The 45,337-nt window shown below is 75.7% G+C and carries 55 protein-coding genes; 28 read left to right on the top strand and 27 right to left on the bottom strand.

Features of this window, described 5'->3' with window-relative positions:
- Positions 1–119: 119 nt before the first annotated feature.
- Both PH190_RS29160 and PH190_RS29155 read right to left on the bottom strand, forming a co-directional pair.
- Complete coding sequence (locus tag PH190_RS29160; protein ID WP_274235048.1) at positions 120–437, bottom strand: hypothetical protein; 318 nt, start codon at positions 435–437, stop codon at positions 120–122.
- A gap of 121 nt (positions 438–558) precedes the next feature.
- Positions 559–852 (bottom strand): hypothetical protein, encoded by a 294-nt coding sequence (locus tag PH190_RS29155; RefSeq protein WP_274235047.1) that lies wholly within the window; start codon positions 850–852, stop codon positions 559–561.
- A 434-nt stretch (positions 853–1,286) separates the two neighbouring features.
- Here PH190_RS29155 and PH190_RS29150 point away from each other — a divergent pair, with 434 nt between their 5' ends.
- Entirely contained in the window at positions 1,287–2,165 is an 879-nt protein-coding gene (locus PH190_RS29150; protein ID WP_274235046.1) for an acyl-CoA thioesterase, read from the top strand.
- Here the strand turns inward: PH190_RS29150 and PH190_RS29145 are convergent.
- Genes PH190_RS29145 through PH190_RS29130 form a run of 4 tightly spaced genes read right to left on the bottom strand, consistent with a single transcriptional unit; the run spans position 2,143 to position 6,202 of the window.
- The gene (locus PH190_RS29145) at positions 2,143–2,628 is read right to left on the bottom strand and encodes an NUDIX domain-containing protein (protein WP_274235045.1); all 486 of its coding nucleotides are present in this window, start codon (positions 2,626–2,628) and stop codon (positions 2,143–2,145) included. The genes PH190_RS29150 and PH190_RS29145 overlap by 23 nt on opposite strands.
- An 11-nt stretch (positions 2,629–2,639) precedes the next feature.
- On the bottom strand, positions 2,640–4,244 hold the full coding sequence (locus PH190_RS29140; RefSeq protein WP_274235044.1) for a flavin-containing monooxygenase: 1,605 nt from the start codon (positions 4,242–4,244) through the stop codon (positions 2,640–2,642).
- Complete coding sequence (locus PH190_RS29135; protein WP_274235043.1) at positions 4,237–5,250, bottom strand: alpha/beta hydrolase; 1,014 nt, start codon at positions 5,248–5,250, stop codon at positions 4,237–4,239. The genes PH190_RS29140 and PH190_RS29135 overlap by 8 nt, the downstream gene beginning before the upstream one ends.
- Positions 5,251–5,287: 37 nt before the next feature.
- The gene (locus PH190_RS29130; protein ID WP_274235042.1) at positions 5,288–6,202 is read right to left on the bottom strand and encodes an AurF N-oxygenase family protein; all 915 of its coding nucleotides are present in this window, start codon (positions 6,200–6,202) and stop codon (positions 5,288–5,290) included.
- 106 nt (positions 6,203–6,308) lie between these two features.
- On the opposite strand from PH190_RS29130, the gene PH190_RS29125 reads away from it, so the two are divergent.
- Genes PH190_RS29125 through PH190_RS29115 form a run of 3 tightly spaced genes read left to right on the top strand, consistent with a single transcriptional unit; the run spans position 6,309 to position 8,054 of the window.
- The gene (locus PH190_RS29125; protein WP_274235041.1) at positions 6,309–7,103 is read left to right on the top strand and encodes a TetR/AcrR family transcriptional regulator; all 795 of its coding nucleotides are present in this window, start codon (positions 6,309–6,311) and stop codon (positions 7,101–7,103) included.
- Between the two features lie 13 nt (positions 7,104–7,116).
- Positions 7,117–7,500 (top strand): DUF4873 domain-containing protein, encoded by a 384-nt coding sequence (locus PH190_RS29120; protein WP_274235040.1) that lies wholly within the window; start codon positions 7,117–7,119, stop codon positions 7,498–7,500.
- Positions 7,500–8,054 carry a hypothetical protein gene (locus PH190_RS29115; protein ID WP_274235039.1) on the top strand — a complete coding sequence of 185 codons (555 nt, stop codon included), beginning with the start codon at positions 7,500–7,502 and terminating at the stop codon, positions 8,052–8,054. The genes PH190_RS29120 and PH190_RS29115 overlap by 1 nt, the downstream gene beginning before the upstream one ends.
- Before the next feature lie 55 nt (positions 8,055–8,109).
- Here PH190_RS29115 and PH190_RS29110 read toward each other — a convergent pair whose 3' ends face one another.
- From PH190_RS29110 to PH190_RS29100, 3 genes are all read right to left on the bottom strand, one after another.
- Positions 8,110–9,639 carry an FAD-dependent oxidoreductase gene (locus tag PH190_RS29110; protein WP_274235038.1) on the bottom strand — a complete coding sequence of 510 codons (1,530 nt, stop codon included), beginning with the start codon at positions 9,637–9,639 and terminating at the stop codon, positions 8,110–8,112.
- A gap of 10 nt (positions 9,640–9,649) precedes the next feature.
- Positions 9,650–10,558, bottom strand: coding sequence for an AurF N-oxygenase family protein (locus PH190_RS29105; RefSeq protein WP_274235037.1), 909 nt, complete (start codon positions 10,556–10,558; stop codon positions 9,650–9,652).
- Positions 10,559–10,769: 211 nt separating this feature from the next.
- Positions 10,770–12,128: an FAD-dependent oxidoreductase gene (locus PH190_RS29100; protein ID WP_274235036.1), complete on the bottom strand. Its 1,359-nt coding sequence runs from the start codon at positions 12,126–12,128 to the stop codon at positions 10,770–10,772.
- Between the two features lie 207 nt (positions 12,129–12,335).
- Between PH190_RS29100 and PH190_RS29095 the strand changes: the two genes are divergently transcribed.
- Positions 12,336–12,614, top strand: a complete 279-nt coding sequence (locus PH190_RS29095; protein WP_274235035.1) for a hypothetical protein — start codon at positions 12,336–12,338, stop codon at positions 12,612–12,614.
- Position 12,615: 1 nt separating this feature from the next.
- Here PH190_RS29095 and PH190_RS29090 read toward each other — a convergent pair whose 3' ends face one another.
- Positions 12,616–13,362 (bottom strand): class I SAM-dependent methyltransferase, encoded by a 747-nt coding sequence (locus PH190_RS29090; RefSeq protein ID WP_274235034.1) that lies wholly within the window; start codon positions 13,360–13,362, stop codon positions 12,616–12,618.
- 195 nt (positions 13,363–13,557) lie between these two features.
- On the opposite strand from PH190_RS29090, the gene PH190_RS29085 reads away from it, so the two are divergent.
- Together PH190_RS29085 and PH190_RS29080 are read left to right on the top strand one after the other, a co-directional pair.
- Complete coding sequence (locus tag PH190_RS29085) at positions 13,558–13,800, top strand: hypothetical protein (RefSeq protein WP_274235033.1); 243 nt, start codon at positions 13,558–13,560, stop codon at positions 13,798–13,800.
- A 76-nt stretch (positions 13,801–13,876) separates the two neighbouring features.
- The gene (locus tag PH190_RS29080; RefSeq protein ID WP_274235032.1) at positions 13,877–14,140 is read left to right on the top strand and encodes a hypothetical protein; all 264 of its coding nucleotides are present in this window, start codon (positions 13,877–13,879) and stop codon (positions 14,138–14,140) included.
- Between the two features lie 125 nt (positions 14,141–14,265).
- Here the strand turns inward: PH190_RS29080 and PH190_RS29075 are convergent, their stop codons facing one another.
- Positions 14,266–14,478 (bottom strand): DUF2795 domain-containing protein, encoded by a 213-nt coding sequence (locus tag PH190_RS29075; protein ID WP_274235031.1) that lies wholly within the window; start codon positions 14,476–14,478, stop codon positions 14,266–14,268.
- 55 nt (positions 14,479–14,533) lie between these two features.
- Here PH190_RS29075 and PH190_RS29070 point away from each other — a divergent pair, with 55 nt between their 5' ends.
- From PH190_RS29070 to PH190_RS29055, 4 genes are read left to right on the top strand one after another with little or no spacing between them, the layout of a single operon-like run.
- Positions 14,534–15,322: an FkbM family methyltransferase gene (locus PH190_RS29070; protein WP_274235030.1), complete on the top strand. Its 789-nt coding sequence runs from the start codon at positions 14,534–14,536 to the stop codon at positions 15,320–15,322.
- Positions 15,319–16,032, top strand: a complete 714-nt coding sequence (locus PH190_RS29065) for a CDP-alcohol phosphatidyltransferase family protein (RefSeq protein WP_274235029.1) — start codon at positions 15,319–15,321, stop codon at positions 16,030–16,032. Before PH190_RS29070 ends, PH190_RS29065 begins: the two co-directional genes overlap by 4 nt.
- A gap of 17 nt (positions 16,033–16,049) precedes the next feature.
- Complete coding sequence (locus tag PH190_RS29060) at positions 16,050–16,517, top strand: HAD family hydrolase (protein ID WP_274235028.1); 468 nt, start codon at positions 16,050–16,052, stop codon at positions 16,515–16,517.
- 4 nt (positions 16,518–16,521) lie between these two features.
- Complete coding sequence (locus tag PH190_RS29055) at positions 16,522–17,850, top strand: DNA polymerase IV (protein ID WP_274235027.1); 1,329 nt, start codon at positions 16,522–16,524, stop codon at positions 17,848–17,850.
- A 32-nt stretch (positions 17,851–17,882) separates the two neighbouring features.
- Here PH190_RS29055 and PH190_RS29050 read toward each other — a convergent pair whose 3' ends face one another.
- Positions 17,883–18,449 carry a TetR/AcrR family transcriptional regulator gene (locus PH190_RS29050; RefSeq protein ID WP_274235026.1) on the bottom strand — a complete coding sequence of 189 codons (567 nt, stop codon included), beginning with the start codon at positions 18,447–18,449 and terminating at the stop codon, positions 17,883–17,885.
- Positions 18,450–18,515: 66 nt separating this feature from the next.
- Between PH190_RS29050 and PH190_RS29045 the strand changes: the two genes are divergently transcribed.
- Positions 18,516–19,577 carry a zinc-binding dehydrogenase gene (locus tag PH190_RS29045; RefSeq protein WP_274235025.1) on the top strand — a complete coding sequence of 354 codons (1,062 nt, stop codon included), beginning with the start codon at positions 18,516–18,518 and terminating at the stop codon, positions 19,575–19,577.
- Positions 19,578–19,647: 70 nt separating this feature from the next.
- Here PH190_RS29045 and PH190_RS29040 read toward each other — a convergent pair whose 3' ends face one another.
- A complete protein-coding gene (locus PH190_RS29040) occupies positions 19,648–20,814 on the bottom strand; it encodes an epoxide hydrolase family protein (protein ID WP_274235024.1) in 1,167 nt (388 codons plus the stop codon).
- A 178-nt stretch (positions 20,815–20,992) separates the two neighbouring features.
- Here PH190_RS29040 and PH190_RS29035 point away from each other — a divergent pair, with 178 nt between their 5' ends.
- The 4 genes from PH190_RS29035 (at position 20,993) to PH190_RS29020 (ending at position 24,916) form a co-directional block, all read left to right on the top strand.
- Positions 20,993–21,220 carry a hypothetical protein gene (locus PH190_RS29035; RefSeq protein WP_274235023.1) on the top strand — a complete coding sequence of 76 codons (228 nt, stop codon included), beginning with the start codon at positions 20,993–20,995 and terminating at the stop codon, positions 21,218–21,220.
- A gap of 101 nt (positions 21,221–21,321) precedes the next feature.
- Positions 21,322–22,938 (top strand): benzoylformate decarboxylase, encoded by a 1,617-nt coding sequence (gene mdlC / locus PH190_RS29030; RefSeq protein WP_274235022.1) that lies wholly within the window; start codon positions 21,322–21,324, stop codon positions 22,936–22,938.
- A 149-nt stretch (positions 22,939–23,087) separates the two neighbouring features.
- Positions 23,088–24,101 carry an ABC transporter ATP-binding protein gene (locus PH190_RS29025; protein WP_274235021.1) on the top strand — a complete coding sequence of 338 codons (1,014 nt, stop codon included), beginning with the start codon at positions 23,088–23,090 and terminating at the stop codon, positions 24,099–24,101.
- Entirely contained in the window at positions 24,098–24,916 is an 819-nt protein-coding gene (locus tag PH190_RS29020; protein ID WP_274235020.1) for an ABC transporter permease, read from the top strand. Before PH190_RS29025 ends, PH190_RS29020 begins: the two co-directional genes overlap by 4 nt.
- 9 nt (positions 24,917–24,925) lie before the next feature.
- Here PH190_RS29020 and PH190_RS29015 read toward each other — a convergent pair whose 3' ends face one another.
- A complete protein-coding gene (locus tag PH190_RS29015) occupies positions 24,926–25,138 on the bottom strand; it encodes a DUF6458 family protein (RefSeq protein WP_274235019.1) in 213 nt (70 codons plus the stop codon).
- A 27-nt stretch (positions 25,139–25,165) separates the two neighbouring features.
- On the opposite strand from PH190_RS29015, the gene PH190_RS29010 reads away from it, so the two are divergent.
- Both PH190_RS29010 and PH190_RS29005 read left to right on the top strand, forming a co-directional pair.
- The gene (locus PH190_RS29010) at positions 25,166–25,729 is read left to right on the top strand and encodes a dimethylsulfonioproprionate lyase family protein (RefSeq protein WP_274235018.1); all 564 of its coding nucleotides are present in this window, start codon (positions 25,166–25,168) and stop codon (positions 25,727–25,729) included.
- Between the two features lie 45 nt (positions 25,730–25,774).
- Complete coding sequence (locus PH190_RS29005; protein WP_274235017.1) at positions 25,775–26,488, top strand: DUF2267 domain-containing protein; 714 nt, start codon at positions 25,775–25,777, stop codon at positions 26,486–26,488.
- Between the two features lie 39 nt (positions 26,489–26,527).
- Here the strand turns inward: PH190_RS29005 and PH190_RS29000 are convergent, their stop codons facing one another.
- Both PH190_RS29000 and wrbA read right to left on the bottom strand, forming a co-directional pair.
- On the bottom strand, positions 26,528–27,151 hold the full coding sequence (locus PH190_RS29000) for a maleylpyruvate isomerase N-terminal domain-containing protein (protein WP_274235016.1): 624 nt from the start codon (positions 27,149–27,151) through the stop codon (positions 26,528–26,530).
- A 34-nt stretch (positions 27,152–27,185) separates the two neighbouring features.
- Positions 27,186–27,803, bottom strand: a complete 618-nt coding sequence (gene wrbA / locus PH190_RS28995; RefSeq protein ID WP_274235015.1) for an NAD(P)H:quinone oxidoreductase — start codon at positions 27,801–27,803, stop codon at positions 27,186–27,188.
- Positions 27,804–27,927: 124 nt separating this feature from the next.
- Here wrbA and PH190_RS28990 point away from each other — a divergent pair, with 124 nt between their 5' ends.
- Both PH190_RS28990 and PH190_RS28985 read left to right on the top strand, forming a co-directional pair.
- Positions 27,928–29,328 carry a PucR family transcriptional regulator gene (locus PH190_RS28990; protein ID WP_274235014.1) on the top strand — a complete coding sequence of 467 codons (1,401 nt, stop codon included), beginning with the start codon at positions 27,928–27,930 and terminating at the stop codon, positions 29,326–29,328.
- The gene (locus PH190_RS28985; RefSeq protein ID WP_274235013.1) at positions 29,325–31,253 is read left to right on the top strand and encodes a homocysteine S-methyltransferase family protein; all 1,929 of its coding nucleotides are present in this window, start codon (positions 29,325–29,327) and stop codon (positions 31,251–31,253) included. The genes PH190_RS28990 and PH190_RS28985 overlap by 4 nt, the downstream gene beginning before the upstream one ends.
- On the opposite strand, the gene PH190_RS28980 is transcribed toward PH190_RS28985, so the two are convergent.
- A complete protein-coding gene (locus PH190_RS28980; RefSeq protein WP_274235012.1) occupies positions 31,243–31,479 on the bottom strand; it encodes a hypothetical protein in 237 nt (78 codons plus the stop codon). The genes PH190_RS28985 and PH190_RS28980 overlap by 11 nt on opposite strands.
- A 162-nt stretch (positions 31,480–31,641) precedes the next feature.
- Positions 31,642–32,388: a tyrosine-protein phosphatase gene (locus PH190_RS28975; protein WP_274235011.1), complete on the bottom strand. Its 747-nt coding sequence runs from the start codon at positions 32,386–32,388 to the stop codon at positions 31,642–31,644.
- Positions 32,389–32,506: 118 nt separating this feature from the next.
- Between PH190_RS28975 and PH190_RS28970 the strand changes: the two genes are divergently transcribed.
- Together PH190_RS28970 and PH190_RS28965 are read left to right on the top strand one after the other, a co-directional pair.
- On the top strand, positions 32,507–33,052 hold the full coding sequence (locus PH190_RS28970; protein ID WP_274235010.1) for a GNAT family N-acetyltransferase: 546 nt from the start codon (positions 32,507–32,509) through the stop codon (positions 33,050–33,052).
- Between the two features lie 7 nt (positions 33,053–33,059).
- Positions 33,060–33,902 (top strand): GNAT family N-acetyltransferase, encoded by an 843-nt coding sequence (locus PH190_RS28965; RefSeq protein WP_274235009.1) that lies wholly within the window; start codon positions 33,060–33,062, stop codon positions 33,900–33,902.
- On the opposite strand, the gene PH190_RS28960 is transcribed toward PH190_RS28965, so the two are convergent.
- Positions 33,815–35,044 carry a MerR family transcriptional regulator gene (locus tag PH190_RS28960; RefSeq protein ID WP_274235008.1) on the bottom strand — a complete coding sequence of 410 codons (1,230 nt, stop codon included), beginning with the start codon at positions 35,042–35,044 and terminating at the stop codon, positions 33,815–33,817. The two genes, PH190_RS28965 and PH190_RS28960, sit on opposite strands and share 88 nt — an antisense overlap.
- Positions 35,045–35,133: 89 nt before the next feature.
- Between PH190_RS28960 and PH190_RS28955 the strand changes: the two genes are divergently transcribed.
- Complete coding sequence (locus tag PH190_RS28955) at positions 35,134–35,871, top strand: Clp protease N-terminal domain-containing protein (protein ID WP_274235007.1); 738 nt, start codon at positions 35,134–35,136, stop codon at positions 35,869–35,871.
- Between the two features lie 31 nt (positions 35,872–35,902).
- Complete coding sequence (locus tag PH190_RS28950; RefSeq protein WP_274235006.1) at positions 35,903–36,415, top strand: hypothetical protein; 513 nt, start codon at positions 35,903–35,905, stop codon at positions 36,413–36,415.
- 51 nt (positions 36,416–36,466) lie between these two features.
- Here PH190_RS28950 and PH190_RS28945 read toward each other — a convergent pair whose 3' ends face one another.
- The 7 genes from PH190_RS28945 to PH190_RS28915 all read right to left on the bottom strand — a co-directional run bounded on the left by PH190_RS28945 (position 36,467) and on the right by PH190_RS28915 (position 41,410).
- A complete protein-coding gene (locus tag PH190_RS28945; protein WP_274235005.1) occupies positions 36,467–36,898 on the bottom strand; it encodes a pyridoxamine 5'-phosphate oxidase family protein in 432 nt (143 codons plus the stop codon).
- Positions 36,899–36,919: 21 nt separating this feature from the next.
- Positions 36,920–37,651, bottom strand: a complete 732-nt coding sequence (locus PH190_RS28940; RefSeq protein WP_274235004.1) for an energy-coupling factor ABC transporter ATP-binding protein — start codon at positions 37,649–37,651, stop codon at positions 36,920–36,922.
- Positions 37,648–38,412 carry a cobalt ECF transporter T component CbiQ gene (gene cbiQ, locus PH190_RS28935; protein ID WP_274235003.1) on the bottom strand — a complete coding sequence of 255 codons (765 nt, stop codon included), beginning with the start codon at positions 38,410–38,412 and terminating at the stop codon, positions 37,648–37,650. Before cbiQ ends, PH190_RS28940 begins: the two co-directional genes overlap by 4 nt.
- Positions 38,413–38,414: 2 nt before the next feature.
- Positions 38,415–38,765: a PDGLE domain-containing protein gene (locus PH190_RS28930; protein ID WP_274235002.1), complete on the bottom strand. Its 351-nt coding sequence runs from the start codon at positions 38,763–38,765 to the stop codon at positions 38,415–38,417.
- Positions 38,762–39,439, bottom strand: coding sequence for an energy-coupling factor ABC transporter permease (locus tag PH190_RS28925; RefSeq protein ID WP_274235050.1), 678 nt, complete (start codon positions 39,437–39,439; stop codon positions 38,762–38,764). The genes PH190_RS28930 and PH190_RS28925 overlap by 4 nt, the downstream gene beginning before the upstream one ends.
- A 175-nt stretch (positions 39,440–39,614) precedes the next feature.
- The gene (locus tag PH190_RS28920) at positions 39,615–40,010 is read right to left on the bottom strand and encodes a VOC family protein (RefSeq protein WP_274235001.1); all 396 of its coding nucleotides are present in this window, start codon (positions 40,008–40,010) and stop codon (positions 39,615–39,617) included.
- A gap of 20 nt (positions 40,011–40,030) precedes the next feature.
- Complete coding sequence (locus PH190_RS28915) at positions 40,031–41,410, bottom strand: cytochrome P450 (RefSeq protein ID WP_274235000.1); 1,380 nt, start codon at positions 41,408–41,410, stop codon at positions 40,031–40,033.
- Between the two features lie 184 nt (positions 41,411–41,594).
- Between PH190_RS28915 and PH190_RS28910 the strand changes: the two genes are divergently transcribed.
- Together PH190_RS28910 and PH190_RS28905 are read left to right on the top strand one after the other, a co-directional pair.
- The gene (locus PH190_RS28910; RefSeq protein WP_274234999.1) at positions 41,595–42,770 is read left to right on the top strand and encodes an isochorismate synthase; all 1,176 of its coding nucleotides are present in this window, start codon (positions 41,595–41,597) and stop codon (positions 42,768–42,770) included.
- Positions 42,767–43,474 (top strand): RluA family pseudouridine synthase, encoded by a 708-nt coding sequence (locus PH190_RS28905; protein WP_274234998.1) that lies wholly within the window; start codon positions 42,767–42,769, stop codon positions 43,472–43,474. Before PH190_RS28910 ends, PH190_RS28905 begins: the two co-directional genes overlap by 4 nt.
- 51 nt (positions 43,475–43,525) lie before the next feature.
- On the opposite strand, the gene PH190_RS28900 is transcribed toward PH190_RS28905, so the two are convergent.
- Positions 43,526–43,975: an SRPBCC family protein gene (locus PH190_RS28900; protein WP_274234997.1), complete on the bottom strand. Its 450-nt coding sequence runs from the start codon at positions 43,973–43,975 to the stop codon at positions 43,526–43,528.
- Positions 43,976–44,034: 59 nt separating this feature from the next.
- Between PH190_RS28900 and PH190_RS28895 the strand changes: the two genes are divergently transcribed.
- A complete protein-coding gene (locus PH190_RS28895) occupies positions 44,035–44,559 on the top strand; it encodes an O-acetyl-ADP-ribose deacetylase (protein WP_274235049.1) in 525 nt (174 codons plus the stop codon).
- Between the two features lie 186 nt (positions 44,560–44,745).
- Positions 44,746–45,249, top strand: coding sequence for a L,D-transpeptidase (locus PH190_RS28890; RefSeq protein WP_274234996.1), 504 nt, complete (start codon positions 44,746–44,748; stop codon positions 45,247–45,249).
- Positions 45,250–45,337 lie beyond the last annotated feature (88 nt).

Genomic DNA, 45,337 nt, shown 5'->3' with positions numbered 1-45,337 from the left:
TGCCGGTGACGTCCTCGTTCGGGGCTGACGCCCGATCGGGGGAGCGCTCGGGACGCACGAAGGCCCGGCCACCGATCGGATGGCCGGGCCTTCGGGACGGGACGAACGTCGTCAGGGCCTCAGAGGAGGTCGAGGTCCACGTCGTTGCCGCTGAGGTTGTCGTTCAGGATGTCGTTGCAGACGATGTTGCCGATGTTGGCCCCACCGATCGGCGCCTGCGCGAGGACGTTGCCCAGGACCGCGTCGCCGCTGATGCCGCCGTTGGCCTCGGCCGAGCCGCCGGTGACGTTGCAGTCCGAGCTGTCGTCGTGGTGGCTCTTCTTCTTGTGGTCGTGGTCGTGGTCGTGGCTGTGCGCCTCGCCCGCCGAGGCGAACGGCGCGGCCGCGAGCAGACCCGCGGTGACGGCGATGGTGACGGTGCCGGCCTTCTTGAACATGGTTCCCCCAGAGAGGTCTTCGGTACTGCTCGAGTGGTCGTGCAGGTGGCGGATCGGGTCACGACCGCCGGGGAGGGCCGCCCGTCGACGGCGCGGCCCACCCCTCGCGCGGTGCGGTCCTCTACAGGACGTCGACGTCGACGTCGTTGCCGCTGGCGTTGCCGTTGAGGATGTCGTTGCAGACGATGTTCAGGGCGTTGGCGCCGCCGATCGGGGCCTGCACGATGGCGTTGCCGAGGAACGCGTCGCCGTCGATGCCGCCGTTGGCCTCCGCCGAGCCGCCGGTGACGTTGCAGGAGCCGGAGCTCTTGTGCTCGCCGTCGTGGTGACCGCCCTCGGTGGCGGAGGCGAACGGGGCGGCGGCCATGAGTCCGGCGGCCACGCCGACCGTCACGACACCCAGCTTCTTGATCACATGAACTCCTGGAGAGCTGCGTCGGGAGAGCGGGACCACCGTGTGGTCCGCCCGCCTGCTGCGGGCACGGACTGCGGACGGTGTGTCCCCGAGGAGCCACCGCCGAGGCGCGAGGGCCCCCGGGGTGACGTCACGGGTCTCAACGAGGGGGTCACGGGGTGGTTACGCAGGGAATCCGGAAGTCGGTTTTCGGTGACGGTGAGTGCTTGCGCTCTGCTGCTCGGCCGTGCGATCGGTGACCCGTACGGGCAAGCGCGCCGACCCTCTCGGCCCAACGCTCGCCGGCCCACGGCGACCGAGCCGACGATCACGACCCTCGTTCGGCGGTCACGATGTAGCGAGCGCCACGGGCGCGGTGGGTGACGGGTCGGGGGCGCGCTGGGCCGGCCGTGCGCGACGATGACCGCCGGTCGGCGGGACGAGAGGCGGTCGGTGTGGGGCAGGCGCTGCGGGAGCTCGTCGACGACGTGCTCGACCTCGAGCGCATCGAGCGCGACATCTTCCGGGGCCGGAGCCCCCGCGAGTCGCTGCTGCGCGTCTTCGGGGGACAGGTCGCCGGGCAGGCCATGGTGGCCGCCGGGCGCACCGTCGACGACGACCGGGACGTGCACTCGCTGCACGGGTACTTCCTGCGCCCCGGTGACCCGTTCGCCCCGATCGTCTACGAGGTCGACCGCACCCGCGACGGGCGCTCCTTCACCACGCGCCGCGTCACCGCCGTCCAGCACGGCGAGACGATCTTCACGATGTCCGCGTCGTTCCAGCGCCCCGAGGAGGGCGTCGAGCACCAGGCGCCGATGCCCGAGACGCCGGCCCCCGACGGGTTCCCCCGCCGCGACATGCCGCCGGTCCCGCGCGACGAGCCCGCCCGCACGACGACGGGCCGGGCGCTGACCTGGCCGCTCGACGTCCGCTACGTCGACCACTCGCCGTGGGACGACACCGAGGACCGGGACCCGCGCAACCGCGTGTGGGTGCGCGCCGACGGGGAGCTGCCCGACCCGGGGTCGTCCGGCGGGCGCCTGCTGCACGTCTGCGTCCTGACCTACGCCAGCGACCTCACGCTGCTCGAGGCGGCGGTGTTCCCGCACGTCGTCGGCGGCGCGACGTCCGGCGAGGTGAGCCTCGCGAGCCTCGACCACGCCGTGTGGTTCCACCGCCCGTTCCGCGCCGACGAGTGGCTGCTCTACGTCCAGGAGTCGCCGAGCGCCGGTGGCGGGCGGGGTCTCGCGGCGGGCCGCTTCTACACGCGCGACGGGGTGCTCGTCGCCTCCGTCGTGCAGGAGGGCCTCATCCGGAAGCGTCGCCCCTGACCGGGAGGCCGTGCTCGAGGTAGGGCCCGGCAGCGCCGGCGACGGTGCTGGCCAGGCGCCGGGCGAGCGGCGGGGGCAGGTGCTCGGCGAGGTCGTCGACCGCGACCCACGCCCACGCGTCGAGCTCGTCGGCCGGCAGCACGATGCGGTGCTCGTCGTCGCCGAGCACGCCGCCGTCGAAGAGGAAGAGGAGCTTGTCGTGGCCGCCGACGTCGGTCCAGTCGACGGTGAGCAGGGGCCCGGGGTCGCGGTCGAGGCCCAGCTCCTCGAGGACCTCCCGGCGGCACGCCACCGCCGGCGCCTCGCCGATCTCGACGACCCCGCCGGGCACGTCCCAGCCCGGCTTGTACGTGGGGTGGACGAGCAGCACGCGCCCCGCCCCGTCGCGGTAGACCGCGCCGGCGGCGACGAGCGGGCGAGCGGCGCCGGGCGGCACCCAGGGCGGCGCGGGCGGCAGGCTCACACCCGCCGACCCTACGAGCCGGCGCCCACCGGGGCGGCCGCGGCCGGTGCGCCGCCCGGCCCGGCGGCGTCCCCGGCGTCCGCCGTGTCCGCGGTATCGGAGGCGTCCGCGGTGACGGCGGCGTCGGCCGCGCGACCGAAGAACTCGACGTCGGTGGGGTCGAAGCGCCGGGTCTCCCACCAGTACCGCACGGTGAACCCGGGCCAGATCGTGCGGTTGACCCCGGCGGCGTCCAGGTACCAGCTCGTGCACCCGCCGCGGGTCCAGATGCCCTTCTGCAGGCGGTGCTGCACCGCGGCGTTGGAGCGCTGCTGGACCTCGGCGCGCACGTCGAGCCCGCCCATGCCGCGCGCGTGCACCGCCGTGATCGCCTGCGCGACCCAGCGCGCCTGGCACTCGATCATGAACACGACCGAGTTGTGGCCGAGACCCGTGTTGGGGCCGAGCAGGAGGAACAGGTTGGGGAAGTCGCTGACCGTCATCCCCAGGTGCGTGGCCATGCCCTCGGCGGCCCAGGTCTCGCGCAGCGTCCGCCCGCCCCGGCCGGTGATCTCGAGGCCGTCGTAGGCGTCGGTGACGTGGAAGCCGGTGGCGTAGATGATCACGTCGACGTCGTGCTCGACCCCGTCGCCGTCGACGATCGACGACGCGCGCACCTCGCGGACGCCGCTGGTGACGACGTCGACGTCGGGGCGGGCGAGCGCGGGGTAGTAGTCGTTGGAGACCAGGATCCGCTTGCACCCGATCGAGTAGTCCGGGGTCAGCTTCGCGACCAGCTCCGGGTCGTCGATCGAGCGCTCGATGTTCTTGGTGGCCAGCCACTCGACCGGCTTGAGCAGCGCCGGGTTCGCGTGGAAGCCGATCGCCCGCGACTCCAGTGCCGCGTACACCGCGGCGCGGTAGGCGCGGTGCACGCCCGGGTGGCGGGCGAGGAAGCCCCGGCGCGCGCCCGACAGCGGCCGGTCGCCCTTGGGCAGCACCCAGGCCGGCGTGCGCTGGTAGAGCTGCACCCGGGCGGCGACCCCGGCGATCTGCGGGACGAACTGGATCGCGCTCGCCCCGGTGCCGATGACCGCGACCTGCTTGCCGCGCAGGTCGACGTCGTGGTCCCAGCGGGCGGAGTGGAAGGAGGCCCCGGTGAAGGTGTCGGCGCCGGGCAGCTGCGGCGTCTTCGGGAGGTGCAGCGCGCCGACCGCGGACACGAGGAAGCGGGCGGTCCAGGTGCGCCCGCCGCGGGTGTGCACCGTCCAGGTGCGGCGGTGCTCGTCCCACGTCGCGCCGGTCATCTCCTGGCCGAAGCGCACGTGCCCGCGCAGGTCCTCGTCGTCGGCGACCCGCTCCAGGTAGTCGCGGATCTCCGGTTGCGGGGAGTACGAGCGGGACCAGTCGGGGTTCGGGACGGTCGACAGCGAGTACATGTGCGACGGGATGTCGCACGCGCACCCGGGATAGGTGTTGTCGCGCCACGTGCCGCCCAGCGCGTCGGCCTTCTCGAGCAGCACCACGTCGGTGATCCCGGCGCGGCGCAGCGCGAGGAGCTGGGCGAGCCCGGCGAACCCGGAGCCGACGACGACCACCTCGTGCACGCGGTCCTGGTCGGTGACCGCCTCAGGCATCGACGGGCTCGCCACGGGCGGTGTCCTGTCCGGTGATGACGTCGGTGGGGACGGGCGTGGAGCTCGCCGGCGCCGCGAGGAGCCCGGCGAGGTGCGCGGCGACCTCGTCGGCGCGCTCGAGGTTGATCATGTGCCCCGCGCCGGGCAGCAGCACGATGCGCGCGTCGGGCAGCGCCTCCGCGATCGCCCGCGCGTGGCGCTGGGGGCAGAGCCGGTCGTGGTCGCCGACGAGCACGACGGTCGGCGTGCCGCGCAGCGCGGTGAGGAACGAGCGCCGGCGGTGCTCGGCGATCGACATCCGGAACGCCGCGACGCTCGGCGGGTGGGCCGCGAGCGCCTGCTCGGCCACGGACAGGACGTCGGCCCGGCGGGGGTGCCGCCCGAAGACCAGGGCGCGGACCGCGCCCGCCATGGCGACGGCGCGGGCGCGCGGGCGGGCGCCGCCGGCGCGGCCGACGTCGCCGATCTCCCCGGCGGGCGCGCGGTGGCCGAGGCGGGCGGTCAGCGGGATGAGCACGTGCTCGCCGCGCGCCACCAGCCGGCCGCGACGACCGGAGAGCCCGAGGTCGAGCCGGTCCATGTCGTCGCTGGCGGTGGCGACGAAGGCGACCCCGACGACCCGCTCGGCCACCAGCCCGGGATGGCGCTCGGCCAGGGCCATGAGCGTCATGCCCCCCATGGAGTGGCCGGCCAGCACGAGCGGGCCGTCGGGGATGCGGTCACGGATCAGCGCGGCGAGGTCGTCGGCCGCGGTGGCGAGGGTCGCCGTGCCCTCGGGCGCGGCGTCGGAGCCGCCGTGCCCGCGGTGGTCGTAGCGCACGATGCGGGACCGGATGCCGGTGCGGCGCAGGTCGTCGACGACCCGGTCCCACGTCCGCAGGTCCTGCGACCACCCGTGCACGAGCACGAGCGTCGGGCGGCCCTCGCGACCGTCCTCCCCGGAGTCGCCGACGCGCAGCCGCGTGCCGTCCGGGGTCGCGAACCGGTCGACCTTCTCCCGCACCACGCGGCTCCCCTCGACGTGATCCTCGCCGTGATCCTGCTCAGCTCTCCCCCAGGAGGAACGACCGGCGCCACCAGGTCATGCCCGGGCGACCGACGAGACCTGCCTGGTCGAGGAACGGCATGATCTTCTCGCCGGCCCACCGGATCATCTCGTGGTGGTGGGGGTTGCCCAGCGCGGCGCGGCGGCCCTCGGCGGGGTCGATGCCGACGGCGGCGTAGACCCTCGGGTTGATGAGGCTGCGCACCACGAACATCGAGATGTAGGCGATGACGAAGCGCTGGTAGGCCAGCTCGGCGCGGGAGAGCTGCGCCATCCCGCGGGTGACCTCGTCGCGGGCGAAGGAGACGTGGCGCGCCTCCTCCATGATGTGGATGCGGTTGACCTGGCGCATGAGCGGCTGGATGCGCTCGTCCTCGGCCTGCTCGCGCTGCAGCCGGTCGAGCACCTCCTCGGCGACGAGGATCGCGCCGTAGGCGGCGGGGCCCCAGCTGACCACCGAGAAGAGCTTGCCGAGCCGGCGGATCGACTCGCGGGGCCCGTACGGCTCGACCCCGGCGGTGTGGACCATGCGCGCGAACATCTGCGAGTGGCGGCACTCGTCGGCGACCTCGGTGAGGGCGAATTGGGCGCGCGGCGTCGTCGGGTCCTCGGCGTAGAAGTCCTTGAGCAGGCGCTGCATGAGCAGGACCTCGAACCACAGGCCGACCGAGGCGACGCTGCACGCCTCGTGCTTGCCCAGCTCGACGCGCTGCTCGGGCGTCATCCGCTCCCAGAGCTCCGTGCCGTAGAGCGAGACCCGGTGCTCCGGCACCCAGATCTTGTCGGCGGGCAGCGGGGCGTCCCAGTCGATGTCGACCGCCGGGTCGTACGACTTCTTCGCCGACGACTTCAGCAGCCGCGCGGCCGTGACATGACGATCGGCTGCGTGCCGGTCCGCCGTGGGGGCGCTCATGGCTGGGGTCCTCCTGCTGGCCGGTGGCTGTCCCGTACACGGGGTAACCCGCACTTCCTGTACGTCTTACCCGTGGTAACTGTAACTGGTGGTAGCCTGCGGAACCGTGCCGGACGATGTCAAGCCGAACCGCCCCGGGAACGCCCCCTCGCGTGACGGGCGTCGCACGCGCTGGGAGAAGCACCGCGCCGAGCGCCGGGCGGAGTTCGTCGAGGCCGCGATGCGGGTCCTCGCCGACGTCGGGCCGGACTTCGGCATCGAGCAGGTCGCGCTGGAGGCCGGGGTCACCAAGCCGGTGCTCTACCGGCACTTCTCCGACAAGGCCGACCTCGTCGAGGCCATGGGCGAGCGGGCCACGGAGATCCTCCTGGACCGGCTGATCCCCGCGCTCAACAGCGAGGAGGCGCCGCTCCCGCGCATCCGCAAGTCGATCGACGCCTTCTTCGGGACGCTGGACGACTACCCGAACCTCTACTGGGTGCTCGCCCGGCACACGCCGATCGACGGCCGCGGCAGCGACGTGGTGCGCGAGGACAAGGAGATCATCGCGACCGCGCTGTCGGCGATGCTGGGCGACTACCTGCGCGCCTTCGGGCTCGACTCCGGACCCGCCGAGCCGTGGGCCCACGGCGTCGTCGGGTTCGTGCAGAACACGGCGGAGTGGTGGCTCGACCGCCAGTCCATGAGCCGTGAGAGCGTCACCGAGTACCTGACGACGCTCGTGTGGGCGGCCATCGACGGCTTCGCCCGCCAGCACGGCGTCACGATCGACCCCAACGTCCCGCTCGAGATCAACAAGGTGGTCCAGCTCCGAGCGGGCAGCGACCGGGGTCCGGCGGCGCCGGGCACCGGTCGGGCCGGTGGCCGACGGCCACCGGGGGCAGTACCGATCGAGCAGTGAGGAGCCCGGAGCGATGGCGCCAGCGGCAACACCCGAGCACGACCGGCACGACCACCACGACGAGCACGACGAGGACGGCCACCGCGGGCCGGCGACCCTCGTCGTCGACGGCGTCCCCTACGCCGTCGACGTGACGCTCGTGGGGCACTTCGAACCCCTCGACGGCCGCTACCACTGGTACGGGCGCGTGGCGGCACACGACGCGCTGCACGCGGCACTGGGCGGGAAGAAGCACGCCGCCCGGATCACGACCCCGACCGGCACGGCGGACGGCGAGCTCTCCGACGTCGACCCGTGGGGCCGCTACCGGCTCGCGGGCACGTCGACGCCGCCGTTCGCGGTCGGCTCTGCCGGGGTCATCTCGGCAGGGGTCGTCTCGACGGTCGGGGCGCTCTGATGGCGGGCCCCGGCGACCGCGCCGAGGGCCGGGCGATCGCCGAGCGGGAGGCCGCTACCCACGGCCTGTCGCTCGACGAGGTCCTGGCCGTGGCCACCCCGCAGCGCGCGGTCGCGGTCGTCACCGGCCTGATCGGCCCGACGGTCGACTTCGGCCCCGTCCCGGCCGGCCCGCACGGCATGGCCACCGCCTCGGCCACCGGCACGGTCGGGCGGCTCACGGCCTGGCGCGACGGCGTGACCCGCGTGATCGTCTGCGTCCCGGTCGCCCTCGACGTCACCGTCGTCGTCGGCTCGCGCTCGATCCCGGCGGAGGTCGACCTCGTGGTCCGCGTGGGCCTCGTCGGCCGCGCCGCGCCGGGCGCGGTGGAGATCGACGTCGACCCCGTGCGCAGCGAGGACATCGACGCCGACATCCGCACCCGCGGCGTCGGCGGCGTGTTCCTGCGCCGCCTCGGCGACCTGGACGCCGAGATCCGCCACCACGTCGGCGTGCACGTCGCCACCGTGCTCGCGACGCCCGAGGCCGTGGCGGAGTGCCGGATCGCGGTCTGAGGCTCCAACGTGAGCGGATTTCCCGGCCATGGCCGGGAAATCCGCTCACGTGGGGTCAGGCGCGGCGCAGGAAGCCGCGGCGGCGGGGGCGGGCGCCGATGCGGTGCTCCCGGCCGTCCTCGACGAGGGCGGCCACGGTCTCGGCGGCGTCGCGGCGGTTGGTGCCGATGCCGCCGCCGGGTCCACGCTTGATCCAGCCCACGACGTAGGTGCCCGCCCGCCCGTCGACGCGCCCGGCACGGTTCGGCACCGTGCCGGTCTCCTCGTCGAACGGCAGACCCGCCAGCGGGCGCCCGCGGTGCCCGATCGCCCGCACGACCAGCCCGGTCGCGAGCTCCGCGGACCCCTCCGGCCCGCCGACGCGGATCGCGGTGACCCGGTCGTCGCCGACGAGGGCCTCGGGCGGGGCGTGGAAGCGCAGGACGATCCGGCGGCGGTCGCCGGACGGGGGGACGTCGTCGACGCGCACCCGCGGCACGCCCTGCAGCAGGGCGGCGTGGTCGCGGGGCCCCGCGGCGTCGACCGTCGCGCCGACCCGTGGGTCGTGGTCGTCCACGACGACGTCGAGGTCGTCGCGGCGCAGCAGGGCGAGCAGCTCGCCGCGGGTGTAGGCGGCATGCTCCGGGCCCCGCCGCGCGAGCAGCACCACCTCGCGCACCCGGCTCGCCCGCAGGCGCTCGCGCACCTCCGGGGCGAAGGAGCCGGCGAGGCGCGCCGGGTCGGCGGCGAGGATGCGGGCGATGTCGAGCGCGACGTTGCCGGTGCCCACCACCACGGCCCGCGCCGGGTCCACCGTGTCCACCGGCACCGCGCCGGCGTCGATCTCCGGGTGGCCGTTGTACCAGCCGACGACGGTGGTCGACGCCAGGTGCCCGGGCAGGTCCTCGCCGGGCACGCCCAGCGTCCGGGCCGTCGGGGCGCCCACGGCGTAGATCACCGCGTCGTGGCGCCGCGCCAGCTCGTCGACGGTGATCGATGACCCCGTCGCTCCGCTCGCCCCGCTGACCGCCGATCCGACCTCGACCCCGAGACGCATCCGCAGCCGGTGGTGGTCGTGGTAGCGGGCGAACGACTCGCCGATCCCCTTGGTGCCGGCGTGGTCGGGCGCGACGCCGAAGCGCACGAGCCCGCCCGCGACCGGCAGCCGGTCGTAGAGCGTGACCCTCGCCGTGGTGTGCAGCAGCAGGTCCTGCACGGTGTACATCCCGGCGGGCCCGCTGCCGACCACCGCGACGTCGAGCGTCGGGAAGTCCGCCGGCAGCACCCGGTCGAACCGCACCGGGCCCCACGCGTGGAACAGCGGCGAGCCCTCCGGCGGCGCGGCCGGCTCGGTGCCGGCGAAGTGCTCGGCGTTGATCGCGGGGTAGTCCGCGAGCGCGCCGGTGAGCACCTCGGCCGGGAACACCGCGTCGACCGGGCACACCTCCGCGCACGCCCCGCAGTCGATGCACGTGCGGGGGTCGACGTAGAGCATGTCGGTGGTGCCGAAGTCGGGCTCGTCGGGCGTCGGGTGGATGCAGTTGACCGGGCACGCCGTGACGCACGAGGCGTCCGTGCAGCACAACTGCGTGATCGCGTACGGCACGGCGCGCTGTCTACAGGACGTGCGCGGCGCGGTAGAGCACCTTGGCCGGCGCGGTGAGCAGCCCCGCCGAGTCGAGGAACTCCATGAGCCCCGCGCAGCTCGAGCGCAGCAGCGCCCGGTGGTTCTGGTTGCGCTTCGCCTCGCGGCGCGCGCGCCTGGGGTCCAGGCCCGCGTTCTCGTAGACCTTGCCGTTCCACATGCTCGTGACGATGAAGAAGCCGGCGAAGGCGACGACGAGCGCGTCGAACTGGCGACGCAGGGCGCTCGCCCCCTGCAGGCGCTCGCGGGTCTCCTCGCGGGCGAAGCGCATGTGGCGCGCCTCCTCGACCACGTGGATGTTGTTGATCGTGCGCGCGAACGGGGCGACGCGCTCGTCGCGCATCCAGTCGCGCTGCATGACGTCGAGGACCTCCTCGGCCACGAGGATCGCGGCGTAGGCGGCCTCGCCCTTCGCGAGGGTCTTGAACACGCGCCCGCCCTCGATGACGTGGCGCGGCGGGCGGTACGCGGGGGCGCCGAGCTTCTGCGCGCCGCGCGCGAACATGATCGAGTGCCGGCACTCGTCGGCGATCTCGGTGAGCGCCCACTGGAACGCCGGGTCCGTCGGGTCCTTCGCGTAGAAGTCCCGGATGACCATCTGCTGCAGGATCATCTCGAACCAGATGCCAGTGCTCGCGACGGACGCCGCCTCCTGGCGGGTCAGCGCCGCGCGCTGCTCCTCGGTCATCTCGTCCCAGTAGGCGGTGCCGTAGAGCGTGCTCCACTCCGGGCTCGCGCCGTGGTGCAGGGGGTCGACCGGGCTGTCCCAGTCGACCTCGCGCAGCGGGTCGTACGACAGCTGGTCGGACGAGTCGAGCAGCCGTTCCGCGACGTCCGCCCGGTGCTCGCCGTGCATGGCGTCCTGCTCCGCGGTCGTCATGTCTCCTCCTGGCCGGACTTGCGGTCACCGTTACCTGCAGTAGGTGATACCCAAGGTAACAGTGACACCATGTCCGGCCGGGGCGAGGTGTGGTCGCGGTCACCGAGACCGCGGTCATGCCCGCCCCGGTGCGCGCGACGACACCCGGGTCGGCGGCGTCGCGAACGCGGACTCCGCGCGCGTAGAAGCAGCGAGCAGCGCGTTCGCTGCGTCAGGGGCGGCTGAGCTTCGTGAACTCCGCGCGGTCGACGACCTTCACGCGCGGCCGGCCGGCCGGCTCGCCGCGCCCGCGCTCGTGGGCGTCGATGGCCTCCCACCCGGTCTGGTCGACGAGGTCGGTGCAGCGCTCGCGCAGCCAGCTCTCGACGGCCGCGTGGTGGTCCTCGTCGCGCTCGGCCGGCGCGCGGCCGCCCAGGTCGGCGACGAGGTGGCGGACGGTCTCGTTGGCGTCCTTCTTGTTCGTGCCGATGATCCCGGTGGGCCCGCGCTTGATCCAGCCGACGACGTACTCGCGGTCGCGGCCGGTGATGCGGCCCTCCTCGTGGGGCACCGTGCCGGTCTCGTCGTCGAACGGGACGCCCGGCAGCGCCATCCCGCGGTAGCCGACGGCCCGCAGCACGAGCCCGGTCGCGACGGTCTCGCGCTCGCCGGTGTCGACGGCGCGGGTGCGGCCGTCCTCGCCGGTCTCGAGCCGGTTGACGCCGAGCACGATCTCCTCGACGCGCCCGTCGCCCCGCAGCTCGATCGGCGACCGGTAGAAGCGGAACTCCATGCGGTGCCCCGCGTCGGGGTCGGGGGCGTGCTCGGCGAACCCGCGCAGGATCTCGAGGTTGCGGCGGGTGGCCTTGGGCAGCGTGTCGTCATCGGCGATGCCGGCGGGCACCTGCTCGGGGTCGGCGACGACGGCGAGGTCGTCGATGTCGGCGAGCTCGCGCAGCTCGGTGGTGGTGAACGCGGCCTCGCGCGGCCCGCGGCGCCCGCAGATCAGGGCCTCGCGCACGCTGGAGGCGACGAGCGCGTCGAGGGCGTGGTCGGCGGTGTCGGTGGCGCGCAGGTCGGCCTCGGGCAGCAGCACCATCCGCGCCACGTCGAGGGCGACGTTGCCGGCCCCGATGACCACCGCGCGCTCGGTGTCCAGCGGCGGCGCGAGGTCGACGTGGTCGGGGTGGCCGTTGTACCAACCGACGAAGTCGACCGAGGCGATGCTGCCGGGCAGGTCCTCGCCGGGGATGCCCAGGCGGCGCTCGGTCTGCGAGCCGACGGCGTAGACGACGGCGTCGTAGCGCTCGAGCAGCTCGTCGCGGGTGATGTCCTCCCCGAGGTGCACGTGCCCGAAGAACCGGAAGCCCTCGCGGCGCGCGGTCTTGTCGTACTGCGCGGACACCGACTTGATCTTCGGGTGGTCGGGTGCCACCCCCGCACGGACCAGGCCCCAGGGCGTGGCCAGCCGGTCGAACATGTCCACCCGCACGTCCAGGTCCGCGTCCAGTAGCGCGGCCGCGGCGTAGAAGCCCGACGGCCCGGAACCGACGACGGCGACGTGGTGGGGTCGCGTCGTGTGATTCTCCACGCGATCATCGTGGCCCACCCGGACGCAGGGCGCACCCGTCTGCTCCGTTCCGTGATCCTCGGGTGTGGCCGCCACGCCGGGCCCGACACGCCGACGGACGAGTGATCCCGAGCCGGGGCGTGGCCCGATCCCGCCTCGGTCGAGTGGTCACTCCATGGGATCACCGAGCGCGAGAAGGGCCCGTCACCAGGGCTAACGTCGTCCGCGATGATCAGCGACGAGAACGGCGCGCTCGAGGACGCGGTCGCGGCGGCCACCCAGTGGCGCCGCGGGCTCGACGTCCTCGACGACTACGCCGGCGGTGGCGTGCTGTCCGAGGAGCTCGCCGACGACCTCGTCAACGACCTCGTCGGCCTGGTCGGCGCCGCGCGCCCCCGCCGGCACCGGCGCAGCCCGCACCATGGGACCCGGCCGGGCCCGCAGCCGAGCCGTCCCGCGGTGACGCCGCCGCCGATCCGGCCGCGGCTGACGCTCGTGCGCGACTGAGCTAGCGCTTCACCGCGACCAGCACCAGGTAGTGCAGGTCGTTGCCGGCCATGCTCAGCCGGTGCCGGAACCGCCGCCGCACCAGGACCTGCGACGGGTGCGCCGACCCGGCGGTCGCCTCGATCATCGCCTCGACGTCGGTGACGTCGTGGTCGGCCTCCCCGCCGGCCAGGGTCAGCGCCAGGAACGACCCGGGCGGGAACGCGTCCCACAGCTGCGCGAGGGCGTCCACCGGGACGTGGCCCTCGCCGACGGCGCCGGCCGCGACGAGCGCGGTGAGGGCCTCGTCGCGCACCAGCCGGGTCACCTGCTCGACGTCGAGCCGCTCGCCGACGAGGTAGTGCCGGTAGAGCCCGGGACGGTCGCGGTGCGCGGCGTCGCGGGCCTCGGGGATGCCGTCGGCGCCGGCGACGACGGCGACGCCCCGGTCACGCAGCTCCTCGCCGACGACGCCGTTGCCGGCGCCGAGGTCGAAGGCGCGCAGCTCCCCGACCGGGCGGCCCTCGGCCTCCGCGGCCTCGACGAGCGCGCCCGCGACGGTGGCGGGCGACGCGCACTCCAGGCGGCGCTGGACGACCTCCTCGTACAGCCCGGGCACGTCGTAGACCCGCGCGTAGTCGTGCAGCGTGATCCGTTCGTCGGTGCCGTCGGGGTGGTGGAGCAGGAACTCCTCCTGCGCCTGACGTCGCCCGGGGGTGTCGTCGAGCTCCACGGTCCAGCCGGCCGCCGGCTCCCTCGCTGTGGCCATGGCGGCCATCATGCAGGTCCGGCGGGTCCGTCGGCTGTGGCGAACGTCCCCGTCGCGGCGCTGTGGCCTCGGTCCCCTGTCGTTTCCTGCGTGATCCGGGGCGGTCACCCTCGAGGTGTCAGGCCGCGCGTCGCCGTCGCCGCCCGCACACGACCCGGGTCGCCGCTCCGCCGGCCGCCGCAGGGGAGGTCCGTCATGAGTGCCGTTCCCGCCCACTCGCCCGTCGCGCAGCTGATGCGCCCGGGCGCGCGCCCGAAACCCCCGGACGTCACCGCGGACGACCGCGAGCACGCCGTCACCGTCGTCTGCCACCTCCTGCACGCGGAGTGCGAGCAGTGGAGCTGGACGACCCACCAGGCCGACGTCCACCGCCGCGAGGCCGTCCGCATCGTCGGTGCCCTCACCCGCGAGGGGTGGGCGCCGCACTCGGCCGCCTGACGGGGCCACGTCGTCGGGCCGGACGGCCGGTAGATTGCTGCTCCGAACGGCTCATCCCGGGCCGGAAGGGGTGGGCATGGCCATCGAGGTGGACGGCGTCGAGATCCACGAGACCTCGCGCGGGTCCGGGGCGGCCTGGCGCTGGAGCTCCGCGGGCCCCTCGACGATCGACTACGAGATCCAGTGGGTGGAGAACAAGGACACGTTCCTCTACTCCACCCGCGTGCGCCCCGGCGGCTGGAACGTCTCGCAGCTCGACCCGAACACGTGGGTGGGCGACGGGACGCTCGAGGGCGCCCGGGACATGGTCTCCCGGGGCCTGCCGACGCTGCCGCACTGACTCCAGGTCCGCCCGGAGCAGCGTCTCCGGCCGTCTGCGCGCGCCCGGAATGGACGAACGGCGCTCTCGGTGCTGTCGAAGCACCGAGAGCGCCGTGCGTTCGTCGGGCGGGGTCGGCGAACGGCCTAGTTGCTGCTGCCGCCCAGCACCCCGGCCTCGCTGAGCTTCGCCATGACGGCGTTGGGGCCGTCGAACTGCTGCTTGTCCATGTTCTTCAGCGTGTCGACGAGCTGCTGGTCCGCACCGTTCGAGCTCGCGTGCGAGGCCAGGTCCTCGGGCCCGCCCGGGTACTGGAAACCGGCGAGCGTCTTCTGCACCTGCGTGACGTCGTAACCCATGGGCCGCGGGTAACCAGCGCGCCCGGCGGACAACCGCTCACCTACCCTCGTCCGGGTGCTGGCCCGAGCCGCCGGGATCGCCCGGTCCCTCGCGATGTACCACGGCATCCCGGGTCGACAGCGCCGGATGCGCGCCTTCTACGGGCAGTTCCTCGGCCCGGGCGACCTCGCCGTCGACGTCGGCGCGCACGCCGGCAACCGGGTGCGGGCGTGGCGGGCGCTGGGCGCGCGGGTGGTCGCCGTCGAGCCGCAGCCCGACTTCGTGCGCCTCCTGCGCCTGTTCTTCGGCCGCGACCCGCAGGTGACCGTGCTGCCGACGGCGCTCGGGGCCGCGCCGGGCACCGCCGAGCTGGGCATCTCCCGCGCGACGCCGACGGTGTCGACGGTGTCGTCCGCGTGGCGCGAGACGGTGTCGGGCGACGCCGGGTTCACGTCCGTGCGCTGGCAGGACACGGTGACGGTGCCCGTCACGACGCTCGACGAGCTCGTCGCCGCGCACGGGGTCCCGGCCTTCTGCAAGATCGACGTGGAGGGGTTCGAGGCGGAGGTGCTGGCGGGTCTGTCGCGGCCGCTGCCGGCGCTGTCGTTCGAGTACCTGCCCGCGGCCCACGACGCCGCGCTCGCCGCGCTCGCCCGCGTCGAGGCGCTCGGGCCGCACCGCTACCGCTACTCGCCGATCGAGACGATGCGCTGGGACACCACCGCGGGCGACCGCTGGCTCGACGCGGACGAGCTGGTGGCGCTGCTCGACCGGCGCCGCCCGGCAGGGCGCTCGGGCGACGTCTACGCCCGCCCGCACGGCGGTGTCGTGTCCCCGGAGATCCGGCATCCTGGACGGCCATGATCCGCCGGTCCCTCGCCACGCCCGTGGCCGTCCAGCTCGCGGCGGCGGCGGCCCTGCTGGCCGGGGTCCTCGCGCTGCTCGCGGCGGTCGTCGGGGTGAATGCGGTGGGCGTGGGGGTCGCGGTGCTGGTGGCCGTGGTGGCCGGCGTGCTCGTGGTCCGTGCGGCCGCCGGCGCGGGGGTCGCGACGCTCGGTCCGGCCGGGAGCATCACGCTCGCCCGCGGCGCGCTCGTCGTCGCCGCCGTCGCCCTGGTCGGGCGGGACGCCGCGTCGGCGGCGCTGGTGACGCTGACGGTCGTCGCGCTCGCCCTCGACGGGGTCGACGGCCCCGTCGCCCGGCGCACCGGCACCGCCTCGGCGCTCGGCGCCCGCCTCGACGTCGAGTTCGACGCGCTCCTGCTGCTCGTGCTGGCCGTGCACGTCGCCCTGGTCACCGGGGCGCCGTGGGTGCTGGCGGTGGCCCTGCTGCGCTACGCGTTCGTCGCCGCCGCGCGGGTCCTGCCGTGGCTGCGCGGCGAGCTGCCCGTGCGGCGGTCGGCGAAGCTGGTGGCGGCGCTGCAGGGCGTGGCGCTCATCGTCGCGGCGGCCGGGGTGCTGCCGGTGGGCGTCGAGCTGGCGCTGGTCGCGGTGGCCCTGGTGGCGCTGGTGTGGTCGTTCGGGGTGTCGGTGGTGTGGCTGTGGCGGGCCGCCGACGCCCGCACGGTCGGGTGAGCCCACACTCGGGGACCGTGACGCCCCCGTTCCCCGCCGTCGTGCTCGACCTCGACGGCACGCTCACCGTCCCCGGCACCACCCGGCCCGCGCAGGGTGTGGTCGGGCTGGTCGAGGGCCTGCACGCGCGCGGGGTGCCGCTGGCCGTGGCCACGTCGGCGTCGACGCGGGTGGCGCGCCGGGTGCTCGACGAGCTGGGGCTGCTCCGGTGTGTCGACAGCGTCGCCGGCCGCGGGCCCGACGGCGTCGACGCGGGCAAGACCGCCGTGGTGGGCGAGGCGCTGCTCGGGCTGGGGATCACCGCGGCGGCGCCCGGCACCCCGATGCTCGGCGACGGCCCCGCCGACATCGCGGCCGCGCTCGCCCACGACCTCCTGGCGATCGGCGTGGCCTGGGGCGGCACGCGGCCCGCGGCGCTGCGCGAGGCCGGGGCGCGCGTCGTGCTCGAGCACCCGGACGAGCTGTGGGCGCTCGGGGCATCCTGAGCACGTGCCCCGCTGGGTCCTGCACCTCGACCTCGACTCGTTCTTCGCGTCGGCCGAGCAGCTGACCCGCCCGACGCTGCGCGGGCGCCCGGTGCTCGTCGGCGGGCTCGGGCCGCGCGGGATCGTGGCCGGTGCCAGCGGCGAGGCCAAGGCGTACGGGGCCCGGTCGGCGATGCCGATGGGCCAGGCGCGCCGGCTGTGCCCGCACGCCACGGCGCTGCCCCCGCGCACCGCGCTCTACCGGGTGCTCTCCGAGCGGTTCTTCGGCGTCGTGCGGGCGTGGGCGCCGGTGCTCGAGCAGATCGCCTACGACGAGACGTTCGCCGAGCCCGAGGCGCTCGCCGACGCCGACGCCGACGACGTGCGCGCCTTCGCCGACCGGCTGCGGACGGAGGTCCGCTCCGAGACGGGGCTCGCGGTGTCGGTCGGCGCGGGCTCGGGCAAGCAGGTCGCCAAGATCGCGTCGGGGCTCGCGAAGCCCGACGGTGTCCACGTCGTCGCCCAGGGTGGCGAGCGCGCGCTGCTCGACCCGCTGCCGGTGCGTGCGCTGTGGGGCATCGGGCCGGTCGCCGAGGCCACGCTGCACCGCAGCGGCGTCGAGACCGTGGCCGCGCTCGCCGCGATGGACCTCGCCGACGTCACGGCCCTGCTCGGCGCGGCCGTCGGCACCGGTCTGCACCGGCTCGCGCGCGGGCTCGACGACCGCCCGCTGGTGGAGCGGGGCGAGGCGAAGCAGGTCAGCGCGGAGACGACGTTCGACGAGGACCTCTCGGACCTCGGCGCCGTGCGGGCGGCCGTCGCCGAGCTGGCCGAGGGCGCGCACCGGCGCCTGGTCGCCTCGCACCGGGCGGCGCGCACGGTCAGCGTGAAGATCCGCAGCGCGTCGTTCGGGACGACGAGCCGGGCCGAGACCCACGCCGACGCCACCACCGACCTCGCGACCCTCACCGACACCGCCCAGCGCCTCGCCGTCGCCGCGCTGCCCGACGCCGGCGTCCGGCTCGTCGGCGTCTCGTTCTCCGGGCTGACGACCGCGGTGCAGGAGGCGCTCTTCCCCGGCGCGCCCGCATCGTCGCCCACCCCGGCGTCGGCGCCGGCGCCGGCATCGGTCCCGGTGGAGGCGCCCGAGGAGCCCGAGCCGGGACGCGAGTGGCGCACCGGCGACGACGTCGCCCATCCCGAGCACGGCCACGGCTGGGTGCAGGGCGCCGGGCACGGCCGCGTCACCGTGCGGTTCGAGACCGCCACGACCGGCCCCGGCCGCGCCCGCACCTTCCGCGCCGACGACCCGGCCCTCAGCCGCGCCGACCCGCTCGGTGCCTTCGGCAGGTGAGCAGAACAGCGTGCTCCAGCACTCCTTTCTGCTCACCTGCGCGGAGCGCACCCCACGAGCGCCCGGGCGGCCGCCGTGGCCACGCGCGGGGCGTCCGGGGTCGCCGCGGCGGCGGAGGCGACCATCGCGCCCTCGTGCAGGACGAGCAGCTGGAGCGCGAGGTCGGGGTCGGTCAGCCCCGCCCGCGCCAGCTCGGTCGCGAACAGCTCGCGCAGCCAGCGCTTCTCGTCGTCGATGACCGCGCGGCCGGGGTGGTCGGCGCGGTCGAGCTCGGCGAAGGCGTTGACGAACGCGCAGCCGCGGTCGGCGTCGACCATCCACGCCTCGAGCACCACGAACGGCGCGAGCGCCCGGCGCACCGGGTCGGTCTCGGCCTCGACGGCGGCGGTGACCCGCGCCCGCCAGCGCTCGTCACGCGCGCGCAGGTAGGCGGCGACGAGCTCGTCCTTCGACCCGAAGCGGTCGTAGAGCGTGCGCTTGGTGACCCCCGACTCGGCCGCGATCGTGTCCACGCCGACCGCGTGGATGCCGTGGGCGTAGAAGAGCTCGGAGGCGACCTCGAGGATGCGCCGGGCCCCCGGCGTGAGGGTCGTCGTCATGGCGGGATCTCACAGATCTGTGTACCTTGGCGGATGTTCACAGGTCAGTGTAGTCGAGGAGGGGTCATGGCGGCGGTGCCGGAGACGATGCAGGCCGCGGTGCTCACCGGCTTCGGGGGCCCGGAGCTGCTGGAGGTCCGCGAGGTCGACGTGCCGCGGCCCGGCGCGGGCGAGGTGCTCGTGCGCGTGGGCGCGGCGGCGCTGAACAACACCGACATCTGGACCCGGCAGGGCGCCTACGGCCTGCCCGGCGACCCCGACGCGCTCGCCGGGTGGCGCGGGCCCGTCGACTTCCCGCGCATCCAGGGCGGGGACATCGCCGGCGAGGTCGTGGCCGTCGGCGAGGGCGTCGACCCCGCCCGGGTCGGCCGGCGGGTGCTCGTCGACCCGGCGTTCTACGACGGCCCCGGTCCCGACGCGAGCCCGGTCGGCCTGCTGGGCAGCGAGGCCGACGGCGGGTTCGCGCAGTACGTCGTGGTCGCCGACGGGCGCGCGCACGACGTCACCGGCTCCCCGCTGTCCGACGAGGAGCTCGCGGCCCTGCCCGTCGCGTCCGGGACCGCGGCGGGGATGCTCGCGCGCGGCGGGATCGGCGCGGGCGAGACCGTGTTCGTCACCGGCGCCTCGGGCGGCGTCGGCCTGGCGGCGGTGCAGCTGGCGACGGCGCGGGGCGCGCGTGTCGTGGCGCTCACCGCGCCGGCCAAGGAGCAGGCCGTGCGCGCGGCCGGTGCGGTGGCCGTCGTGCACCGGGGCCCCGACGCGGCCGTGGTCGCCGCCGCCGTGCGCGCGGCCGCGGGCGGTCCGCTCGACGCCGTCGTGGACGTCGTCGGCGGGGCGCTCCTGCCGGCGCTGCTCGAGCACGTGCGCGACGGCGGCCGGTGGGTCGTGGCGGGCGCGATCGCCGGCGCGCGGGTCGACCTCGACCTGCGCCGGCTCTACCTGCACAACGTCAGCCTCGTCGGCTCCTCGATGCACACGCCGGCGCACTTCGACGAGCTCGTCGCCGACGCCCGCGCGGGGCGGGTCCGCCCGCTGGTCACCGCGTCCCACCCGCTGGCGGCGATCCACACCGCCCAGGAGGAGTTCGCGGTCGCCGAGCGCGTGGGGAAGATCGTCGTGCGCCCGTGATCGACGGGGACTTCGCGCGCGTAGAAGCAGCGAGATACCCGTTCGCTGCGAACTCAGGCGCGCTGCGAACTCAGGCCCGCGCGAACGCCGTGCGCAGCTCGTCGACGAAGTCGCCCGGGACCTCGAGCGAGGCGAAGTGCCCGCCGGTGGGCAGGACGTTCCAGTGCCGCAGGTCGCGGAAGCGCGCCTCGACCCAGGCCCGCGGCGGCTTGGCCATCTCGGCGGGGAAGATCGAGACCGCGCTCGGGACGGTCACCGGGGAGTCGACGTCGGTGCCCCCGAAGCTCTCCCAGTACAGCCGCGCCGACGAGGCCCCGGACGCGGTGAGCCAGTAGATCGCCGCGTTGTCGAGGACCCGGTCGCGGGGCACGCCGCCGAAGCCGTCGCCGTCGGTCCAGGCGACGAACTTCTCGGCGATCCAGGCGAGCTGGCCCGCGGGGGAGTCGACGAGGCCGTAGCCCAGCGTCTGGGGCCGGGTGCGCTGCTGGGCCGAGTAGCCCGAGCCGACCCGGCGGAACTCCTGCACCCCGGCGAGCCACTGCCGCTCGGTGTCCGACAGGGCGGAGTCGTCGAACCCCTCGGGGCGCCGCGCCATCGGCATCGTCGTGTGCATCATCGCGACGCGGTCGGGGTGCCGGACGGCGAGCGCGGTCGTGACCATCGCGCCCCAGTCGCCGCCCTGGGCGAGGAAGCGGTCGTAGCCCAGCCGTCCCATGAGCCCCGCCCAGGCGTCGGCGATGCGCTCGACGCCCCACCCGGGACCGGTCGGCTTGTCGCTGAACCCGTAGCCCGGCAGCGAGGGCGCGACGACGTGGAAGGCGGGCAGCGCCTGACCGTCGGGACCGTCGCCGGGGTCGACGAGGGCGTCCAGGACGTCGAGGACCTCGACCACCGAGCCGGGCCACCCGTGGGTGACGAGCAGTGGCCGAGCGTCACGTCGCGGTGACCGTACGTGCAGGAAGTGGATCCCGAGCCCATCGATCGCGGTGCGGAACTGACCACGTCGGTTGAGCTCGTCCTCGACGCGGCGCCAGTCGTGCTCCTCGAGCCAGGCGCGGCAGAGCTCGCCGACCGCGTCGAGGCCGATGCCCTGCGACGGATCGGTCGCGGGCTCGGGCAGACGGACGCGCCGCAGGCGTTCTCGCAGGTCAGCGAGCTGCTCCTCGGGCACGTCGAGGACGAACGGCACGACCTCGACGGCCGGATCGCCGGCGGGCACGGGAGCGTCAGCGGCCACGGGAGATCACCGTATCCACGCCGCCGGACGGCCGCCGGGCGATGCGTCCGATCCGGCGATGGTCGCGCAGTGGTGCGACACGCCGACGGCTGGAGTTCATGACCCGAACGAGCCAATTCCCTGCCGAGGTGTCACGCGGGGCCTCATCGTGGCGATGCACGAGGTGGAGGTGATCAGCATGATGAACGATCGATCCGCGGCCCTGCTCGCCGCGGCGGCGGACCTGGACGAGTGCGACGGCTACGTCGTCCTGATCTTCGATCCGGAGACCGGCGAGCTCGACGCGCACGGTCCGTACGAGGGCGTGGAGGCGACCCTGCGCGCCGAGGAGATGCGCCGCGAGTTCGACGGCGACGGCCTGCCCGACGTGCTCATCCGGATCTCGCGCCTGCACAGCCCGCGCTGAGGGCCGTCCCGACGGCGGATCCCCCCACCGCCACCGGGATGGCCCTCAGCGACCGGGGTACTCCCGCGATCGGACACGGCGACGATCGACGGGAGCCACGGATGGCGAGCGGACCCACGGTCCGGGAGGCCTCGCTCGAGGTGTTCCGAGCCCACGGCATGACGACCGTGTTCGGCAACCCGGGCTCCACCGAGCTCCCCATGCTCGCCGACCTCCCCGACGACTTCCGCTACGTGCTCGGCCTCCAGGAGGCCGCGGTCGTGGGCATGGCCGACGGCTGGGCCCAGGCCGGCGGACGCCCGGCGCTGGTCAACCTGCACACCGCGCCGGGCGTCGGCAACGCCGTCGGTGCCCTGGTCAACGCGGCCGCCAACGGCGCGCCGCTCGTCGTCACCGCCGGCCAGCAGGTCCGGCCCATGCTCAACCTCGAGGCGCTGCTCACCAACCCGGACGCGACGACCCTGCCGCGCCCCGCGGTGAAGCTCTCGCTCGAGCCGGCGCGCCCGCAGGACGTCCCCGCCGTCCTCGCCCGCGCGATCCACATCGCCACGAGCCCGCCGTGGGGCCCGGTCTTCGTGTCGATCCCGATGGACGACTGGGACGCCGAGCTCGACCCGTCCACCGAGCCCGCCGGCCTCGTCGCCGGGCGTCGGGTCCACCAGCGCGCCGCGCCCGACCCGACCGGTCTGGACGCGCTCGTCGAGGCCCTCGACGCCGCCCGGGCCCCGGCGCTCGTCGTGGGCGGCGACGTCGACGCGACCGGCGGCTTCCACGACGCGGTCGCGCTCGCCGAGCGCCTCGACGCCGCCGTGTTCGCCCCACCCGTCGAGGGCCGGGTCGGCTTCCCCACCGACCACCGCCTGTTCCAGGGCGCCCTGCCGATGGCCATCGCCCCGGTCGCCGAGGCCCTCGGGCCGTTCGACGTCGTGCTCGTCGTCGGCGCCGCGGTGTTCCGCTACTACCCCTACGTGCCGGGCCCGTTCCTGCCCGAGGGGACGCGGCTGCTGCACGTCACCGCCGACCACGACCAGGCCGCCCGCGCGCCGATGGGCGACGCCGTCGTCGCCGACCCGACGCTGACGGTGCGCGCGCTGCTCGAGCGCGTCGGGACGGGGCCGGCCGACCGCGCGGCCCCGCCGCAGCCGGCGGCCCTCGACGCGCCCCGCTCGGCGGGCGAGGGACTGCTGACCGCCGAGGAGGTGTTCACCGCGCTCGCGGCGGAGTGGCCGGAGGACGCGGTGCTGGTCAGCGAGGCCCCGTCGCACCGCGCGACCCAGCAGGCGCGGTTGCCGATCACGCGGCCCGGCAGCTCGTACTTCACCGCGTCGGGCGGGCTCGGCTTCGGGCTCGCGGCCGCGGTCGGGGTGGGGCTCGCCGAGCCGGCGCGCCCGGTGCTCGCCGCGATCGGCGACGGGTCGCTGCAGTACACGGTGCAGGCGCTGGCGACGGCGGCGTCCCTGCAGGTCCCGGTCACGGTGCTGGTCCTCGACAACCAGGAGTACGCGATCCTCAAGTGGTTTGCGGCACGCGAGCAGACACCCAAGGTGCCCGGCCTCGACCTCCCCGAGCTCGACCACCTCGCGCTCGCGGCGGCCTACGGGGTGCCGGCCGAGAGCGTCGGCACCGTCGAGGAGCTGCGAGCGGCCGTGCGGCGCGGCTTCGCGGGTCCGGGACCCCGCCTGGTGCACGTGCGGGTGCCGCCGTCGGGCAGCGCGTGATCCCCCGCGCTTGACCTCCACCGTCGTCGAGGTCCGAGCCTGCACCGCGTGACCACGACCACCGAGGACGAGAATCGACGAGAGGGCTGTCGGGGGCCCGGCGTAGCGTCGATCGGGCGCCCGCACGCGGCGCCCGGGGGAGGACAGCGGTGAGCTCGCAGACCACCACGCTGCCCGCACGGCCGGCCACCGCGGACGACGCGGAGCCGGCCGTCGAGGTGGCGGATCTCGTCAAGCGCTACGGGCGCAGCAGCAGGCCCGCGGTCGACGGGCTGAGCTTCGCGGTGCGGCGCGGCGAGGTGTTCGGGCTGCTCGGGCCGAACGGCGCGGGCAAGACCACCACGGTCGGCGTCCTCACCACGCGGGTCACCAAGACCTCGGGGCGCGCGACGGTGGCGGGCATCGACGTCAGCGCCGACCCGGTCGCCGCCCGCGCGGTGCTCGGCGTCGTGCCGCAGCGACCGAACCTCGACCGGTCGCTCGACGCCCGCGGCAACCTCGTGTGGCACGCCGCGTACCACGGGGTGCCCCGGGCGCGGCGGCGCGCGCTCGCCGACGAGCTGCTCGAGCGGATGGGCCTCGCGGACAAGGCGACCACCAACCCCGACGAGCTCTCCGGCGGGCAGGCGCAGCGGCTGATCATCGCGCGCGGCCTCATGCACGACCCGCGGGTGCTGTTCCTCGACGAACCGTCGACGGGGCTCGACCCGCAGGCGCGCCTGTTCGTGCACGACCGGGTCGCGGAGCTCGCGGCGTCGGGCGTGACGGTCGTGCTCACCACCCACGACATGGACGAGGCGGCCAAGCTCGCCGACCGGGTGGGCATCGTCGACCACGGCCGGCTGCTCGCCCTCGACACCCCGTCGGCGCTGGTCGCGGCCCTGCCGGGCGAGGCCACCATCGACCTGACGCTCACCGGCGCCGACGTCGCGACCCTGCGCGGGCGCATCGACGCGGTCCGCGGCATCGCCGGGGTGGAGGACCTCACCGGCGAGCGGCCCGACACCCACCTGCGGGTGCGCTGCGACGGCGAGGCGGGCGCGGTGCTCGCCCCGGTGCTCGGGGCGGTGGCCGACGCGGGCGCGACGGTGTCCGAGGTCGATCTCGGCGAGCCGACGCTCGAGGACGTCTTCATCGACCTGACCGGGAGGGGACTGCGATGAGTGCCCCCACCGCCGCACCCCGCACCGCACCGCGGCAGGCCGGGCCCGGCCAGGGCCGCGCGTTCCTCGGGGTGCTGGGCCGCGACCTCGCGGTCACCGGCAAGGAGTTCGGCAGCTTCATCAGCCAGGTGCTGGTGCAGCCGTTCTTCCTGCTGTTCGTGTTCGGCGTGGTACTGGGCCAGCTCGGCTACGTGACGCCGGGCTACGCCCAGCTGCTGCTGCCCGGGCTGCTGGCCCTCAACGCGTTCTTCGTCGCCGTGCAGGCGACGGCGCTGCCGCTGGTCATCGACTTCTCGTACACCAAGGAGATCGAGGACCGGCTGCTCGCGCCGCTCTCGACGCGGCTGGTGGCCGTCGAGAAGATCGTGTTCGGGGCGCTGCGGGGCCTGTTCGGCTCGCTGGTGATGATCCCCGTCGGCTACCTGGTGCTCGACGAGGTGGCCTGGGACCTCGCCGGGCTGCCGCTCGCCGCCCTGCTGCTCGTGCTCGGGTCGCTGGCCGGCGGGGCGGCGGGCCTCGTCATCGGTACGCTCGTCTCGCCCCGGCGGATCAACGTGGTGTTCGCGGTGGTGATCACGCCGCTGCTGTTCACGGGCTCGACACAGTTCCCGTTCCTGCAGCTCGGGAACCTGCGCTGGTTCCAGGTCATCTGCGCGCTCAACCCGATCACCTACGTCTCCGAGGGGCTGCGCGGCGCGCTGACGCCGTCGGTGCCGCACCTCGCGGGATGGATCTGCCTGCTCGCGCTCCTCGTGTCGTGCGCCCTGTTCGGGGCCATCGGCATCCGGGGCTTCGTGCGGCGCGCGATCGACTGACGGCCGTGTTCAGAGCCCCCGGGTGGGCGGGAGACCGTCCTCGCGGCGGACGACGGTGCGCGCCCGCCGGGCGACGGCGACGCTGACGACGAGCCCGATGATCCCGACGACGACGAGGATCCACCCGACCAGCTGGATGTCGATGCCGCTCAGGGAGAAGTTGACGGCGAGGGCGAGGATGAGACCGATGGCGATGAGGGCGATGCTCGAACCGATGCGCATGCCGGTCTCTACCCGCCGCCGGGCCTCGTGACGCCGGGGGCGGAGCCGCTCGCGGTGCTGGTCGAGCGCCTGCGGGCGGTGCTGGCGGACCAGGGGTACCTCCGGCAGGCCGCGGCCCTGGACCGGGCGATGGCCGTGGCGCCGGACGGTCCTGTCGGGGACCTCGCCGTGCTCGCCCACCTCGACGACGCCGTGGCCCGGGCCCGCGAGGAGGTGGACGGCGAGCTCGCCGCCGTCCTCGGCCCGCTCGCGGCGGGCGCGGACTGGACGCAGACCGCGTCCTACGTGCGCGAGCCGCCCGGGCCCGGCTTCCTCGACGGCTACGCCCACGCGACGCTGGCGTCCGGGGCCGACGTGGCGGTGGGGCTCCTGATGCTCGGGCCGGGGGTGCACTACCCGCCGCACCACCACCCCGCCGAGGAGTTCTACCTGCCGGCGGCGACGATCCGCTGGCTCCACGGGGTCGGGCCGGCCGGTGTCCTCGTCCACCACGCGTCGTGGCAGCCCCACGCGATGACGACCGGCGAGCGCCCCGCGCTGCTCGCCTACGTCTGGACCGGCGAGGTCGCCACCCCGTCCGCCTTCTGCTGATCACCACGGGCGTGCCGCGCCGGACCGGCGGGTAGGCCCGATCCCATGCGACACCAGGAGTTCCTCGCGGGCGTGGCCACCCGAGGTGGCTTCGCCGACACCGACGACGCCCGCCGCGCGGCCGACGCCGTGCTCGCCACGCTGGCCGACCACCTGTCCGACGACGACCGCGACGCCCTCGCGCAGGCCCTGCCGAACCTCCTCGAGCAGGAGTCCGGGGTGGACCACCCGAGCCACGGCGGCGCGCCGGGCGAGGCCGACCTCGTCGAGCAGGTGGGACGCCGCACCGGCTGGCCGGCCGAGCGCGCCCGCTACGCGCTGACCGCGGTCACCGGCCAGCTCGCGGCCGAGGACGCCGACCTCGGCGAGAGGATCGCGCGCGTGCTGCCCGCCGACCTGCGGGGCGGCGGCCCGACCGTCCCGCCCGACGCCGCGTCCGAGGGCGCGCAGGGCCGCCCGCAGCCCGTCGACGCCGACGAGCTCGAGCGGGTGCTGGCCCAGGAGCTGACCTCGTGGTCGGGGGACCTCACGGGCATCCAGCGCACCGTCGAGCTGCCCTCGGAGCACCTCGACCTGCTGCTCGAGCGCCTGCGCGGCGTCGAGCGCGACGCCGGCCAGCGACTGCGCATCGTCGAGCGCACGCCGACCTCCCTGACCGTGCGGGCGCGCTCCGAGCGCCAGGAGGTCGTGACGGCGATCGACCTCGACCTCGCCGCCCGCTTCGACGACCTCGTCACCACGGTGGGCTCGGCGGCCTGACCTCCGTGCGTGATCTCCTGAGCTCAGGAGATCACGCACCTAGACCACCGAGAAGCCCGGCGGGAGGTCCGCGCGGCCGGTGAGGGCGCGCAGGAGCAGCGCACCGTGGCCCAGGCGGACGGCGGTGCGGGCGAGCACCGTCGCCACCTGGGTCGTCGTGTGCGTCGAGAAGGTGACGTCGAGGCCCGTGGCGGCGGCGATGTCGTCCCCGTGCACGACCAGCTCGATCGTGCGGGTCGGCAGGTACGACGCGAAGCGCAGGCCGCCCACGATCGTCGTGATGAGCATGTCGGGATCGGCGGCCCGCGCCGCGGCCACCGCCCGCTCCGCGAGCGCGGCGAAGGCCGCGGCCGGGTCGTCGCCGAGCGCGAGGCCCGCGTCCCGCCCGCGCCGCGCGACCGAGGCCGCATCGATGCCTCCGCCGGTGAGCGCCGGCAGCACGGCGTAGTAGCCCTCCGGCGAGTCGACGTCCTCGGTGTCGGCGGGCCGGTCCAGGTAGGTCAGCACGGTCACGAACGACCGGCTCGCGTGCCCGACCAGCGCCCGCAGGTCCCACTCCCCGAGCCCGGGGCCGTCCCACGCTTCGTCCGGTATCCGCCCGACCAGCTCGGTGACCGCCGCCGCGGCCTCGGCGTACCCCTCCATCATGTGAGCGATCTTCACGGCTATAGCCGGGAAAATCACTCACATACGACGGTCAGCTGATCAGCTTGGCGGCCACCTGGGCGAGGCGGGTGCCCTGGACGCGGGCGGCGAGCAGGGCGTCGTCGTCGGGGGCGGCCGACTTCCGCGACACCCACGACGCGCCGTACGGGTTGCCCGACGACATCAGCGACGGGTCGGCGGCGTAGCCGAGCGGCATGACCAGCGCGCCCCAGTGGTAGAGCACGTTGTTCATCGACAGGATCGTCGCCTCGAGCCCGCCGTGGCCCGTCGAGGCGCTGGTGAACGACGTCCCCACCAGGCCCGCGAGCTTGCCCTGCGCCCACAGGCCGCCGGTGGTGTCGAGGAACGCCTTGAGCTGCTCGGCGCTGTTGCCGAACCGCGTCGGGCTGCCCAGCGCGAGGCCGTCGGCCCACTCCAGGTCGTCGAGCGAGGCGAGCGTGTCGTACGGGTTGTCGTCGACCCACGCCTTCCACCGCCGGTTGGCCTCGATCGCCTCGCGCGGCGCGCGCTCGGCGACCGGCCGCACGCGGGTCTCGGCGCCCGCCTCCCGCGCACCCTCGGCGAGGGCCTCGGCGAGCGCGGCCACGTTCCCGGTCGCGGAGTAGAAGACGACGGCGATGCGCGGCGCCCTGCCGGACGGCTCGGTCACGGGTCCTCCCGGGTCGGTGTGGGCCCCGATCATGACCCGTCCGGGGGTGTGCGGCCGCGCCGGGTCCCGCCGCTCCCGGCGACGACGGGCCGCACGCGGCGCCGTCGCATAGCAGGATGAAGGTGTGACGACGGGCGAGGCGCGGGCGATCGCCCCCGCGCGCCCGGACGCCGCCCCGGACACGCCCTCGAGCACGCCCCCGAACACGGCCCCGGACACGGCCCCGGACACGGCCCCGAACACCGCCCCGACGACCGCCCCGGACACCGCCCCGCGCGGCCTGGTCGGGCTCTACCGCCGGCTCTCGGGCCTCGTCGCCGGGCCCGCCGCGGACGCCCAGGCGGTGACGACCGTGATGGCCGGGGAGCTCGGGGTGCTCGCCGCCGTCGTCGGCCCCGCCGGCGAGGTGCTCGCCGCGGCCGCGCCGGGCACGGGCCCCGCCGAGGCGTCCGCCCTGGTCCGCGCCGAGGCCCGCACCGCCGTGTGGCCGCGCACCCTCGACGTCGCCGCGGGCGTCGGCCGCGCGCTGCGGGTGCCCGGCCCCGGCCACCTCGTCCAGGTCGTCGCCCCGGTGCTGCTCGGCCGCGAGGTGCCCGCGTTCGTGCTCGCCGAGGAGGACACCACCGCCCGCGACCGCCCCGACGCCCTCGCCGGCGACGACGCCCTGCTGCTGGTCGCCGAGCACGCCGCGACCGTGGTCGGTGTCCTCGCCGGGCGCGACCGCGTGCTCGCCACCGCCGCCGGCCAGGTGCGCGGCGACCTCGTCTCGGGGCTCCTGCTCGACCGCGCCCGCGACGCCGACCAGGCCGCCCAGTGGGCCGAGCACCTCGGCTACGACCACGGCGTCGCGCACCGCGTGGTCGTCGTGTCGCCCGACGACGACGCCGCCCACGGGGCCGGGCCCGCGAGCCTGCTCGGCGACGCCGAGGAGCACCTGCTCGCCGCCGCCCCCACCGCGCTGACCGTCGTCCGCGACACCGAGACCGTCGCCGTCGTCCCCGAGGCCGCCGACCCGGGGGCCGTCGGGGCCGCCTGCGCCCGCCGCCTCGCGCGCGGCCGCGTGCCCGACCCGGACGCGCACTGGCCGGTCACCGTCGCCGTCGGCGGCACCGTCCGCGAGCCCGGCGAGATCGCCACCTCCTACGACCAGGCCCGCCGCACCCTCGTCGCCGCCCGCCGCCTCGGGCGCAGCGGCCGGGTGCTGCGCTTCGACGACCTCGGCGTGCACCGCCTGCTGCTCCAGATCCCCGACCCCGAGGCGGCCCGCGCCTTCGCCCACGAGGTGCTCGGCCGGCTCGCGACCGACCGCTCCGAGCGCACCGTCGAGCTGCTGCGCACCCTCGCCCGCTACTTCCTCGAGGACGGCAGCCCCCAGCGGGTCGCCAAGGCCCTCAACGTCCACCCCAACACCGTCGGCTACCGGCTGCGGCGCGCCGAGGAGCAGAGCGGGCTCGACCTCGACGCCTACCGCGACCGCCTCGCCGCGCAGGTGGCGCTGGAGATCCTCGGGGAGATGGAGGCGTGAGCGAGTCCTTCACCGACGCGCTGGCGCGCCGCGTGCTGCTCGCCGACGGCGCGATGGGCACGCTGGCCCGGGCCAGCGGCGGGCGGGTCGAGGGCCACGGGGCCGAGCTCTGCGTCGTCGCGCCGGAGCTGGTCACGGCGCTGCACGAGCGCTACCTCGCCGCCGGGGCCGACGTCCTCCAGACCCACACCTTCGCCGCCTCGCGGCCCCGCCTCGAGCGCCACGGGCTCGCCCGCCGCGTCCGGGAGATCAACCTCGCGGGCGCCCGGCTCGCCGCCGCGGTGCGCGACGGGGCGGGCCGTCCGGCCTGGGTCGCCGGGTCCGTGTCGCCGGTGACCCCGCCCGGCCAGGCCGCGCCCGCCGACCCCGCACGGGCCGCGGCCGCGGTCCGCGAGCAGGTCGAGGCGCTCGCCGAGGGCGGCGTCGACCTCGTGGTGCTCGAGACCTTCAGCCGCGCCGACGAGCTGCTCGCCGCCGTCGAGGCGGTCCGCGAGGTGACCGACCTGCCCGTCGTCGCCCAGGCCACGTTCGTCGACGAGGACGCCGGGCACGTCACCACGGCCGGCGAGTCGCCCGCGGACGTCGTCGCGCGCCTGGCCGGGGCGGGCGCGGTCGCGATCGGCACCAACTGCACCCTCGGCCCCCAGGGCCTGCTCGACGTCGTGCGCCGGATGGGCCCGACCGACGGCCCGGTGCTCTCCGCCCAGCCCAACGCCGGGCTGCCGCACGTCGTCGCCGACCGCAGCGTGCGCTTCGCCGGCGACGCCGAGCACTTCGCGCGCTACGTGCTGCGCTACGTCGAGGCCGGCGCGCGCCTCGTCGGGGGCTGCTGCGGCACGACGCCCGAGCACATCGCGGCGGCCGCGCGGGCGCTGACCACCCACGACGCCTGGTCCCCGCCGGCGAGCCCGCCGGACCCGGGCGCCCCGCCCGCACCCCGCCGGCGCGCCGCACCCGCCCCCGTCCCGGACGAGACCGCCGACCACACCGCCGACGGCGCCGGCCCCGGGCGCGGGGCGGTGGAGCGCTGGCTGCGCCCGCGCCGGTCGGGCCGGGACTTCCTCGTCGCCGCGGAGGTCGCGGGCGCCGGCGGCCCCGACGAGCACCTCGCCCGCGCCCGCCGCGCCGTCGCCGGGGGCGCGTCGGTGCTGTGGGTCAGCCGGCCGCGGACGCGGCGCGCCAGCACGAGCACCGCCGCGCTCGGGGTGCACCTGCACGACCGCGTCGACGTCGACACCGTCCTGACCGTCACGAGCTGGCAGACCAGCATGCTCGCGCTGCAGGCCGACCTGCTCGGGCTGCACGCGCTGGGCCTGCACACGCTCGTCTGCGAGACGGGCAACCCGCCGGTGCACGCCGAGCAGGCCGTCCGCGACGGCGTGTGGGAGGTCGACGGGCTCGCGCTCCTGCGGCTCGCGGCCGGGCTCAACCGCGGGGTCGACGCCGATGGCGCGGAGCTGGGCACGCCGACCGCGTTCCGCCTCGGTGCCCGGGTCACGCCCGGCGCCGAGGACCTCGCCCACGAGGCCGAGCGGGCCGTCGCGAAGGTCGAGGCCGGCGCGGAGTTCCTCGTGACGCGCCCGGTGTTCGAGCTCGAGCGGCTGCGGGCGGTCGTCGAGACCCTGGAGGCGGCGGGGCGGCGTGTCCCGGTGCTCGCGTCGGTCGGGGCGCTGACGGGCTACGCCCAGGCCGAGCACCTGCACCACGAGGTGCCCGACGTCGTCGTGCCGGAGGCCGTGGTCGAGCCGATGCGCCGCGCCGGCGACGGACCCGACGCCGCCGACACGGGGCTGGCGCTCGCGGCCGACCTGGTGGCGGAGGCCGCCGACCTGGTCGAGGGCGTCGTCGTGCGCTGGCCCGGGCCGGATCCGGCGACCGCCCTCGCGCGGCTGCGCGCGGCGGCCGGCGGGCGGGTCAGGCGCTGACGGCCTCGGTCTCGACGACGGTGTCGGCGGCGGTGTCCACGGCGCGGCCGGTGCGCGGCAGGGGCAGCACCGTGGGCCGGGCGACGCCGCGCAGGCGGGCGACGGTGGCGCGCAGGTAGGCCACCTCGCGCGTCAGCGACGCGACGGTCTCGCCGTCGAAGTCGTAGGACATCTCGGGGGGCATGACCACGACCCCGCAGCACGGGCACGTCGTCGGGGCGTCCATCGTCGTCACCTCGAGGTCTGCTTCGGCGCCACCGGGCGGGGGCCCGGGATGACCTCCAGTCTTCGGGCCGGCGCTCGGCCGGGCACTGTGCCCGCCCACAGAGATCACGACGGCACCGTTGTGGCCCGCCACAGCGTGCCGGGGCGGTGCCTCCGGATGGCCCTAGGCCGGTCCCTCGACCAGCCGAGCGCGCCAGGCCTCGATGTCCGCGTCGGACACGCCCGCCTCGCGCAGCGGGGCGCGCGGGTCGTCGTCGACGAGGTCGAGCACCGGGTCGAGGTGCGCGGGCGTGACCCCGATCCGGCTCGCCTCGACGCCCGGGTCGACGGCGCCCTGGGCCACGAGCCGGTCGCGCAGGGCGACGCGGTGGTCGTTGGTGGCGGCGAAGTCGGCGGCCACGGTGGCGCGGTCGACGCCGGCCGCGCGCAGCAGCAGGGCGACGGCGACGCCGGTGCGGTCCTTGCCCGCCGCGCAGTGCACGAGCACCGGGCCCGGCCCGTGCGCCGCGACCCCGAACAGCTGGGGCAGCCACGCCTCGCCGATGCGCACGAGCAGCAGGTAGAGCTCGTCGACGCCGAGCTCGCCCCGGCGTCCGCGGGCCTGCTCGGCTGGGGCGAGGGCCTCGATCAGCGGCAGGGAGGTCAGCTCGGCGCCGAGGGCGGGCAGCGGGTGCGGGTCGCGGAGCTCGGCGGGGTTGCGCAGGTCGACGACGCTGCCCGGCGGCCAGGCGAGCCCGCCGGGCCCGACGGTGTCGTCGCCGGCGAGCGGCGCGTCGGCCCGCCACAGCACGCCGGGCCGGGTCCGGCCGCCGTCGACGGTGGCCATGCCGCCGACGTCGCGGAGGTTGGCGAGGTGCCGGGTGACGTCGGTGCGGGAGTCGGGGGAGTGGTCCGTGCGCGTCGCGGACACCGCGGGTCTCCTTCGTCGGGACCCCCATCGTCCCCCGGCTCCCGCCTCGTCCCGGGCGGGTCGTGGGCCACTTCACCCTCGGGGTGCCGTGCGCCGTCGACGGGGCCAGGCTGGACCGGTGGCCAGTTCCGACGCCAGCTCCGACGACGCCCTGGTCCTCCGCGCCCCGCGCCCGTCCGACGAGCCGGTCGCGCGCGCGGCGCAGTCGGCGCTCGCCCCCGACGGCTTCGACTTCGGGCTGTGGCCCGCCGGCGAACCGTGGCTCGCCTACCTCGACCGCCTCGACCGCGAGCAGCGCGGCGTCGACCTGCCGCCGGGCCGGGTGCCGATGACGTTCCTCTACGCCGAGGTCGGCGGGCGGGTCGTGGGGCGGACCTCGATCCGGCACATGCTCAACGACACCCTCTGCGTCGAGGGCGGGCACGTCGGCTACGCGGTCCTGCCCGGCGAGCGCCGCCGCGGCTACGCCACCGCGATCCTGCGCCGGAGCATCGAGCTGCTGCGCGCCCGCGGCGTCGGCCCCGTCCTCGTGACCTGCCGCGAGGACAACCCCGGCTCGCTCGCGGTCATCACCCGCTGCGGTGGGCGGCCCGACCCCGGCTGGCCGGCGTCGCGCCCCCACGGCGCCGGCCGGCCCGCGACCCTGCGGTTCTGGATCGGCTGACCCGGCCATGGGCTGGAGGGTCACCGACGACGTCGAGGAGTTCTGGGCCGCGGCCGCGGGCTTCCTCGCGGCGCACCGCGTGGCTTGCACGATCGAGCTGACGATCGCCGACACCCTGCGCCGCCGCGGCCCGGAGGCGTACGGCGGTCCCAGCACGCTGGCCTGGTGGGACGACGGGGTCGGCGCGTCGGCCGTGCTCGTCCACACCCCGCGGCACCGCCCGGTCGTCTCGGCGATGCCGCCCGGCGCCGCCGTCGCGTGGGCGGCGCAGTGGCCCTGCCCGCACCGCGTGCTCGGTCCGGCGACGACCGTCGCCGAGCTCGCCGCGGCCTGGGACGCGACGTGGACGCCGGTCCTCACCGAGCGGCTGCACCGCCTCGCGGGCCTGCGGCTCCCGGCCGACCCCACCCCGACCCGGCTCGCCGGCGACGCCGACCGCGACCTGCTGTGGGTGTGGCTGGGGGAGTTCCACCACCAGGCCACCCCGCAGGACCCACCGCCGCAGCGGGCGGCGCTCGACGTGGCGATCGACGAGTCCCGGGTGGTGGTCGCGGTGCCCGACGGCGGGCCGGTCGCGTACGCGTCGACGTCGCCGGTGGTGCTCGGGACCGCCCGGATCGGCCCCGTCTACACGCGCCCCGAGCACCGCGGCCGCGGGCACGGGGCGGCGGTCACCGCGGCGGCGGCGCAGCGGGCGCAGGCGCGGGGCGCCGACGAGGTCCTGCTGTTCACCGACCTCGACAACCCGACGAGCAACGCGCTCTACGCCCGGCTCGGGTTCGTCGGGCTCGTCGACCTCGTGGACGCCGACCTCGTTCCGACGGCCCCCACGGCACGGAAGAACGTGTAGCTGAAGGTCCCGCCGGGCTCGGCGGTGCGCAGGAGGTCGCGCACGCCGGCGTCGAAGCGCTCGGGGGTGGTGAGGCCGGCGGCCAGGGCCGGCTCGCGGACCCCGGCGACCATCGGGGTGAAGGTCCGGCGCACCAGGCTGTCGGCGAGGTCGGGGCGCCCGGCGTGCGCGTGGGCGGTGCGGGGCTCGACGGTGACGTCGTCGAACCCGGCGTCGGCGAGCAGCGGGGCCAGGCGCCGCCCGATCCCGGCGTCCCCGCCGGCCTGCCGCTGGAGCACCTCCTGGCAGGCGATCACGGCCCGCGCGTCGGCGCTGTCGGGGTGGAACGCGGTGGCGCCGTGGTCGCCCTCGACGACGGTGATCGTGCCGCCCGGGCGCAGCGCACCCCGCAGCGCGCGCAACGCCTCCACGGGCCGGGGCAGGTGCTCGAGCAGGAAGAACACGACGACGTGGTCGACGGGGCCGGGCGGGTCGTGGACGTCGCCGAGCCGCACGTCGACGCGGTCGGCGAGGCCCGCGGCCTCGACCCGGGCGCGAGCCGCGGCGACCTGGCCGGGCTCGCGGTCGAGGGCGGTGAACCGCGCGCCGGGGCTGCGGGCGGCGAGCACGACCGTCTGCGCGCCGACGCCGCAGCCCGGCTCGAGGACGTGGGCGCCGTCGGGGAACGCGACGCCCTCGTGGAGGAGGTCGGCGAGCGTGGCGGCCTGGTCGCGCAGCCGGGTCGCCTCGCTCGCGTGGTAGCCGTGGACGTAGGACCCGATCATGGTCATCTCCCGGAGCACGGTGGTGAGGACGTCCTCGCCGGCGGCCGCCGGCGGACCGGCGAGGACCTCGGCGAGGCGGTCCCGGACCGTCCGGCGCCGCCGCAGGTCGGCGTCGACGCCCGCGAGGTGGGCGCGCAGCGTCGCGGCCGGGTCGGGGTCGCTGCCGTCGAGCAGGGCCGCGACCTGCTCGAGGCGCAGGCCGAGCGCCCGCAGCGTGATCGCGCGGTGCAGCCGGACGACGTCGGCGGGCGAGTACAGCCGGTGGCCGGCGGGCGTCCGGGACGGCGAGACCACCCCGCGCTCGTCCCAGTGCCGCAGCACGCGCACCGAGAGCCCGGTGGCCTCGGCCAGCTCGCCCACCGTGTGCCCCGTCGCCACGCCGGGGACGGTAGGACCTCACACCGTGGGAGGGGCAAGCGTCAATCAAGGGTTGACGACGACCAGCATCGTCAACCTAGAGTGGACGCATGGCCGCCACGCCCCCGACCCCCGTCCGACTCGACGACCTCATCAACGCGATCACCTCGGTCCACACCGACACCCTCGAGCAACTCCAGGACGCCGTGCTCGCCGCCGAGCACCTCGGCGAGGTCGCCGACCACCTCATCGGCCACTTCGTCGACCAGGCCCGTCGCTCCGGGGCGTCGTGGACCGACATCGGCAAGCGCATGGGCGTCACCAAGCAGGCCGCCCAGAAGCGGTTCGTGCCGAAGGGCGCCACCGGCGAGATCGACATGGAGGAGGGCTTCGGGCGCTTCACGCCGCGGGCCCGCAACGTCGTCGTCGCCGCGCAGGAGGAGGCCCGCCGGTCGCACCACGCCGAGATCACCCCGGCCCACCTGGCGCTCGGGCTGCTCCACGAGCCGGAGTCGCTGGCCGTGCTGACGATGACGGCGCTCGGCGTGTCGCCCGAGACGGTGCGTCGCACGCTCGTCGGCACCCTCCCGCCGCGGGCCCCGGAGATCGGGGCGCTCATCCCGTTCGACGCCGCCAGCAAGAAGGCGCTCGAGCTGACGTTCCGCCAGGCCCTGCGCCTCGGGCACAACTACGTCGGCACCGAGCACATCCTGCTCGCGCTGCTCGAGCAGGAGGACGGCGCCGGCACCCTCACCGGGCTCGGGCTGGGTCGCGACGCCGTCGAAGGGCACGTCGTGCGCACGCTGTCGACGCTCTCCGGGGCCCCGCAGGACCCGGAAACGGGGTGAGCTCCGCCCCCGTCCGTGATCGGATGGCGGCGTGCACGTCGCGTTCACCCGGCGCCCCGACGGCGGGTCGCTCGCGGACATCGACCGCGGGGACGGCCTGCGGCTGCGGCTGCGCTCCTACGACCGCACCGGCCCGGTCCCGCACGACGCCGTCCACCTCCTCGGCGAGCGCGCACTCGGCCTGCGGCGCGGGCTCTGGGGCTCGATCCGGGCGGGCGCGCTGTTCGACAGCCTGGAGATCACCGGCGGGAAGCCCCGCCACGACCGGCGGCGGGTGTCCGACCGCGTGCGCCGCGACCACGCCCGGGACCTGCGGCTCGCGGAGGTCGTCGTGGGCGTGCTCTCCCACGGCATCGACCGCCGCGCCCCGGACGTCGCGGCGGCCCTCGACGAGGCCTGGGGCATCACCGAGACCGGACGCGCGCCCTTCACCGCCGAGCAGGTCGGCACGGCGCTCACCGACCTCCGTGAGCTGCGCGAGCGCTGGCGGCGGCTGGGCCCCGACGAGGCGCTGACCTACACCTGGTGCGCTCCGCGCAGGTGAGCACTTCCGCGTGCTCCAGCACGCTTTTCTGCTCACGAGCGCGCAGCGCCCCTAGACGCCGTAGACGCGGCCCGGGGTGACGAGCACCGCGGCCCGGCGCTCGCGGGCCATCGTCTCGTCGTAGGCGATCCAGTCGTCGTGCTGCCCGCCGGCGGCGACGAAGACCTCGCGGAGCAGGGCCGGGACGTCGTCGACACCGGGGAGCGGGTCGTCCGGGCCCGCGATCTCGGCGCCGCCCTCGACCGTGGTCCAGCGCCAGCCGGAGCGCACGGTGATCGTCGTCCACGGCCGCGCCCGCAGGTTGGCGAGCTTCACCGACCCGCCCGCCGCCACCAGCGCCAGGATCGGCGTCCCGTGCACCGGGTGGTCCATGACGCCGGCGTTGACGACGCTCGACTGGATCGACCCGTCCGCCCGCGCCGTCGACACGACGACCAGGAAGTGCTCGCCGGCGGCGCGCTCGCGGAAGTCGTCGAGGTCCATGCCCGCGAGCGTGGCACGGGCTCAGCCCGGCGCGAACCCGAACGGGAGCTCGAGGCGGTGAGCGGCGAGGAAGTCCGCGTCGGCGAGCAGCTCGCGGGTCGGGGCGTCGGCGACGACCACGCCGCCGTCGATCACCACCGAGCGCGGGCAGAGCTGCAGGGCGTAGGGCAGGTCGTGGGTGACCATGAGCATCGTCCGGTCCAGCCCGAGCAGCACCTCGGCGAGCTCGCGGCGCGCGACCGGGTCGAGGTGGGTGGACGGCTCGTCGAGCACGAGGATCTCCGGGTCGCACGCCAGCACCGTCGCCAGGGCGGCCCGGCGCCGCTGGCCGCCGGAGAGGTGCATGGGGGAGCGGTCGGCGAGCTCGGCGACCCCGACCGCGTCGAGCGCCTCCTTCACCCGCAGCGAGAGCTCCGGCTCCGTGACCCCGAAGTTCGCGGGCCCGAACGCGACGTCGTCGGCGACGGTGGGCATGAACAGCTGGTCGTCGGGGTCCTGGAAGACGATCCCGACCCGCCGGCGGATCTCCTGGAGGTTCTCGCGCGTCACCTCGAGCCCGCCGACCCGCACCGCGCCCGCCCCGGCGCGGTGCACGCCGTTGAGGTGCAGCACCAGCGTCGTCTTCCCGGCGCCGTTGGGCCCCAGCAGGGCCACGCGCTCGCCGCGCTCGATGCGCAGGTCCACGCCGAAGAGGGCCTGGTGGCCGTCGGGATAGGCGAAGGCCAGGCCGGAGACCTCGAGGCTGGCGGTCACCAGGCCCAGTATCCGGACACCGCCAGCAGGGCGGCGGCGACGGCGGGCACGAGCGCGACCGACCACGTGGCCCGCGACGCGGGCGCGGTGGTGAACGCGGGCATGGTGCCGGTGTAGCCCCGCGACAGCATCGCCAGGTGCACGCGCTCGCCCCGCTCGTACGAGCGCAGGAACAGCGCGCCCACCGAGCGCACGGTCGCCCCGAGCTGCCAGGCGAAGCGCGGGTCGTGGCCCCGCGAGATCCGGGCCAGGCGCATGCGCCGGGCCTCGGCGACGATCACCTCGAGGTAGCGCAGCATCAGCGTCGCGATCACGCACACCATCGACGGCACCCGCAGCCGCGAGAGCCCGGAGACGAGGTCGCGCAACGGGGTGGTCGCGGCGAGCGTCACCGACACCAGCACGCCCAGCGTGCCCTTGACCAGGATGTTCCAGCCCGCGAGCAGCCCGTCGACGGCCAGCGACATCCCCCACCACTCCACGCGGGGGCCGCCGGCGAAGAACGGCAGCAGCACCGCGAGGACGACGAACGGCGCCTCGATCAGCGCGCGCGTCGCGAGCCAGCCCGGCGGGATGCGCGCGGCGACCCACACGCCCACCAGCAGCAGGAACTGCAGCCCGAAGACCGCGAACGCCTCCCGCGGCGTCGCCACCACCGCGAGCACGACCAGGAACGCCACGACGATCTTGACGTGCGCCGGCAGCCGGTGGACCACCGAGTCACCGGCGCGGTAGAGCGGGTGCGCGTGCCCGGCGGCCACCGCTACTCGACCCGGCTGGGGGTCTCGTCGCGGCCGCGGCGCCGGAGGAGCCAGAACAGCCCGCCGGCCACGACCAGCGTCACGAGCACGCCGATGACGCCCGCGACGCCGGTGGTGCCCTCGGACCCGCCGACGGCGTAGTCGGCCAGCGGGCTCCCGGCGGTGGCGTGCTCGCCGGCGTTCTGGGCGATGCACTGCCCGCCCACCGGCTCGCCGGCCTCGTCGAGCTCGCACCCGGTCTGCGTCACTGCGTCCAGGCCATCGGGGCTGCCGCTCGCGGCGTAGGACACCACGCCGGCCAGGAGCAGGGCGACGACGAGGCCGGCCCAGAACGCCGGCGGCAGCTTCTTCACGCCCGCACCCCCGTGATCGTCAGCGACGGCGTGGCCGAGCGGGTCAGGTGGACGAGGTCGGGGCGCACGGACGCGACGGCGCCGACGGTGAGCGCGGTGATGATCCCCTCGCCGATCCCGATCAGCGCGTGGAAGCCCGTCATCAGCCCGAGCACGGTGCCGAGCGCGAGGCCCTCGCCGCCGATCGCGTACTCGAGCACGAAGCCCAGCGACGCGACGACCGTGTTCACCCAGGCCGCCACGAACGCCGTGAGCACGAGCCCCCCGCGGCTGCGCGTCGCGATCCGGCGCATCGCGACGGCCACGCCGTAGCCGACGAAGGTGCCGAGCAGCGCCATGTTCGTGATGTTGGTGCCGAGCGCGGAGAGCCCGCCGTCGGCGAAGAGCAGCGCCTGGAGCAGCAGCACGATCGACACGCAGACGGCGCCCACGTAGGGCCCGACGAGGATCGCGCAGAGCGCGCCGCCGAGCAGGTGCCCGCTGACCCCGGGCAGGATCGGGAAGTTCAGCATCTGCACGGCGAAGACGAAGGCCGCGACGAGCCCGGCCATCGGGGCCGTGCGGTCGTCGAGGTCGCGGCGGGCACGCGCGACGCACACGGCGAGGCCGAGCACGGCGACGAGCCCGAAGATCACCGACGTCGGTGCGTCCACGATGCCGTCGCTCATGTGCATGGCGACGAGCCCGGTGTGCGGCTCCAACGCGTCACCCCCAGTCCGGCGGGCCACCCGGACGGGTGGCGCGGTCTTGAGTGTGTCGCAGGTGAAGCGTTGTCGCACTAGTCCTGCGACAACCGAGAACTGGCCGAAGAGAGGGTGTGGCCGGGAGGGGTGTCGTGGTCCGGCGGCGTCAGGACGCGAGGGCGAAGAACTCCAGCGCGTTGCCGTCGGGGTCGGTGAACGACAGCGCCCAGCCGTAGTCGGCCTCCACGACGCCGCCGTGCGCGACGCCGATGAGGTCGAGGTGGGTCTGCCACGCGGCGACCTCGGCGCGGTCGGCGCACGCGAACCCGACGTGGTCGAGGCCGGGGGCGACGACGTCGAAGCGGTCGCCGGAGCGGGCGCCCTCGTGGGCGGTGAGCCCGAAGAGCTGCCCGCCGGCCAGGGCGAACACCTTCCGCTCGAACGGGCCGTCGGCCAGCGTCATCGCCGGCTCGACGCCGAACAGCCGCTGGTACCAGGGCAGGCTGGTCGCGAGGTCGGTCACCGACAGCGCGACGTGGGAGATCGAGGGCAGTTCGGGCACGTGCGGACGGTAGCGCGCGGTCAGTCGGCGCGGACCCCGAAGCGCCGGGGCCCGCGCAGGACGGTCGCGACCCGCGGCACGAACCGCCCGGCCGGGCGCAGGCGGGGCCGGCGCTCCGCGAGCATCTCGAGGGCCACCTCGCCCTCCATGCGCGCCAGCGCCGCGCCGAGGCAGTAGTGCGCGCCGCCGGAGAACGCGAGGTGGGTCGTGGCCTGCTCGCGGTGCGGGTCGAACCGGTCGGGGTCCGGGTGCGCGGCGGGGTCGCGGCCGGCGCTCGCGAGCAGCACGAGCACCCCGGTGTCGCGGCGCAGCCGCTGCCCGCCGAGCTCGACGTCGGAGTGGGCGAACCGCGCCGTGAGCTGCACCGGCGGGTCCCACCGCAGCGTCTCCTCGACCACGGCCGCCGCGAGGCCCGGGTCGGCGACCAGGTCGTCCCAGGTGCCCGAGGTGTGCAGCGCCCGCGCGGCGTTCCCGACGAGGTTGGTCGTCGTCTCGAACCCCGCGATGAGCAGCAGCTGCGCCAGCGACACGAGCTCGTCGAGGGTCAGCGTGCCCTCGTCGAGCGCGTGCACGAGCTGGGAGATGACGTCCTCGCCGGGGTCGGCGCGGCGGCGCTCGACGAGGTCGGCGAACAGGGCGCGCAGGTCGGCGGTCGCCCGCGACAGGGCGTGGGCGTGGCGCACCGAGCGGACGCCGTCGAGCGCGGCGCCGACCACCCGGCCCCAGGCGGCGAAGCGCGGGGTGTCGACGTCGGGGATGGCGAGCAGCTCGGAGATGACGCTGATCGGCAACGGCGCGGCGAGGGCGCTGACCAGGTCGAACGGCCCGTCGGCCGGGGCCCCGTCGAGCAGCCGGCCGGTGACGGCGCGGGCGGTCTCGCGGTACTGCGCGAGGCGCTTCGGCGCGAACGTCGGCTGGGCGAGGCGGCGCAGCCGGGTGTGGTCGGGGGCGTCGAGACCCAGCAGGGACAGGTCGATGGGCTCGATCAGCGCGGTGCCGGGGTCGGTCGGGTCGTGGTTCGACGGGCCGCCCGAGGCCGTGCTCGCGTCGTCGGTGGGGTCGAACGGCATCCGCCCGTCCGCGAGCCGCACCCCGAAGCGGCGGTCCCGCAGCACGGCCGTGCACGCCTCGTGGGTGGCGACGGCCCGGATGCCGGTGCGGCTGCGCGCCACCCCGCCGGACGCCTCGCCGGCGGCCCGCAGCCGCGCGTAGGTCGGGTACGGGTCGAGGCGCCACGGCCTGTGCATGAGGCGCGCGACGGGGTCGCCGCGCACGGCGAGCGCGAGGCCACCGGCGCGCATCGCGACGATCCGGGAGCCCAGGCGGAGGTCCGCCCGCCAGCGCGGCAGGGGCGACGGCGCGGTGCGGGGGTCCGCCTCGTCGGTGGTCCTCGTCGTCACGTACCCAGAGTATGACGGTGCGGCGTGTCACGCCCCGTCCGGCTGGACCGTCTGTCACGGCGAGCGGAGGGTGGGTGGTGTCCGGGACATCTCGGACAGGCCCGAACAGGCACCGCCCGGTGCCGTGGACCACGATGCCACCGAGGGCTGCACACCAGCGGCCCCCCGCGGACGGGAGCGAGACGTGACGAGCACCAGCCCGGCTCCGCGCGCGCCGCTCGGCGTCGCCGACCCGGTACGGCTGCTCCGCTCCTGGACCCCGGGCAGCGGTTCCTGGTTCTCCGGGCCCGCCGGGTCGCTGCGCACCCGCGGTGTCCTCGCCCGCCTGCCCTCGGGCGACGCCGACGCGGTCCTGCGCCGGCTGCGCGACCTCGGCGACCGGGCCGTCGCCGTCGGTGCCCTGCCCTACGACCCGGCCGGCGACGCGCACCTCGTCGTCCCCGAGCACGTCGAGCGCGCCGACCCCCTCGGCGCGGTCCTCGTCGCCGGCCCCGGCACCTCGCCCGTCGCCGGCACCGCCCGCCCGATCCCCGCCCCCGCGGCCTACGAGGCGATGGTCGGCGAGGCGCTCGCGCGCATGGCGGCCGGCGGGCTGGACAAGGTGGTGCTCGCCCGGGTGCTCGAGGTCGTCGCCGACGGGCCGGTCGACGCGGTGCCGATGCTGCGCGAGCTCGCCCGCCGCGACCCGCGCAGCTACCTCTTCGCCGTCGACCTCCCGCCCGAGCGCGCGGGGACCCCGCGCACGCTGCTCGGCGCGAGCCCCGAGCTGCTGCTCTCGCGGCGCGGTTCGACGGTCACCGCGAACCCCCTCGCCGGCTCGGCCGCGCGGTCGTCGGACCGCGACGAGGACCGCCGCCGGGGCGAGGCGCTGCTCGCGTCGGCGAAGGACCGCCACGAGCACGCGTTGGTCGTCGCCGACGTCGCCGAGCGGCTGCGGCCCCTCGTCGACGACCTCGAGGTGCCCGAGGAGCCGTCGCTGGTCCGCACGCCGACCCTGTGGCACCTGTCCACCACCGTGCGCGCCCGCGCCACCGACCGCGACGCCTCGGCGCTGCACCTCGCCCAGGCCCTGCACCCGACCCCGGCGGTCTGCGGGGTGCCCCGCGCGGCCGCGCACACCGCGATCACCGAGATCGAGCCGTTCGACCGCGGCTTCTACACCGGCGCCGTCGGCTGGACCGACGCCCGCGGCGACGGCGAATGGGTCATGGCGCTGCGCTGCGGTGAGGTCCAGGGCGACCGCGTGCGGCTGTGGGCGGGCGCCGGCATCGTGCCCGCGTCGCGGCCGGCCGACGAGCTCGCCGAGACCGGGGTCAAGCTGCGCACCCTGCTCGACGCGCTGGGCCTCGACGAGGCGTGAGCTCCTGGGACGAGGTGCGGGCCGGTCGCGAGCTGCTCCGCGACGACGACCTGCTCGTCCTCGACAAGCCCGCGGGCTGGTCGGTGATGGGCGAGCGCCACGACACCGACCTCGTCCGCCTGGCCCGCGACGCCGGCGAGACGCTCTGGCCGGCCCACCGCATCGACAAGGTGACCTCGGGGATCGTGCTCTTCGCGCGCCGCCTCGAGGCGCACGGCGTCCTCACCCGCCAGTTCGCCGACCGCACCGTCGCCAAGACCTACCTCGCCGTCGCGTCCGGCGCCGGCCTGCCCGACCGGGGCACGATCGAGCTCCCGCTGTCGGTGGGCCGCAAGAACCGGGTGCGGATCGCCGCGCCCCGCGAGGCCATCCGCTGCGCCGACGGGGTGTGGTCGGTGCCCGAGGACGCGGTCCTGCCCGGCGACGTCTACCCGTCGACGACGACGTTCGCGGTGCTCCGCCGCGGCGCGGACCGGACCCTGCTCTCGGTGACGCCGACGACCGGCCGGCGCCACCAGATCCGCGTCCACCTCGCCTGGATCGGCCACGCCCTCGTCGGCGACCCGCTGTTCGAGAAGGCCCCGACCACCCGCACCGGCCTGCACGCCTGGCGCCTGGGCTTCACCGGCCCCGACGGCACCCGCCACGACCTCGAGGCCCCGCCGGGCGACGACTTCGACGCCCTGTGCCCTCCGGGCAGGTGAGCAGAAAGAAGTGCTCCAGCACTTCTTTCTGCTCACGAGCGCGCAGCGCACCTACGCCAGGGCCGCGGCCAGGTTCCCGATCGTCGCGCGCATCTCGTCGGCGCCGACCTCGGTCACGCGCCCGAGGATCGCGGGGTCGGTGAGGTCCGCCCAGTCGTGGTAGTGGGTCACCACGGTCCGGTCGTCACCGTCCGGCGCCAGCTCCCAGCCCCACACGTGGCCCGACGGCGCTTCGCCGGGCTTGGCCGGCGTCCAGGCCAGGGCGCGGTCCTCCTCGTAGCGCACCACGTGGTTCTCGACCCGGTAGCGCCCGCGCGCGGCGTGGTCCATCTCCATGACGAACACCTCGCCGATCTCGGTGATCGCGAGGTGGGTGTGCGAGGCGTGGACGGTGCCGCTGCCGTCGAGGTCGGGGTGCCGGTCGGGGTCGGCGAGCAGGGCGAAGACCCGCTCGACGGGGGCGTCGACGGTGTCGGTGACCTCGATGCGCGTGTCGCTCACGGCTCGATGGTGTCAGGTGCGCGGTCGTGGCCGGCCGTCGCGGCGGGTACCTGGCGCGCATGGGCACGCCGGAGATCACGTTGCACCGGGGCGACATCACGACCGCGGAGGTCGACGCCGTCGTCAACGCCGCGAACTCCGGGCTCCTCGGCGGCGGCGGCGTCGACGGCGCCATCCACCGCGCCGGCGGACCGGAGATCCTCGAGGCGTGCCGCGAGCTGCGGCGCACGACGCTGCCCGACGGCCTGCCGACCGGGCAGGCCGTCGCCACCACGGCCGGGCGCCTGCCCGCCCGCTGGGTGATCCACACCGTCGGCCCCGTGTACGCGAAGAGCGAGGACCGCTCGGAGCTCCTCGCGTCGGCGTACCGCGAGTCGCTGCGGGTGGCCGACGAGGTCGGCGCGCGGACCGTCGCGTTCCCCGCGGTGTCGGCGGGCGTGTACGGGTGGCCGCTCGACGACGCGGCGCGGATCGCCGTCACGACCGTGCGCATCACCGAGAGTGCGGTCCGCGAGGCACGGTTCATCCTGTTCAGCGATCAAGTCTTCGACGCCTTCGCCCGTGCAGCGGCATCGAGTGGGTGACCGGCCCCTCGCCCTGAACGCGCTGTGTCCACGACGCACGGAACCCACAGTGGTTGTGCGCCGAACCGGTTCCGGTGACGTGCTCCGGACCACCGGAACGGTCCGTGACCCCGTCGTGACTGCCTCGTTGTGCCGGTCGGATCGCGCGGTGTGGGAGCCGCGCGACGCGATCGAGGGGCAGGACGCATGGCGGGCAGGCATCGCAGGGGGACGCAGCGCGGGGTGCCCTCCGGCCGGATCGCGGTCTCGGTGGCCACGATCGGTCTCGGGGCGCTCCAGCTCGGCGGTGTCGCCGTCGCGGCGCCGGCGGGGGGCGGCGGCGGTGTCGACGGCACGTCGTGCACCGACGCGCGCATCAAGGCGTGCGTCGACCTGTCGGAGAACCGCGCCTGGCTGCTCGACGGCCAGGGCAACGTCGTCTACGGGCCGGTGCGCAACAGCCACGGCGCCGAGGGTCAGGAGACCCCGACCGGCGACCACATCATCCAGCGCAAGGAACGGCACCACGTGAGCCAGGAGTACGAGGGCTCGCCGATGCCGTACGCGGTGTTCTTCGACAACGAGGGCCGCGCGTTCCACGGCGGCAGCACCGACCGCGAGTCGGCCGGCTGCGTGCGCCTCGGCCCGGACGACGCGAAGCGCTTCTTCGAGCACCTGAACCCGAACGACCGGGTCCAGATCGTCGAGTAGGACCTCCCGCGCGACCTGCGGGTCGAGGCCGGGCGCGGCGGGGGGGGGGGGCCCCCCCGGCCATGATCCCCACGTCTCCACGATCTCG

Origin of the sequence: Actinomycetospora straminea (assembly GCF_028737255.1) — a bacterium.
Taxonomy (GTDB): Bacteria; Actinomycetota; Actinomycetes; order Mycobacteriales; family Pseudonocardiaceae; genus Actinomycetospora; species Actinomycetospora straminea.
Note: the sequence above shows the minus strand (reverse complement) of the source record. Positions and strands in the feature narration are given on the sequence as shown.

Bases quoted from the DNA above. Each gene is read 5' to 3' on its own strand.
- PH190_RS29115 (WP_274235039.1), top strand. From the start codon at position 7,500: ATGGCGGGCCCCGGCGACCGCGCCGAGGGCCGGGCGATCGCCGAGCGG.
- PH190_RS28925 (WP_274235050.1), bottom strand. From the start codon at position 39,439: ATGCACATGAGCGACGGCATCGTGGACGCACCGACGTCGGTGATCTTC.
- PH190_RS28890 (WP_274234996.1), top strand. From the start codon at position 44,746: ATGGCGGGCAGGCATCGCAGGGGGACGCAGCGCGGGGTGCCCTCCGGC.
- PH190_RS28945 (WP_274235005.1), bottom strand. From the start codon at position 36,898: ATGGACCTCGACGACTTCCGCGAGCGCGCCGCCGGCGAGCACTTCCTG.
- PH190_RS29045 (WP_274235025.1), top strand. From the start codon at position 18,516: ATGGCGGCGGTGCCGGAGACGATGCAGGCCGCGGTGCTCACCGGCTTC.
- PH190_RS29065 (WP_274235029.1), top strand. From the start codon at position 15,319: ATGATCCGCCGGTCCCTCGCCACGCCCGTGGCCGTCCAGCTCGCGGCG.
- PH190_RS29095 (WP_274235035.1), top strand. From the start codon at position 12,336: ATGATCAGCGACGAGAACGGCGCGCTCGAGGACGCGGTCGCGGCGGCC.
- PH190_RS29080 (WP_274235032.1), top strand. From the start codon at position 13,877: ATGGCCATCGAGGTGGACGGCGTCGAGATCCACGAGACCTCGCGCGGG.
- PH190_RS29050 (WP_274235026.1), bottom strand. From the start codon at position 18,449: ATGACGACGACCCTCACGCCGGGGGCCCGGCGCATCCTCGAGGTCGCC.
- PH190_RS29005 (WP_274235017.1), top strand. From the start codon at position 25,775: ATGCGACACCAGGAGTTCCTCGCGGGCGTGGCCACCCGAGGTGGCTTC.
- PH190_RS29075 (WP_274235031.1), bottom strand. From the start codon at position 14,478: ATGGGTTACGACGTCACGCAGGTGCAGAAGACGCTCGCCGGTTTCCAG.
- PH190_RS28980 (WP_274235012.1), bottom strand. From the start codon at position 31,479: ATGGACGCCCCGACGACGTGCCCGTGCTGCGGGGTCGTGGTCATGCCC.
- PH190_RS29020 (WP_274235020.1), top strand. From the start codon at position 24,098: ATGAGTGCCCCCACCGCCGCACCCCGCACCGCACCGCGGCAGGCCGGG.
- PH190_RS29140 (WP_274235044.1), bottom strand. From the start codon at position 4,244: ATGCCTGAGGCGGTCACCGACCAGGACCGCGTGCACGAGGTGGTCGTC.
- PH190_RS28955 (WP_274235007.1), top strand. From the start codon at position 35,134: ATGGCCGCCACGCCCCCGACCCCCGTCCGACTCGACGACCTCATCAAC.
- PH190_RS29085 (WP_274235033.1), top strand. From the start codon at position 13,558: ATGAGTGCCGTTCCCGCCCACTCGCCCGTCGCGCAGCTGATGCGCCCG.
- mdlC (WP_274235022.1), top strand. From the start codon at position 21,322: ATGGCGAGCGGACCCACGGTCCGGGAGGCCTCGCTCGAGGTGTTCCGA.
- PH190_RS29160 (WP_274235048.1), bottom strand. From the start codon at position 437: ATGTTCAAGAAGGCCGGCACCGTCACCATCGCCGTCACCGCGGGTCTG.
- PH190_RS28965 (WP_274235009.1), top strand. From the start codon at position 33,060: ATGGGCTGGAGGGTCACCGACGACGTCGAGGAGTTCTGGGCCGCGGCC.
- PH190_RS29120 (WP_274235040.1), top strand. From the start codon at position 7,117: ATGGCGCCAGCGGCAACACCCGAGCACGACCGGCACGACCACCACGAC.
- PH190_RS29035 (WP_274235023.1), top strand. From the start codon at position 20,993: ATGATGAACGATCGATCCGCGGCCCTGCTCGCCGCGGCGGCGGACCTG.
- PH190_RS28895 (WP_274235049.1), top strand. From the start codon at position 44,035: ATGGGCACGCCGGAGATCACGTTGCACCGGGGCGACATCACGACCGCG.
- PH190_RS29105 (WP_274235037.1), bottom strand. From the start codon at position 10,558: ATGACGACCGCGGAGCAGGACGCCATGCACGGCGAGCACCGGGCGGAC.
- PH190_RS29090 (WP_274235034.1), bottom strand. From the start codon at position 13,362: ATGGCCACAGCGAGGGAGCCGGCGGCCGGCTGGACCGTGGAGCTCGAC.
- PH190_RS29130 (WP_274235042.1), bottom strand. From the start codon at position 6,202: ATGAGCGCCCCCACGGCGGACCGGCACGCAGCCGATCGTCATGTCACG.
- PH190_RS29015 (WP_274235019.1), bottom strand. From the start codon at position 25,138: ATGCGCATCGGTTCGAGCATCGCCCTCATCGCCATCGGTCTCATCCTC.